This is a genomic window from Planobispora longispora, from assembly GCF_016863135.1.
In the GTDB taxonomy this organism is placed as follows: Bacteria; Actinomycetota; Actinomycetes; order Streptosporangiales; family Streptosporangiaceae; genus Planobispora; species Planobispora longispora.
Genome location: NZ_BOOH01000046.1, coordinates 1 through 56,603 on the forward strand (window position 1 = coordinate 1; position 56,603 = coordinate 56,603).

Sequence of the window (56,603 nt, forward strand, 5' to 3'; positions counted from 1 at the left end):
TCTTAACTTACCCTGGCATTCGCTTCTTGTCCAATCGCCTGGTTTCCCGGAGGCATAGACAGGGGGCGAACACTCAGGTTCGTCGGTGAGGGGGCCGCCCTGGGGCCCGTCCGCCGCGTAGGCGTCCGGCTCGCTCCCGGGCTCTGAAAACTTTAGGCGGCCTCCCGGATCGCGTCAAATCAATTCCTCCGGGCGAACTTGCAGGTCACCGGCTTTCCAGAGTCTCTGGAGGCCGACCCGCTACCAGAACGTTACCGAGCAGTCAGCACATGAGTGTCTTCACCGCCCGGTCCGTGAGGCGGCCGTACGGCAGCCACCGGCCCCTCGAACGACAGAGCGCCCCGGCCGGAGCCGGGGCGCTCGTCACAGGAGTCCTCGCCGCAACGATCAGACGACCTCGATCGCGCCGAACGTCTTGCCCCGCCGCAGCACCAGGTAGCGGCCGTGCAGCAGGTCCTCTGCGGCCGGCACGTAGGCCTCGTCCGTGACCTTGGCGTTGTTGAGGTAGGCGCCGCCTTCCTTGACCGCGCGCCGTGCCTCGGACTTCGACTTCACCAGCCCCGTCTCGGCCAGCAGGTCCACGAACGGCGCGCCCAGCGCGGCCACCTCCGCCCGCGGCACCTCCGCCAGCGCCGCCCCGAGGGTGCTCGCGGGCAGCTCCTCCAGCGAGCCCCGGCCGAACAGCGCGGCCGAGGCCGCGATCGCCGCGGCGCACTCGTCGGCGCCGTGCAGAAGGGTGGTGAACTCCTCGGCCAGCGCGCGCTGCGCCTCGCGGGCGGCGGGCCGCTCGGCCACGGCCTTCTCCAGTTCCTCGATCTCCTCGCGGGACTTGAAGCTGAAGATCTTCAGGAACTTCACCACGTCCCGGTCGTCGGCCTTCAGCCAGAACTGGTAGAAGGCGTACGGCGAGGTCATCTCCGGGTTGAGCCAGACCGCGCCGCCGGCGGTCTTGCCGAACTTGGTGCCGTCGGCCTTGGTGATCAGCGGCACGGTCAGCGCGTGCACGTGGTCACTGGTCACCCGGCGGATCAGGTCGGTGCCGGCGGTGATGTTGCCCCACTGGTCGCTGCCGCCGATCTGCAGCGCGCACCCGTAGCGCCGGTGCAGCTCCAGGTAGTCGTTGGCCTGCAGGATCTGGTAGCTGAACTCGGTGTAGCTGAGCCCCTCACCGGCCAGCCGGGCCGAGACCGACTCGCGGGCGAGCATGCGGTTGACCGGGAAGTGCTTGCCGACGTCGCGCAGGAACTCGATCGCGGAGATGCCCTCGGTCCAGTCGAGGTTGCTGACCATGAATCCGCGGGACTCGTCGGACAGGTCCAGGAACTTCTCGACCTGCACCCGGATGCGCGCGACCCACTCGGCCACGACCTCCGAGGAGTTGAGCGAGCGTTCGGTGCTGCGGCCGCTGGGGTCTCCGATCAGGCCCGTGGCGCCCCCCACCAGGCCGATGGCCCGGTGGCCGGCCTGCTGGAAGCGGGCCAGGGTCAGCAGCGGCACCAGGTTGCCGACGTGCAGGGAGGGCGCGGTGGGGTCGAAGCCGCAATAGACCGTGATCGGACCCTCGGCCATCTGCGCCCGCAGGGCGTCGACGTCGGTGGACTGCGCGATCAGGCCGCGCCAGGCGAGGTCATCCAGAATGTCGGTCACAATCCTTGCTTTCCTATGCTCGGAGGGTCATGTACGGCTTCGCCCTACAGCGTCTCTGGTTTCCCGAGTCACCTGAGTGATCCAGGTATCCCGGGCCTAGCGTAGCCGGTCCGCACCCGCCCCGGCATCGCGGTGAAAGGCGGGACCGGAAGGGGCGGGAAGGCGCCGCGCCGGCCCGGGAGACCCGATGGTCACGAGGTCCGGCGGCGCGGGACGTGCGGCCGGTACGGCGAGACCGTGGGGTCGCCGTCGATCCAGAAACGCCAGGGCGTCTCCTTCCCCGACGCGACCCCCGTGCGCGGCCCCGATCTGATCAGATCCGCGCCGGGAGGATCTCCTTCGAGTACGGCCAGCCTCCCGGGCTCCACCGCCGCCCCGCCGGTCGAATCGTTCCCGATCGTGTTCGCCCCGCCCGGCGAGCAGGCGTCGAGCCCGTTGTGCTCCCGGGCGAAGCCGAGCGCCACGGCCAGGCGCGCGGGCCCGCGGGCCAGGTCCCGCGGGGGGACGCCGCGGCCGGTGCCCGCGCTCCGCCGCGCCGCGGCGGTCTCGATCCCGGCGATCACCTCTCCGGCCCGCAGCAGCACGCCCGAGCCGACGCCCTCGGGGAGGCAGACCAGGTTCGCGCAGAAGTGCATGCCGTAGGTGAAGTAGACGTACACGTGGCCGGGCGGCCCGAACATCACCGCGTTGCGCGGCGTCAGTCCCCGGTACGTGTGGGCCGCGGGGTCCTCCCCCTGCAGGCCGTACGCCTCGACCTCGGTCAGCCGCAGCGCGACGGGCCCGTGCACGAGCACCCTTCCCAGCAGGTCCGGGGCGACCTCGTGCGCGGGCCGGTCGAAGAAGCCCCGCTCCAGCGGAACGGTCCCGGCGAGGCCCGGCGCGTCCGGCGGCGTCGGCCGTCCGTCGGAGCCGGGCCGGTCCGGCGGCGTCGGCCGTCCGTCGGAGCCGGGCCCCTCCGGCGGCGTCAGCTGCCGCTCGCCCATGCCGCCTGGGCGTCGACGTCCTCGCGCAGGACCGCCAGCTGGTCGCGGACGCGGTCGGGCGCCGTACCGCCGTGGGCCTTGCGGGCGGCCAGCGCGCCCGGGACCGAGAGGACCTCGCGCGTGTCGGGCGTGAAGTGCGGCGAGACCTTGGCGAGCTCCTCGTCGGTGAGCTCGTCGAGGTCCTTGTCGTTGACCTGGCACCAGACCACCAGATGGCCGACCGCCTCGTGCGCGTCGCGGAACGCGACGCCCTTGCGGACCAGCAGCTCGGCCAGGTCGGTGGCGAGGGCGAACCCGTCGGGCGCCGAGGCCTCCAGCTTGGCGGTGTTGACGCGCATCGTGGAGACCAGCCCGGCCATCGCCGGGAGCACCAGCAGCAGGGTGTCGACGGAGTCGAACACCGGCTCCTTGTCCTCCTGCAGGTCGCGGTTGTAGGTCAGCGGCAGGCCCTTGAGCGTGGTCAGCAGCGACATGAGGTTGCCGATGAGGCGGCCGCTCTTGCCGCGGGCGAGCTCGGCGACGTCGGGGTTCTTCTTCTGCGGCATGATCGACGAGCCGGTGGAGTAGGCGTCGTCCATCTCGATCCAGCGGAACTCCTGCGAGGCCCACAGGACGATCTCCTCGCCCAGCCGCGACAGGTGCGTGCCGATCATCGCGGCGCAGAACAGGAACTCGGCGGCGAAGTCGCGGTCGGCGACGGCGTCCATCGAGTTGGGGGCGGCGGAGTCGAAGCCCAGCTCGGCGGCGACGGCCTGCGGGTCGAGCGGGAGCGAGGAGCCCGCCAGCGCGCCGGAGCCGAGCGGGGAGACGGCCGCGCGCCGGTCCCAGTCGCGCAGCCGGTCGATGTCGCGGGCGAAGGCGTGCACGTGCGCCAGGAGCTGGTGGCCGAAGGAGACCGGCTGCGCGTGCTGCAGGTGGGTCATTCCGGGGGCGGCCGTCTCGGCGTGCGCCTCGGCCTGGCTCATCAGCGCGGTCTCCAGCTCGACCACGCGGGACACGATGGTCCTGACGTGGTCGCGCAGGTACAGCCGGAGGTCGGTGGCGATCTGGTCGTTGCGGGAACGGCCGGCGCGGAGCTTGCCGCCGAGGGCGCCCAGGCGCTCGAGCAGGCCGCGCTCCAGCGCGGTGTGCACGTCCTCGTCGGCCACGGTCGGCCGGAAGTCGCCCGATTTGCAGGCCTGCTCCAGGTCGTCCAGGGCGCCGATCATGCGTCCCAGCTCGTCCTCGGTGAGCAGCCCCGCGCGGTGCAGCACCCGGGCGTGCGCGCGCGAGGCCAGCAGGTCGTACGGCACCAGCCGCCAGTCGAAGTGCACGCTCACCGAGAGCCGGGTCAGCGCGTCGGCGGGTCCTCCCTCGAACCGCCCGCCCCACAGCCGCATCGGCTTGCCACCATCAGTCACCGTTCTTCTCCTCCCAGTTCAATCCGCGACACTAAAGGATGCCCGGCGGGCCCGCCCCCAGGTTGGGAGGGAACCGCCCCGGCCATCCGGCACCCTGATCAGTCCAACCGCGCGTCCCGGTGGAGGCGGTCTCGGCCGGCGGGGAGAAGGGTTGCCGCGGAGGCGTCGGGACCTCCGGAGCAGGCGGGTACGACCCGGTCACTCATGGTTCTCTTGCTCCAAGCAGTCTTCTGTCAAAGTCATGTCGGATGCGGCCCCGCGGCGCGGGACCGCACCCCTAGCTGCGCCGGTCGGCGAGGCGGAGCAGCGCGTCGGCGACCGGCGCGCCGCCCGTCGGGTCCCGGGTGATCACCAGGATCGTGTCGTCCCCGGCCACCGTGCCGAGGATCGACTCCCAGTCGGCGTGGTCGATGGCGGAGGCGAGGAACTGGGCGGCGCCCGGCGGGGTGCGGACGATCACGAGGTTCGCCGACGCCTCCGCGGAGACCAGCAGTTCCTCGGCCAGGCGGGAGAGCCGGGCGGCCGGGGACTCCCCGGTGCCCAGCCTGGCCAGCGGGATGCGCCCGCCGCCCTCGCCCGGCAGGGCGTAGACCAGGGAGCCGTCCTCGGCGCGGAGCTTGAGCGCGCCGAGTTCGTCCAGGTCCCGCGAGAGGGTGGCCTGGGTGACCTCGACCCCGCTCTCGGCCAGGAGCTTGGCCAGCTCCGGCTGGGAGCGCACGGCCTGGCGCTGCAGCAGTTCGGCGATCCGCGCCTGGCGGGCGGCCTTGGTCATGGGAATCATGACCCGCCCCCGGTGGCCAGCCAGTGCAGCAGGGCCTTCTGGGCGTGCAGGCGGTTCTCGGCCTGGTCCCACACGAGGCTGCGCGGGCCGTCGATGACCTCGGCGGTGATCTCCAGCTCCCGGTAGGCGGGCAGGCAGTGCAGCACGATCGCGTCGTCCGCGGCGGCGTCCGTCACGGCCGCGTTCACCTGGTACGGCATGAGCGCGGCGATGCGCTCCTCCTTGCCGTCCTGTCCCATGGAGACCCAGGTGTCGGTGGTGATCACGTGGGCGCCCCCGGCGGCGGCGAGGGGGTCGTCGAGCACGGCGACGCTGCCGCCGGTGCCCTCGGCGATCTCGGCGGCGCGGGCCACGATCACCCGGTCGGGCCGGTAGCCCTCGGGGGCGCAGATCCGCACGTGCATCCCGGCGGTGGCCCCGCCGAGCAGGTAGGAGTGGGCCATGTTGTTGGCGCCGTCGCCGTAGTAGGCGAGTGTGAGCCCGGCGCTCCTGCCGAAGCGCTCGCGGACGGTCTGCAGGTCGGCGAGGATCTGGCAGGGGTGGTACTCGTCGGTGAGGGCGTTGACCACGGGGACGGACGAGGCGGAGGCCATGGCCTCGATCCGCTCCTGCCCGGCGGTCCGCCACACGATGGCCGCGACCTGGCGCTCCAGCACCCGGGCGGTGTCCTCGACGGACTCGCCCCGGCCCATCTGGGAGGAGCCGGCGTCCAGCACGAGCGGGAGCCCGCCCAGCTCGCCGATGCCGACGCTGAAGGAGACGCGGGTGCGGGTGGAGTGCTTGTCGAAGAGCACCGCGACGGTCTTGGGCCCCTCGAAGGGGCGGTAGCCGAACCGGTCCTTCTTCATCGCCTCGGCCAGGTCGAGCACCTGGGCCTGCTCGGCGGGGGTCAGGTCGTCGTCCTTGAGGAAGTGTCTAGTCACGGGAGGCCTCGTCGAGGATCGCGGGGAGCGCGGCCACGAACGTCGCGACCTGCTCGGAGGTGATGATCAGCGGCGGCGCGAGCCGTACCGCGTCGGGCTGCAGGGCGTTGACCAGGAAGCCCGCCTTCTGCGCGGCGGCCTGGACCCGGGCGGAGCGGCCGGCGGTGAGCACGAGCGCGAGCCACAGGCCCCGGCCGCGCACCCCCTTGAGCAGCGGGTGCCCGATCGCGGCGATGCCGTCGGCGAGCTCGGCGCCGACCGTGCGGACGTGCTCCAGCAGGCCGTCGTTCTCGATGGTGTCGAGTACGGCCAGCGCGGCGGCGGCCGAGACGGGGTTGCCGCCGAAGGTCGAGCCGTGGTCGCCCTTGGCGAAGATCGTACCGGCCGCCCCGAAACCGACGCAGGCGCCGATCGGCATGCCGCCGCCCAGGCCCTTGGCCAGGGTCAGGATGTCGGGCAGCACGCCCTCGTGCTGGTGGGCGAACCAGTGGCCGGTCCGGCCGATCGCGGACTGGATCTCGTCGGCGACCAGCAGCGCCCCGGAGGCGGTGCAGATCTCGCGGGCGGCCCGGAAGTAGCCGTCCGGCGGGGGCACGACTCCGGCCTCGCCCTGGGTGGGCTCCAGGAAGACGGCGGCGCACCCGTCGGTGACGGCGTTCTTGAGCGCGTCGGCGTCGCCGTACGGGACGAAGCGGACGTCGGTCGGGAAGGGGCCGAACTGGTCGCGGATCGAGGGCTTGCCGGTCAGCGAGAGCGCACCCAGGGTGCGGCCGTGGAAGGCGTTCTCGGCGGCGACGACGTAGGTGCGGCCGGTGGCCTTGCCGTACTTCAGCGCCAGCTTGAGGGCGCACTCGTTGGCCTCGGTGCCGGAGTTGGCGAGGAAGACCCGGGCCTGGCCGCCGAGCAGGCCGATCAGCCGCTCGGCGAGCAGCACCTCGGGCTCGTTCAGGAACAGGTTGCTGGTGTGCGCGATGGTGGCGACCTGGCGGGAGACGGCCTCGACGAGCGCGGGGTGGGCGTGGCCGAGGGAGCTGACCGCGATGCCGCCGATCATGTCGAGGTAGCGGTTGCCGTCGGCGTCCCGGACCTCGCAGCCCTCGCCGCGGGCCAGCGCCACCGGGGGCACGCCGTAGTTGGGCATGAAGGCGGCTTCGAACCGGTCGTACAGGCTGCTCACGTGTCGCTCCCGTTCAGTCTGATGGTGGCGGTCAGCCTGCGCTTGACCAGGTCCGGCACGGCGACCGCGGGGGCGGCCTCGGAGGCGGCGCCGGGCAGCACCATCGTCCCGATGCCCTCGTCGGTGAAGATCTCCAGCAGTACGGCGTGCGGCACCCGGCCGTCGAGCACGTGCGCCTGGGGCACGCCGCCCTGGACGGCGGAGAGGCACGCCTCCATTTTGGGCACCATGCCGCTGGACAGGTTCGGCAGGAGCTCCTCCAGCTCGCCCGCGGTGAGGCGGCTGATCACTTCGTCGCTCTCCGGCCAGTTGCGGTAGAGGCCCTCGACGTCGGTCAGGACGATCAGCTTGGACGCCCGCAGCGCCACGGCGAGCGCCGCGGCGGCCGTGTCGGCGTTGACGTTGTAGACGGTGCCGTCCTCGCCGCGGGCGACGGAGGAGATCACCGGGATGCGCCCGTCGTCCAGCAGCGCCTGCACGGCCCCGGCCTCGACCCGGACGATCTCGCCGACCTGGCCGATGTCCACCTTGGCGCCGTCGACGACGGCGTGCTTGCGCTCGGCGGTGAACAGGTGGGCGTCCTCGCCGGACATGCCGATGGCGAGCGGGCCGTGCCGGTTGATCAGCCCGACCACGTCGCGGTTGACCTGGCCGACCAGGACCATCCTGACCACCTGCATCGCCTCGGGGGTGGTGACCCGCAGGCCGGCGGTGAAGGTGGACTCGATGCCGAGCCGGTCGAGCTGGGCGTTGATCTGCGGGCCGCCGCCGTGCACGATGACCGGCTTGAGCCCGGCGTAGCGCAGGAAGACGACGTCGTCGGCGAACTTCTCCCGCAGGTGCTCCTCGGTCATCGCGTTGCCGCCGTACTTGATGACGACGGTCGCGCCCTGGAAGCGGGCCAGCCAGGGCAGCGCCTCGATCAGCGTGGTGGCCTTGGAGAGGGCTCCGTCGACCCGCATCCCGTTGGCGCCGCCGGTCCCCGTTCCTTCGGCGCTCATGACGAGTACGCCGAGTTCTCGTGGACGTAGGCCGCGGTGAGGTCGGTGGTGTGCACCGTCGCCGAGTGCGGCCCGGCCGACAGGTCGACGGTGATCGTCACGTCGCGGGGGCGCAGGTCGACCTTGGAGCGGTCGTCCCCGGCGGCGCCGCCCCGGCAGATCCAGACGCCGTTGATGGCGACGTTGAGCCGGTCGGTCTCGAAGACGGCGTCGGTGGTGCCGACCGCCGAGAGCACCCGGCCCCAGTTGGGGTCCTCGCCGTGGATGGCGCACTTGAGGAGGTTCGAGCGGGAGACGGCGCGGCCGACGGTGACCGCGTCCTCCTCCGAGGCGGCGCCGACGACCTCGATGGCGATGGCCTTGGAGGCGCCCTCGGCGTCCACCAGGAGCTGGCGGGCGAGATCGGCGCAGACCTCGGTGATCTTCTTCTCGAACTCGGCGAGGTCGGGGACGACGCCGGAGGCGCCGCTGGCCAGCAGCAGCACGGTGTCGTTGGTGGACATGCAGCCGTCGGAGTCGAGCCGGTCGAAGGTGACGCGCGTCGCCTTGCGGAGCACCGCGTCGAGCTGCTCGGAGGTCAGCTCGGCGTCGGTGGTGATCACGCAGAGCATGGTGGCCAGCGCGGGGGCGAGCATGCCCGCGCCCTTGGCCATGCCGCCGACCATGTAGCCGCCCTCGCCCCGCTTGAAGGAGATCTTCGAGACGGTGTCGGTGGTGCGGATGGCGTCGGCGGCGGCCAGGCCGCCGTCCCTGCTGAGCTGGGAGGCCGCGATGTCCACCCCGTCGAGCAGGGTGTCGATCGGCAGCCGCTCGCCGATCAGGCCGGTGGAGCAGACCGCGATCTCGCCGGCCGAGTCGTCCAGCACGGCGGCGGCCTTCTCGGCGGTGGCGTGGGTGTCCTGGAAGCCGAGCGGTCCGGTGCAGGCGTTGGCGCCGCCGGAGTTGAGGACGACCGCTCGGACCCGGCCCCCGGCCAAGACCTGCGCCGACCAGAGCACGGGGGCGGCCTTCACGCGGTTGGCGGTGAAGACGCCGGCCGCCGCGCGGGACGGGCCGTCGTTGACGACGAGAGCCAGGTCGCGGGCGCCGCCGGTCTTGATGCCGGCGGCGATGCCCGCGGCCCGGAAGCCGAGGGGGGCGGTCACGCTCATGGGGCGACTCCATTGAGAGGAAGGCCGAGCTCTTCGGGCAGGCCCAGCGCGAGGTTGGCGCTCTGGACCGCGCCTCCCGCCGTGCCCTTGGTGAGGTTGTCGATGGCGATGACGACCACGACGCGCCCGGCGCGCTCGTCCAGGGCGACCTGGAGGGCGGCGGTGTTGGCGCCGAGGGTCATCGAGGTGGCGGGCCACTGCCCGGCGGGCAGCAGCCGCAGGAACGGCTCGTCCTTGGCCGCGAGCTCGTAGGCCTCGCGCAGGGCCTCGGCGGTCACGCCGGGCCGGGCGGGGGCGGTGCAGGTGGCGAGGATGCCGCGGCTCATCGGGGCCAGCATCGGGGTGAAGGAGACCGTCACCGGCTCGCCCGCGACGGCCGCCAGGTTCTGCTCCATCTCCGGGGTGTGCCGGTGCGTGCCGCCGACGCCGTAGGCGCTGACCGAGCCCATGACCTCGCTGCCCAGCAGGTGCGGCTTGAGGGACTTGCCGGCCCCGCTGGTGCCGGTGGCGGCGACCACGACCACGTCGGGCGCGGCGAGGCCGGCGGCCAGGGCGGGGAACACGGCCAGGGTGACGGCGGTGGGATAGCAGCCGGGGACGGCGATCCTGCGGGTGTCGCGGAGCCGCTCGCGCTGGCCGGGCAGCTCGGGCAGGCCGTACGGCCAGGTGCCCGCGTGCGCGCCGCCGTAGAAGTGCTCCCACGCGGCGGGGTCGGTCAGGCGGAAGTCGGCGCCGCAGTCGACGATCAGCGTGTCGGGCCCGAGCTGCTCGGCGATGGCGGCGGACTGGCCGTGCGGGAGGGCGAGGAAGACGACGTCGTGGCCGCCGAGGGTCTCGGCGGTGGTCTCCAGCAGCGGCCGGCCGGCCAGCGGGGCGAGGTGGGGCTGGTGCGCGCCCAGGAGGGTGCCCGCGTTGGAGCCCGCGGTCAGCGCGCCGATCTCGATGCCCGGGTGGGACAGGAGCAGGCGCAGGAGCTCGCCTCCGGCATAGCCGCTGGCACCGGCGATCGCCGCTCTCATCCGTCCCCCGATCTTTGCATGCTTATGCATGGCCGTTCATAGATTTGCTAGAGAGATTATGCAATGTTCAGGATTTTTATGCAAGGCGATGCTCGGGCGACGAGACGGCTCCACCCCCGCGAGCAGGGACGGAAAGCCGCCGGATGGGTATCACCGATGAATGGGCGTGCCGACTGAATGTTTCGTGACATTTCAGCCCTGTTGCGCGTACCTACCGGTCGGTATCGTGACGTTTCCGGTCCCTCCACACCCGGGGAGTACAACGCATGACTGTCACCCACGACCAGGTCCAGGCCCAGCTCACCGGTCCCGGACAGCTTTTCGAGATGGAGGAGGTCCCCGGCCAGGGCGGCACGGTCAGGACCTGGAAGCACGCCCCCGCGCACTTCCGCGCTCTCCTGGAGATGAGCCGGTTCCACGGTGACAAGGTATTCCTGACCTACGAGGACGAGCACATCACCTACGAGGAGCACTTCCGGCGGGCGGCCACGCTGGCGCGGCGCCTCGTGGAGGAGTACGGCGTCGCCAAGGGCGACCGGGTCGCCATCGCCATGCGCAACTACCCCGAGTGGGTGGTCTCCTTCTCCGCCGCGCTGGCCGCCGGGGCGATCGCCGTACCGCTCAACGCCTGGTGGACCAGGCCGGAACTGGAGTTCGGCCTGTCGAACTCCGGCTCCAAGGTGCTCATCGCCGACGGCGAGCGCGCCGCCCTGCTCGCCGGCGCGGGCCCGGCGCTGATCGTGACGCGCGGCGAGGTCCCCGAGGGCGCCCGCTCCTTCCAGGACGTGCTCGGCGAGGTCGCGGCGGACGTGACGCTGCCGGAGGTCGAGCTCTCCCCCGACGATCCGGCCACCATCTTCTACACCTCCGGCACCACCGGCGTGCCCAAGGGCGCGCTCGGCAGCCACCGCAACGTCGGCCAGTCCCCCCTGACCGTGGCCTACAGCCTGCTGCGCGCCGTGGTCCGGGCCGGCAAGGACCCGGGCGAGTCGGCCGGGCAGCGCCGCGTCACCCTGCTCACCGTGCCGCTGTTCCACGTGACCGGCTGCTTCGCGGTGATGACCACCACGATGTTCAGCGGCGGCGGCCTGGTGCTGATGTACAAGTGGGACCCGGGCAAGGCCCTGGAGCTGATCGAGCGCGAGAAGATCACCGGCATCAGCGGCGTGCCCACCAATGTCTGGCAGCTGCTCTCCCACCCCGACCTGGAGAAGTACGACATCTCCAGCCTCAACTCCCTCGGGTACGGCGGCGCCCCCGCCCCGCCCAAGCTCCTGGAGCGCATCGGGGAGAAGCTGCCGAGCCGGGCCCCGACCAACGGCTACGGCATGACCGAGACCACCGCGCTGGCGATCAACAACGCCGGCGCCGACTACGCGGCCAAGCCCGACAGCATCGGCCTGCCGGTCGCCGTGGTCGACGTCAAGATCGCCGACCCGCTCGGCGAGGAGCTGCCGGTCGGCGAGGTCGGCGAGCTGTGCATGCGCGGCCCGAACGTGATCATGGGCTACTGGAACCGCCCCGAGGCCACCGCCGAGACCTTCGTCGGCGGCTGGCTGCACACCGGCGACCTGGCCCGGATCGACGAGGACGGCTTCGTCTACATCGTGGACCGGGCCAAGGACATGGTCATCCGCGGCGGCGAGAACGTCTACTGCGCCGAGGTCGAGGCCGCCCTCTTCGAGCACCCGGCGATCGACGACGCCGCGGTGATCGGCATCCCCCACGACGAGCTGGGCGAGGAGGTCGGCGCGGTGGTGCGGCTGAAGGCCCCGGCCACCCCCGAGGAGCTCCAGGAGTTCCTGCGCGGGCGGATCGCGCCGTTCAAGGTCCCGGTCACGTTCTGGATCCGCGAGGCCGAGCTGCCCCGCAACCCCGGCGGCAAGATCCTCAAGACCCACCTCCGCAAGGAGGTCCTCGGCGCGTGAGGTCCCCGGCCCGCCCGATAACCGTTTGCCCTCGGGCGGGCCGGGACCCGAAACTAGCTGTTCGTGCCCGAAAATCCTGATTACTCGCTCAGAGGTCTGCTCCGCCGCATGCGGATGGACCTGAGCCCGCTGCGTGACTCCCGGGACTTCCGGCTGCTGTTCGGCTCGGGGGTGATCGGGATGTTCGGCACGTTCCTCACCGTGGTCGCCGTCCCGCTGCAGATGAAGCAGCTCACCGGCTCGCCGCTGGCGGTCGGGCTGGTCAGCGCGGCCGAGTTCGTGCCGATGGTGGTCTGCGGCCTGTGGGGCGGGGCCATCGCGGACGCGCTCGACCGCCGGAAGATCATCTTGTACACCGAGGTGGGTCTCTGCGTCACCGTCACGATCCTGCTGGTCAACGCGCTGCTCCCGGATCCCCAGGTCTGGGTTCTCTACGTGGTCGGCGCGCTGTCGGCCGGGCTCGGCAGCCTGCAGCGGCCCAGCCTCGAATCGCTGATGCCCCGGGTCGTCCGGCATGACCAGCTCGCCGCGGCCGCCGCGCTCGGCGCCTTCCGCTGGAACCTCGGCGCCATCGTCGCCCCCGGTCTCAGCGGCCTGATCGCCGCCGCGTACGGCGTCGCCGCCGCCTACGCGGTCAACGTGGCCACCTTCCTGGCCTCGCTGATCCTGCTCTGGCTGGTGAAGGCCCCGCCGCAGGCCGAGGACGCGACCCCCGCCTCGATCAGGTCGATGGTCGACGGCGTGCGCTACGCCGTGGGCCGCCCCGACCTGATGGGCACCTACCTGGTGGACGTCGCGGCGATGGTCTTCGCCTTCTCCACCGCGCTCTACCCGTTCCTCGCCGACCAGGTCGGCAGCCCCGAGTCGCTGGGCCTGTTCTACTCCGCCGCCGCCGTGGGCTCGCTGATCGCCTCGGTCACCTCCGGCTGGACCGGCCACGTCCACCGGCACGGCCTGGGTGTGATCGTCGCCGCCCTCGTGTGGGGAATCGCGGTGGCGCTGGCCGCCGTCATGCCGAACATGTGGGGCATCCTCGCCTTCTTCGCCCTGGCCGGGGCCGCCGACATGATCAGCGGCGTCTTCCGGGCGACCATCTGGAACCAGACCATCCCCGACTCCTACCGCGGCCGCCTGGCCGGAATCGAGCTGCTCTCCTACACCAGCGGCCCGATGCTGGGCAACGCCCGGGCCGGCCTGATGGACCACCTGGGCGGCACCCGCTTCTCCCTGGGCGCGGGCGGGCTGCTCTGCGTGGGCGCCGTCGTCGCCCTGGCCGGGCTCCTGCCGAAGTTCCGGAACTACGACGCCCGCACCGACGAGCACGCCGTCCGCGAACGCGCCCGCCGCGAAGAGCTCGCCCAGGCCACGACCTCATGAATGAGGCTCACTGACGAAGCGCGTGCTCACGGTCGCCGAGCAGCAGCAGGAGCACCACGAGGAGCAGCAGGCCGGCGAGCGCGCCGGCGTGGTTCTCCAGCGCCAGCGTCCATCGGTGTTCAGGAGACGGATACGCGGACGCGACCGCGAACATGAAGACCGCCTTCCACGAGCCCCAGGCGAACAAGGCCCCGGAAGCCACCCAGGTCAGCAGCATGGGGATCCAGAACCGCATGCGGCTGCGCCGGCGGGTCAGGGTCCACACCCCCCAGGCGGCGATCAGGGCCCACACGCCGTCGTTCGCGGTGAGAAGGTGCCACCCCGCAGGTCCCCGGAGCCGGGCCGCTCAAGACCCGCGGCGCCTCCCAGGGCCCAGTAGATCTGGGGCAGGCCGATTCCGACGCAGACGGCTGTCGCGATCCGGGCCGCGGTCGCCTGCAGCGGTCCGCTCGCGCTCGCCGCGCTCCCGGCCTCGTCCACCCGTCCGGTGAACGCGGCCGGCCATCGCTGCCTGGCGTAAAGGGGGGCGGCGACCGCCAGTCCGAGCGCGAATCCGGTGAAGGACAGGCCGATCAGCGGAAGTTCCCACGCCGGCAGCGCCGCGCTCCCCGTCGCCTCCCAGTCGTCTTGCGCCAGCAGGAGGGAGACCGGGAGGAGCGGAATCATCGAGACCAGGAATCCCATGCCGATCCACGCGGGCGACAGCAGCAGCCACGCGGGGACCCGCGCGCCCCACCGCTGGCCCAGCGCCAGGCCGAGCACGATCGCCAGACCTGCCATGCCGACGGTCAGGCCGTTGATCGCCGCCCAGTTCAACGTGCTCCAGGCGCCCTCGTGCAGACCTCCGCCCCGCAGGCCGTCCACCGTCCAGAAGATCTTGATGATGAAGTACGGCAGCATCGCGAGAGCCGCTCCGTACGCCGCGATTCTCCGCACCGTCGTCCAGCGCCGTCCCGGCTCGCCGATCGTCACCGCTCCACCCGATGCCTCCGGAATCCGCACCGAAGCCCCTCCTTCCCGTGCGACGGCTCTCCCGGAAGCGGGAGGACAGCCGTCCCGACAACGCCCGCGGACAACGACACCCGTGACACGCGTCGCTCTGCGGGGCGCTCCTGATCATCGCCGGGATTCGCTGTGAAGGGCCTGAGTGATGCTGTGAAGATCCTGAGCGAGGTCCCGTATCGACCTGACGGGGATCGACCTGCTCTGAGGCCGGGGAGGCCGGCTCCTCAGTCCGTCTCGCGCCAGCCTTCGTACTGCTCGGCCAGCTCGTCCAACCAGGCCTGATCGTCCGGCTCCAGGGTGTCTTCGGGGTCCTCGACCGCGACGACCCACTGGGCGTCCTCGGCGTCGTCCTCCCCCGCCAGGGTCTCCCGCACCACCGCGGGGGTCTCCAGCGCGGGGAACTCCTCGGCCACCGCCTCCGCGACCTCCTCGGCCGCGTCACGGTCGGCGAACACCAGCAGGTGCCTCATCTCTTCCTTCCTCGCTGATCCCTCGAAGCCGCGACGCCTCCGGCCGGGCCGCGACGACCTGAGAGCCTATCTCGACGTCATCGGGAAACTTCTCCCCCACTCAATTGACAATATGTTGTCGTCATGACAGCATGTTGCCATGAATACGATCTACCACGCGGTATACGAGACCATGGCGGACTGGGAGACCGGGCACGCCACCGCCCACATCAGGAACGGCCAGTACCACCGGGAGCCCGGCCGCTACGAGCTCGTCACCGTCGGCCTCACGACCGGACCGGTCACCACCATGGGCGGCCTGCGCGTCACCCCCGACGTCTCCATCGGCTCGATCGAGGACGCGGCGATGCTCATCCTGCCCGGCGCCGCGCTCTGGGACGAGGGCGACGAGCTCGCCCCCTTCGCCCGCAAGGCCGGCGAGCTCCTGGAGGCGGGCGTGCCGGTCGCGGCCATCTGCGGCGCGACGGCCGGATTGGCCCGGGAAGGGATCCTCGACGCCCGCGCCCACACCAGCGCCGCGCTGCCGTACCTGCAGATGCAGCCGGGGTACGGCGGCGCGGAGCACTACGTCGAAGCGCTCGCCGTGACCGACGGGGATCTCATCACGGGCACGCCCACCGCACCGGTCGACTTCGCCCGCGAGATCTTCGCCAAGCTGGAGCTGTACACCCCCGAGGTGCTGGACGCCTGGTATCGGCTGTTCGCGCACAACGACGCCTCGGCCTTCGAAGCGCTGATGGCACCATCGGGCGTATGAGCAAGACAGGAGATCTGCTGTCGGAGGCCGCGCTCACCGTCTACCGCCTCAACGGGCAGTTCCTCGGCGTCGGCGACGCGCTCGCCAGGCCGGTGGGGATGACCGTCGCCTGGTGGCAGGTGCTGAGCGCGGTCCTCGACGAACCCATGTCCGTGGCCGGGATCGCCCGGCTACGGGGGCTGACCAGGCAGGGCGTGCAGCGGGTCGCCGATCTGCTGGTGGCGGAGGGCCTGGCCGAGTACGAACCCAATCCCGCCCACCGCAGGGCCAAGCTGCTGCGGCCCACCGCCAGGGGCACGGCCGCGATCGAGCGGATCGGCCCCGACCTGGAGGCGCTGGCGAACCGGGTGATCGACGAGCTCGGCCCGGACGGCCTGGAGCAGGTGATCGAGGCGCTCAAGCGGCTCTCCGCCGCCCTCGACCGGGTCACTCGTGAGTGAGAAGTCCCGGCCGGTCGTCTCGACCCACTCGCGTCTCCGGGCGGCCGGGAGAGCTCCCGCACAGGCGCCGGGGCGGCTCTGACGGGGACGCCCGCGACGGTGGTCGCGGGCGTCCCCGCCGTCACGCCGGGGACCGCGCGGAGAATCCGCGGTCAGGCGCCGCGGAGCTGGGCGCCGGTGCGCCCGGCGGCCAGGGCCACGGCCGCGTCGCGGGCCGCGGTGGTCTCCTCGACCGTCAGCGTGCGGTCCGCCGCCCGGAAGCGCAGCGTGTAGGCCAGGGACTTGTTGCCCTCGCCGACCTGCGCGCCGGTGTAGACGTCGAACAACCGGATGGACTCCAGCAGCCCGCCCGCGCCCTCGCGCAGCGCCGCCTCGACCTCGGCGACCGGGACGCCCGCGCCGACGATCAGCGCGACGTCCTGGGTGGCGACCGGGTAGGCGGAGACCGGCGGGGTCTGGGCCGGGCCGGGCAGCACGTCCTCCAGCCGGGTCAGCTCCAGCTCCATCGCGCAGGTGCGCGGCGGCAGGCCGTACGCCTCGATGACGCGGGGGTGCAGCTCGCCGGCGTGGCCGACGAGCGTGTCACCGACGTGCAGCGCGGCGCAGCGGCCCGGGTGCCAGGGCTCGTGCCGGTCGGCGCGGACCTGGAGCTCGACGCCCGCCTCGCGGGCCACCGCGCGGGCCGCCTCGACGGCGTCCGCCCAGCTCGCCGGGCGGCCCTTGCCCCACCAGCCGGAGCGCTCGAACTCCCCGGCCAGCACGACCGCCACCCGCCGCGGCTGGGCGGGCAGCGCGTTCTCGATCGAGGCCAGCTCGTCCTCGGTGGGACGGCGGTCCACGCCGAGCACCGGGGCCCGCTCCGGGGCGTCCGCGGACGGCCGGTAGACCAGGCCCGTCTCGAACAGCGCCACGTCGCCGAAGCCGCGGCCCACGTTGCGGACCAGGGTCTTCAGCAGGCCCGGCAGCAGGGTGGTCCGCATCAGCGGCTCGTCCTCGCTGAGCGGGTTGGCCAGCCGTACGGCGCGGCGGCGGGCGTCGTCCGCGGGCAGCTGCAGGTTGTCGAAGTCGCGCTCCCCGACGAAGGGGTAGGCCAGGACCTCGACGTAGCCCGCGGCGGCCAGCGCCCGGCCGGCCCGGCGGCGCAGCCGCTGACCCTCGGTGAGGCCGGCGCCCGCCGGGGCGGCGGGCAGGACCGAGGGCAGGTTCTCGTAGCCCTCGAGCCGGATGACCTCCTCGGCGAGGTCGTTCGGGTCGGTCAGGTCGGGCCGCCAGGAGGGCGGGGTGACCGTCAGCATGTCGTCGCCGGTGACCGCGAGCATGGCCGCCATCTCGTCGGCCGGCGTGACGGCGCCGCTCTCGACCGTGCAGCCGACCTGCTCCAGGCGGCGGACCACGGTCTCGCGGTCGTAGGGCACTCCGGCGACCTTGCCGGGGTGGTCGCTCGGGATGGAGATCCGGACCGGCTCGACCGCGACCTCGGCGTGGGTGACGCCCGGCTGGATCGTGCCGCCGCCCAGCTCGGCCAGGAGCCGGACCGCGCGCCAGGAGGCGTACAGCGGCAGCTCCCGGTCCACGCCCCGCTCGAAGCGCTTGGACGCCTCGCTGACCAGGTTGTGCCGGCGGGACATGCGCGCGGTGCCGCTGGCGGAGAAGTGCGCGGCCTCGATGACGATGTCGGTGGACTCGTCGGAGATCTCGGTGTGCAGGCCGCCCATGGTCCCGGCCATCGAGATGGCCCCGGAGGAGTCGGTGATCAGGATGTCCTCGGGGTGGAGCGTGCGCACGACGTGGTCGAGCGTCTCCAGGGTCTCCCCGGGAACGGTGCGGCGCACCACGATCTCACCCGTGAGCCTGGTGGCGTCGAAGGCGTGCAGCGGCTGGCCGAGCTCCAGCATCACGTAGTTGGTGACGTCGACGGCCAGCGAGACCGGGCGCATGCCCGCCCGGGTCAGCCGGGCCCGCAGCCAGAAGGGGCTGGGCGCGTGCGGGTCGAAGCCGTCGATCCGGCGCAGCACGAACCGGTCGCACGCGGTCGGGTCGGCGATGGAGGCCGGGTAGGACGGGCCGGACTCCGCCGGCGGGGAGATGTCGGCCGGGTCGCGGAACGGCACGCCGAAGGCGGTGGCGACCTCGCGGGCCACGCCCCGGATGGACAGCGCGTAGCCGATGTCCGGGGTGATCTCCAGCTCGATGACGTCCTCGCGCAGGCCGAGCAGCTCGACCACGTCGGCGCCGATCGGGGTGCCCTCGGGCAGCACCATGATGCCCGAGTGGTCGTCGCCCAGGCCCAGCTCGCGCTCCGAGCAGATCATGCCCTCGGACAGGCGGCCGTAGGTCTTGCGGGCGCCGACCTCGAAGCCGCCGGGCAGCACGCCGCCGGGCAGCACGACCGGGACCCGGTCGCCGGCGACGAAGTTGGTCGCGCCGCACACGATCTGGCGCGGGGCGGCCTCGCCGACCTCGACCTGGCAGTGCCGGATGGGCTTCTTGAAGCCCTCCAGCTCCTCGACGGACAGCACCTCGCCGACGACGACGTTCTTCACGTCGTGGCCGTAGGAGGTGACGGCCTCCAGCTTGAGGCCGGCCGCGGTCAGCTTGTCGGCGATCTCGTGGGCGGTGGCGGCGGGGAGATCGACGTACTCCCGCAGCCATGAAAGCGGGACCTTCATCAGACCTCCATTCCGAACGGGAGCGTGAAGCGGACGTCTCCCTCGACCATGTCGCGCATGTCCTCGGCGTTGTGGCGGAACATCAGCGTGCGCTCGACGCCCATGCCGAAGGCGAACCCGGAGTAGCGGGCCGGGTCGACGCCGCAGGCGACCAGCACCCGCGGGTTGACCATGCCGCAGCCGCCCCACTCGATCCAGCCCTCGGACTTGCAGGTACGGCACGGCGGGTTGCCGGGCGCCGCCGAGGCGCCGCGGCAGACGAAGCACTTCAGGTCCATCTCGGCCGAGGGCTCGGTGAACGGGAAGTAGTTCGGCCGGAACCTGGTGGTGATGCCCTCGCCGAACATGACCTCGGCGAAGCGATCCAGGGTGCCCTTGAGGTGGGCCATCGTCAGGCCCTCGTCGATCGCGAGCCCCTCGACCTGGTGGAAGACCGGGGTGTGGGTGGCGTCGAGCTCGTCGGTGCGGAACACCTTGCCGGGCGAGATCACGTAGACCGGGAGCTCCCGGCTCAGCAGTGCCCGGATCTGCACCGGCGAGGTCTGGGTGCGCAGCACCTTGCCGGAGTCCACGGACTCCACGAAGAAGGTGTCGTGCTCGGAGCGGGCGGGGTGGTCGGTCGAGATGTTCAGCGCGTCGAAGTTGAACCACTCGCCTTCCAGCTCGGGCCCCTCGGCGACCTCGTAGCCCATCGCGACGAACGCGTCGGCGATGCGCTCCTGCAGCGTGGTCAGCGGGTGCCGGGCGCCGCGGGGGACGCGGTCCCACGGGAGGGTGACGTCGACCGTCTCCTCGACGAGGACCCGCTCGTCCCGCTCGGCCTCCAGCTGCGCCTGGCGCTCGGCGAGGGCGTCGGCGATGGCCTTGCGGGTGACGCCGACGCGCTTGCCCGCCTCGGCGCGGGCCGCCGGGGGCAGCGCGCCGATCTCCCGGTTGGCCAGGGCGATCGGCGAGCGGTCGCCGGCGTGCGCGAGCCGTACTTGCTTGAGTTCGTCGAGGTCGCGCGCCGCCGTGATGGCGTCGAGCGCGTCGGCCCGCATGCGCGCCATCTCGTCGGCGTGCAGCGGTGTCACCTCGACCGGGTCGTAGTTAGACAAGAGAGAGCTCCGAATCCAGGGCCTAAGCGGCCACGAGTCTATCGTTGGGAGGACCGGGCCCGGGCTATCCGGGCGGTCCGGCACGCACGGCGCGAAGCGCCGTCGAAGCGCTGGTGAAACCGGGGGGAGCCCACCGGGGTCGAGGTCCGCCTCAGGCGAAGTCGGGGGTGCCGGTGGGCAGCATAAATCGGAACTCGGCCCCGCCCTCGGGGCCCCGCTGCACGGTGATGGCGCCGCCGTGGGCCTCGATCAGGCCCTTGACGATGAACAGGCCGAGGCCGGTGCCGCCGCGACGGCGGGCGTTGCCCCGCCAGAACTGCCGGAACACGCGCGTGGCCAGCTCGGGCGGGATGCCCTCTCCCTGGTCACGGACGGACACGGTCACTCCCCACTCGCTCGGTTCGACGACTATTGTCACCGTACCGCGCCCGTGACGCAGCGCGTTTTCCACCAGGTTGGCCAGGACCTGATCGATCTTGTCCTGGTCGAGCCAGGTCTCGGGCAGCTCGCCCCGCACCTCGAGGGCGAAGCGGTCCTCGGACTCGCCCGCCGCGACCCGCCCGGCGATGATCTTCCGGACCCGGGCCGGGACGTCGACGACCTGCCGGTGGATCTCCAGCCGGCCGGACTCGATCCGGGACACGTCGAGCAGCTCGGTGATCAGGCGGGTCACCCGGTCGGCGTCGGCGTTGACCGTCTCCAGCATGACCAGCTTCTGGTCGTCGGTGAAGCGGGTCCACTTGGACAACAGCGTGGCGGTGAACCCCTTGACGCTGGTCAGCGGTGAGCGGAGCTCGTGGGCGACGGTGGAGACCAGGTCGGCGCGGCTGCGCTCCAGGCGGGCCCGGGCGCCGGCGTCCCGCAGGGTGACGACCACCCGCACGACCTCGCCGCCCCGCTCGGGCTCGCGCACCAGGCGGGCGGCGACGAGCAGTTCGTGCCCCCCCGGGGTGCGCAGCGGGAGCTCGGGCTGGCGGGTGCGGGTGGGCAGGCCGCCGTAGGTGTCGAGCCACTTCCACCAGTCGCGGCCGTCCTGGTCGCGGAAGGAGAACACGTCGCGCACGTGGTGGCCGACGGCCCGCTCGGGGGTGACCCCGGTGAGGCGGGCGGCGGCCCGGTTGACGGCCAGCACGTGCCCGTCGCGGTCGATCACCACGAGGCCGTCGGGCAGGTCGTCCACGCCGATGACACACGCGGAGTCAGCGCTCCGCTCGTCGGTGTGTCCGTCGTGCACGACCCCGCCTCCTCGACGCTACATCGCCGACAATAGCGGGTTTCCCGCGTTCTACGGCAGCCTCGGCGCCGGTCCGCGGGGCACGGCGGGACCGGGCCGGGCGGTTTACGGCGCCGGGTCGCGGGCGGCAACCGGGGAGGCCGCCCGCTGGGACCGGGCGGAGGCGTACAGGCAGACCGCGGCGGCGGTGGCGAGGTTGAGGCTCTCGGCCCTGCCGTAGATCGGCACCCGGACGACGTCGTCGGCCAGCCGCAGGATCTCCTCCGGCAGCCCCCACGCCTCGTTGCCGAAGATCCACGCGGTGGGCCCGGACAGGTCCACGTCGTCCAGCGTGCGGGTGCCGGCGCCGTCGGCGGCGAGCACCCGCAGCCCGGCCTCCTTCAGCTCCCGTACGGCCTGCGCCACCGGGACCCCCGTGACGACCGGGAGGTGGAACAGGCTGCCCGCGCTGGCCCGCACGCACTTGCCGTTGTAGGGGTCCACCGAGGCGTCGGTGAAGACGACCGCGTCGGCGCCGGCGGCGTCGGCCGAGCGCAACACGGTCCCGGCGTTGCCGGGGTCGCGGACGTGCGCCAGGACGGTCACCAGGCGGGCGCCGGCGGTGACGGCGCGCTCCAGCGGCACGTGCACGAACCCGCACACGGCCAGCAGGCCCTGCGGGGTGACCGTCTGGGCGAGTTCGGCCATGACCTCGCCGCTGGCCCGGTGGACGGGGACGCCCGCGTCCCGCGCGGCGGCGACGATGTCGGCGTGCCGGATCTCGGCCTCCGCCGTGGTGAACAGCTCCGTGACGACGCCGTCCAGCGCCAGGGCCTCCCGGACCGCCTGCGGCCCCTCGGCCAGGAAGGACCGGTCACGGTCCCGGAAGGCCCGTTTGGTCAGCCTGCGCGCGGCCTTGACCCGCGGCGACTTGATGTTGGTGAGTTCGGACCCCGCCATACCCGTCCTTCGAGAAACCCGAGAATGCGAACGCGGCCCACAGCGTGATCGCTGTGGGCCGCGTGCCGTACGAGAACCGGATCAGCCCGGCGCGAACCGCGGTTACTGGGCGACCGGCGCGTTCACGTTCGCCGGGAGGGCCTTCTTGGCGGCCTCGACCAGCGTCGCGAACGTCGCGGCGTCGTTGACCGCGAGGTCGGCGAGGATCTTGCGGTCCACGTGGATCTCCGCGAGGCGCAGACCCTGGATGAGCCGGTTGTAGGTGATGCCGTTCTGGCGGGCAGCGGCGTTGATGCGCTGGATCCAGAGACGGCGGAAGGCGCCCTTGCGGTCCTTGCGGTCGCGGTAGGCGTAGGTCATCGAGTGGAGCATCTGCTCCTTGGCCTTGCGGTACAGACGCGACCGCTGCCCCCGGTAACCGCTCGCCCGCTCGAGAACGACCCTGCGCTTCTTCTTGGCGTTGATCGCCCGCTTCACGCGTGCCATGTGTATCTATCTCCCCGGGTCGTTACTTAGCGAGCAGCTTCTTGATCTTCTTGGTGTCGGCGTCGGAGAGCACGACTTCGGGCTTGAGACGACGCGTCAAGGTGGAGGACTTCCACTCGTTGTAGTGCGCGCGGTTGGCGCGGCGGCGCTTGATCTTGCCGGTGCCGGTGAGCCGGAACCGCTTCTTCGCACCACTGTGCGTCTTCATCTTCGGCATCTGAGCCGTCTCTCCCTCGATCGTGCCGATGTCCCGGGCCGGTAACCCGAGTCAAGGGCATGCCTGACTGCGAGACCGGACCCGGTCTCGGATTCATCTCGCGACTGCCTGAGCGTTCAGGCTATGCGAGTCACTCCTGCGGGGCGGACGCCTGCTCGGCGGGCACCTGCTCGGCGGGCGCCGGGGCCTCTCCCGCGGACTCCTCGTCTCGTCGCGCCTTGGCCGCGGCCTTTTCGGCCTTGGCCTCAGCCTTCTTCTTGTGCGGGCCGATCACCATGATCATGTTTCGGCCGTCCTGCTTGGGCTGGGACTCCACGAAGCCGAGCTCCGTGACGTCCTCCGCCAGCCGCTGCAGGAGCCGGAAACCCAGCTCGGGCCGGGACTGCTCCCGTCCGCGGAACATGATCGTGACCTTGACCTTGTCTCCCGCCTTGAGGAACCGCACCACGTGACCCTTCTTGGTCTCGTAGTCGTGCGGGTCGATCTTCGGCCGGAGCTTGATCTCCTTGATGATCGTGTAAGCCTGGTTGCGGCGCGCCTCGCGTGCCTTCATGGCCGACTCGTACTTGAACTTGCCGTAGTCCATGAGCTTGCACACGGGCGGGCGGGCCGTGGCCGCGACCTCCACGAGGTCGAGGTCGGCCTCCTGAGCCAGCTTCAGAGCATCGCCGATGGAGACGATGCCCACCTGTTCGCCGTTCGGGCCGACGAGGCGCACCTCGGGCACACGAATACGGTCGTTGATGCGGGGCTCGGCGCTGATGGGGCCTCCTAGGTTGCGATCCGCTGCCCCCCTGTGGGGCGGCTACCACGTGCTCGATCGTGCCGGGAGGTTGCGCCTGGCGCATCCGCTGGCGGACGCGGAACGCAAATTGCCCCGCACGTCGCGCATGCGGGGCCACACGAGCTCACGAACCTCGAAGCCGTAAGCTCCCCGGTTTTACCCGGTGTGATCCTTGACCTGCCGACCTCACGGTCGGCCAGGTGGGAGGGAGACCTCCGCTTGCGCGTCCAGCAGGCATGCCGGACCGATCGAGTAGCTACGTTACCACAACACCGCGCGACCTCGGAATCATCCTTCCCATATAAAGATGATCGATATATAAAGAAGGCATGAGTGACCGACCGATGCAGGAGCCGACGTTCCTCATCCTCACCGCCCTCGCCGCGGGCCCCCAGCACGGCTACGGAATGATCACCGACGTCCAGGAGATCTCCGCCGGCCGGGTACGGCTGCGCGCGGGCACCCTCTACGCCGCCCTGGACCGACTCCAGGCCGAGAACCTCATCGCCGTCGACCGGGAGGAGATCGTGGACGGCCGCGTCCGCCGCTACTACCGGCTGACCGAGGAGGGCGGCGCCCGGCTGGCCGCCGAGGCCGAACGCCTGCGCCGGCACGCCGAGGCCGCCACCGCCCGCCTGCGCGCCCGCCTCGCCGGAGGCGCGCTGTCCTCTCACGCCCTCCGCAACCGGCCGCTCGACGGGAAGACCCCGTTCCGGCGCGGCCTCGCGGGAGGTGCGGCGTGAGCGAGCCGATGGACGGCAGCGGCGCGAACGCGATCGGCGGAGGAGGTCACGTGAGCGAGCGGAGCGCACGGGCCGATGAACACGGCAGCGACGTGAACACGGCCGGCGGAGGAGGTCACGTGAGTGCTCTGGAGACCCGCTACCGCAGGCTGCTGGCCTGGTACCCCGCGGACCACCGGGCGCACCACGAGGAGGAGATGCTCGGGGTGCTCCTGGCCGGGGCCGAGCCGGGCCGCAGGCTCCCCGACCCGCGTGACGTCTTCGACCTCCTCCGCGGCGCGGTCGTCATCCGCGCCCAGCGGCTTCTCGGGCCCGAGTCGTCCGCTCACTGGCGCGACGCGCTGAACGTGGCCGCGCTCGTCGCCCCGATCTTCTTCCTCGTCACCCTGACCGCCCCCATCACCATCACGTTGTTCGTCAGCGGGACGGCGTCCCTGCGCGACCATCTGCTCGCCCTCGGCCTGGTGTTCCTGCCGAACGCGCTCATTCTCCTGCTGGCGCTGCGCGGGCCGCGCTGGGCGGCGATGGCCTGGGCGTGGACCTGGGGCCTGGGCGGCTCCGTGCTGACCTACTACGGGTCCATGGTCCTGTTCGGGGAGGGGGCCGTCGCGGCGGAGGGGCCCGATCCCTCCTTCATCCTGTCCCAGTCCCCGCCGGGTGTCGTCACCGCCCTGCTGATGACCTTCGCCTCCCGCCCGGCCGAGGGCGTGGACCTGATGGGACGCGGCACCCTGCTCCGCTGGACGGCCGTCTCCACACTGACGCTGGCGGTGACGACCCTCATCTGGAACGCGTTCATGGTCGACCTCTTCATCGACCAGATGGCCGTCCCGGCCCTGGTCGCCATGGCCTGCGGGGCCGGTTGCCGCACCCCGGTGGGCCGGCGCGCCGTCCTGCTCCTGCTCCCGATCATCCTGACGGTCGCGGGCCAGCAGGTCTTCGCGCAGATCCAGCTGCGGGGCTGGCCGCCCTTCCTGGTGGAGATGCTCTTCGTCGCGGTCCTGTTCACCGTGGCCAGGCGCGGCTTCAGGCCGTACGGCTCCGGGACGGTCAGCTCACCCGACCGGATCGCCTGAGGATCTCGGCCTCCCCGGCCGCACGCATCGCCTCGACGGGGACGTCGGTCCGGCCGGTCATCAGCTCGACCTGCCGGACCGCCTGGTGCAGCAACATCGGGAACCCGCCGATCACGGTGCCGCCCGCCCGCTCGACGGCCGCGGCCAGGCGGGTGGGCCAGGGGGCGTAGACCACGTCGAAGACCGCGGGCACCCGGCCCGCCACCGCCCCGGCGAGATCGTCGGCCGCGCCGGAGGGCAGGGTCGAGACGAGGAGCTCGGCCTCCAGGGCGATGTCGAGCTTGTCGAAGGTGCGCGTCTCCAGCGCGATCCCGAGCCGCTCGGCCACCTCGGCGGTCTCTCCGGCCCGGGCCGGGTCGCGGACCACCAGGGTCGCCCCGCCCAGCCCCAGCTCGCGCAGGGCGGCCAGGGTGGAGGCCGCCGTGGCCCCGCCGCCGAGGACCGTCGCCGAGCGGGGCGCGGTCACCCCGGCCTCGGCCAGCGCCTGGACGATGCCGTACACGTCGGTGTTGTCGCCGTGGCGGGCGCCGTCGCGGAAGACCACCGTGTTGGCCCCGCCCACCTCGACGGCGAGGTCCGAGACCTCGTCGAGCAGCGGCAGCACGGCCCGCTTGAGCGGCATGGTCAGCGAGAGCCCGGCCCACCCGGGACCGAGCCCGTCCAGCAGGGCCGGCAGCCCCGCCTCGGCGCACTCGATCACCTCGTAGCTCCAGCCGTCCAGACCGAGCCCCGCGTAGGCGGCCCGGTGCAGGTACGGCGAGAGCGAGTGGGCGATGGGGGACCCGAGGACCGCGGCCCGCGTCATCCGTTTCCTTGCTTCTGCTGGCCCTGGTTCTGCTCGAACTCAGCCTTGATCTTGAGGAACTCGGCCTCGGTGGAGGCGAACTTGGTGATGCCGCGCTCCGGGTCGGTGGTCACGAACCAGCGCCAGTCGCCCTCGGTGGGGTTGAGCGCGGCCTGGATGGCGTGGTCGCCCGGGTTGGAGATCGGCCCCGGCGGCAGCCCCTTGCGCCGGTAGGTGTTGTAGGGCGACGTGCTCTCGACGTCGGCGTTGGTGGCGGCGATGCCGTACTTGTTCAGCCCGTAGAAGGTCGTGCTGTCCATCTCCAGCATCTGTCCCACCTTGAGGCGGTTGTAGATGACGCGGGAGATCTTGCCCATGTCATCCAGCTTGCCGGACTCGGCCTGGATAATGCTGGCGATGACCATGATCTCGTGCGGGGTGCGGCCCATCTCCTTGGCCCCGGCCACCAGCCGTTCCTTCTCCGCGGTCTGGTTGAAACGGTCGACCATCGCGGTGAGGATGTCGGCGGCCGACATCTTGGGGGTGATGTCGTAGGTGGCGGGGAAGGCGTAGCCCTCCAGCCTGCCCCTGGCGTAGGCGGGCAGGCCCAGCGCCTCGCCGTCCTTGGCGGCCTGCTGGAACTCCTTCACCGGCTTGCCCGTCGCCTTGGCCAGGGTGGTCAGGGTGTCGGACAGGCGCAGCCCCTCCTTGAGGGTGACCCGGTCCATCAGCTGCTTGCCCGGATCGAGCAGCTCCACCGCCGCCGCGGCGGACATCTGCTTGCGCAGTTCGTAGACGCCCGGCTGGAGCGAGGAGCTCTTGCCCGCCGAGGCGACCGCGTCGGTGAACGCGCGGGCGCTCTTGACCACGCCCTGCTCCTCCAGGGCGCGTCCGACGTCGGAGGCCGTCTGCCCCTGCTTGATCTCCACGACGACCTTGCCGGTGCCCTGCCCGGTGTAGTCGTCGGGGGTCGTCACGTCGCGCAACCAGAGGTAGCCGTAGTAGCCGCCGCCGCCGAGACCGCCCACCAGGATGATGATCGCCAGCATGGGGGCCAGGAAGCCCCCCTTGTTCCGGCGTCGCTTCCGGCGGCGGCCGCGGCCCGCGCGGGAGCGGCGCGACGAGCGACCATCGTCACTGTCCGCGCCGACCAGGAAGTCCATGTCGAGATCGTTCATAGCTGCGCTGGCCAATCTCCCTGTACGGGCGGCCCGGCGTCAAGCGAGTGTGCCAAACCATGAGGGTTCACCGAGCCAAATGTGCCCATGGGGCGGGCACCTTCCCTCGGCGTCCCGGCAGCTGCCGCCACGCACGCTGGGACGGGGGATGTTCCGCTGGACATCAACACGCCCCAGCGGATCTGTTCAGCTCTTCCCGGTATCTCACGAACTCGCTCTCTTTGTCAGTGAATTTCGTGATTCTATGCTCTGGACCCATCACGACAAACCTGACATGTCATCTTCCGTATGGTTTACGCCCCATGCGTACTTCGGGCGCCGTGACGCCGTACTCCGGGCGCCCCGACGTCAGGCGGGGAGGGTGACGGGGCTGCCCGGCGGCCTGCCGGTGGCCCGCTCGGCGTCGAGGGCCGCCTGGAGGAGCACGACGGCCGCCGCCTGGTCGACCACGCCGCGCTGGTTCTTCGCCTTCACTCCGCTGGCCCGCAGGCCCTGCTGGGCGGTGACCGTGGTGAGCCGCTCGTCGAACAGCCGCACCGGGACCGGATCCAGCCGCGCGGCGACCTTGAGCGCGAAGTCACGGGCCAGCGTCGCCGCCTGCCCCTCGCGGCCGGACAGGGAGGTCGGCAGGCCCACGACGACCTCGATCGCCTCGTGCTCGGCCGCGATCTCGGCGATCCGGTCCAGGTCACCCTTGCCGCGCCGTACGGTCTCCACCGGCGTGGCCAGCAGCCCCGAGGGGTCGCTGCGGGCCACGCCGACGCGGACCGAGCCGACGTCGACGCCGAGGCGTATGCCGTTTCTCATCGTGTGCGTCCCCCGCCCGTGAGCCGGATCCGGCTCACGGGCGTCTTCCTTGGTCGGTCCGGGCTTCCGGCGGCCGTTCCCAGCCCGGCGGTCAGGCCAGCGCCTGGGCGATCGCCTGCTCGACGGCGCCGAGGGCGTCACCGATCGCCTCGGGACGGGCGCCGCCGCCCTGGGCGATGTCGTCCTTGCCTCCACCGCCGCCGCCGAGGGCCTTGGCGGCGACGCCGACCAGGCGGCCCGCCTTCAGGCCGCGCTCGCGTCCGGCGTCGTTGACCACGGCCACGACGACCGGCCGGTCGGCGGGGACGCCGGCGACCACGACGGCGGCCGCGCGGTCGCCGGGGAAGCGCCCGCGCACGTCGAGGGCGAGCTTGCGCAGGTCGTCGGCGGAGGTGCCGTCGGGCGCGCGGTGCGTCACCACGGAGACGCCGTGCTGGTCGCGGGCGCCCGCGGCCAGCTCACCGGCGACCGCGAGCACCTGGGCCGAGCGGAGCCGCTCCAGCTCCTTCTCGGCGGTGCGCAGCCGGGTGACGATGCCCTCGACGCGTTCGGGCAGCTCCTCCCTGCGGGCCTTGAGCTGCTCGGACAGCTGGGCGACGAGCACGCTCTCGCGGGCCAGGAAGCGGAAGGCGTCCAGGCCGACGAGGGCCTCCACGCGGCGCACGCCGGCGCCGATCGAGGACTCGCCCAGCACCTTGACCAGGCCGAGCTGCCCGGAGTTGCTGACGTGGGTGCCGCCGCACAGCTCGCGGGAGTAGTCGCCCACCTCGACGATGCGGACCACGTCGCCGTACTTCTCGCCGAACAGGGCCAGCGCGCCCATCGCCCGGGCCTCGGCCTGGGAGGTGTGGAAGGCGTTGACCTGGAGGTCGTTGATCAAAACGGCGTTGACCTCGTCCTCGACGTCGCGCAGCACGCTGGGCGGCACGGCGCCGGCGGAGGTGAAGTCGAAGCGGAAGCGGCCCGGCGAGTTCTCCGAACCGGCCTGCGCCGCCGTCTCGCCCAGCGCGTTGCGGAAGCCGCGGTGCACCAGGTGGGTGGCGGTGTGGCTGCGGGAGATGGCGCGGCGGCGCTCGATGTCGATCTCGGCCTCGGCCTGGTCGCCCACGCGGACCTCGCCGGTGCGGACCTTGCCGCGGTGCACGATGACGCCGGCCACCGGGGACTGCACGTCCACGATCTCGACCTCGGCCCCGGAGGTGCGGATGACGCCCTGGTCGGCGAGCTGGCCGCCGCCCTCGGCGTAGAAGGGGGTACGGCCCAGCACGACCTCGACCATGCTCCCGGCGCCCGCGGCGGGGACCGGCGCGCCGTCCAGGAGCAGGCCGATGATCTCCGTCTCGGCGGTCACCTGGTCGTAGCCGAGGAACTCGACCTTGCCGGCCTTCTCCAGGATCTGCCCGAAGACCGAGATGTCGGCGTTGCCGGTCTTCTTGGCGGCGGCGTCGGCCTTGGCCCGGTCGCGCTGCTCCTTCATCAGCCGGCGGAAGCCGTCCTCGTCGACCTTCAGGCCCTGCTCGGAGGCCATCTCCAGGGTCAGGTCGATCGGGAAGCCGTAGGTGTCGTGGAGCTGGAAGGCCTGTTCGCCCGCCAGCACGCTCCGGCCCTTGCGCTTGGTCTCCTCCACGGCCACGTCGAAGATCGCGGTGCCGGTGCGGAGGGTGCCCAGGAAGGACGCCTCCTCGGCGTCGATGACACCGTGGACCTGCGGCGCGTCGGCCTTGAGCTCGGGGTACAGCTCGCCCATCACGTCGATCGCGACGGCGGTCAGCTCGTGCATGTAGCGCTCCTCGCCGGAGCCGAGCAGGCGCAGGTTCCGGATCGAGCGGCGCAGGATGCGGCGGAGCACGTAGCCCCGGCCCTCGTTGCCGGGCAGCACGCCGTCGGCGACCAGCATGGTGCTGGTGCGGACGTGGTCGGCGACCACGCGGAGGCTGACGTCGGAACGCTCGTCACGGCCGTAGCGGGTCTTGGTGAGCTCGGCCGCGCGGTCGAGGATCTTGTAGGTGGTGTCGACCTCGTAGATGTTGTCGACGCCCTGCAGGATCGCCGCCATGCGCTCCAGGCCCATGCCGGTGTCGACGCTCTTGGCGGGCAGCTCGCCGACGACGTCGAAGTCGGTCTTGCTGCGGACCGTGCCGAGCTGGAACTGCATGAAGACGTTGTTCCAGACCTCGAGGTAGCGGTTCTCGTCGGCGATGGGACCGCCCTCGCGGCCGTACTCCGGGCCGCGGTCGTAGTAGATCTCGGTGCACGGCCCGCCCGGGCCCGGAACGCCCATGTGCCAGTAGTTGTCGGCCAGGCCGCGGCGCTGGATGCGCTCCAGCGGCACCCCGGCCTGCTTGTGCCAGATCTCGGCGGCCTCGTCGTCGTCGTGGAAGACGGTGACCCAGAGGCGTTCCTCGGAGAACCCGAAGCCGCCGTCGGCCTCGGACCGGGTCAGCAGCTCCCAGGCGAACGGGATCGCCTGGTCCTTGAAGTAGTCGCCGAAGGAGAAGTTGCCGAGCATCTGGAAGAACGTGGCGTGCCGGGTCGTCTTGCCGACCTCGTCGATGTCGGGGGTGCGCACGCACTTCTGCACGCTGGCGGCCCGCTTGTAGGGCGGCTTCCGCTGGCCCAGGAAGTAGGGCTTGAAGGGGACCATGCCCGCGGGGACCAGAAGCAGCGTCGGGTCCTCTGCGATCAGGCTGGCCGAGGGCACCACGGTGTGCCCACGCTCCTCGAAGAAGCGCAGGAAGCGGCGGGCGATCTCTGCCGACTCCATGTCAGCGGCCATCCTTTACGTCGTAGTTATAGGTGTTTTCCACAGTGTCGAGCCCGAAGCGGGCCCGCAACTCGGTTTCCCGCCTGGCGGCGACGTCCCGCGCGTCCCCCGCGATGTCCCTGGCCTGCTCCAGCAGACCGGAGGCGTTGCGGACGGCGCGGCGCGCCACGTGGTTGGGGTGCAGGGCCTGAAGTTTACGCATGGTCCACACCGCCCCGAAGGCTCCCAGGGCCATGTAGAACAATCTCCGGATCATCGCCGCCGCCTCTCCAGCGCGCGGGGCTTCGACCCGCCGCGGCCGCGGGCGCCGATGGCCTGTCGGAGTCCGTGGCCGAGCGCCGCGACCTTGATGAGCGGGCGGGTGACCAGCGTCTGGGTGACGTCGCTGACCTTGGCCGCGTGCCCGCTGACCCGCTTGACGTCGCGGATGACGGCCTCGACCTCGACGAGCTGGCGGTTGGCCTCGCCGACGGTGAGCGCGACCTCCTCCAGCAGGGGGACCACCCGGCCGTTCAGCTCGGCGACCGCCTTGGTGGTCTCGGTGACCAGCCGGGACAGCTTGACCAGGACCATGATCAGAAAGCAGACGAGGACCACACAGGCCACGGCCGCGATCAGTCCGGCGACCTCTCCCGCGGTAAGCATGCGCCGACTCTCCCTACCTCACCCGCCCGGAACGGCACGACCCTATCGCGTCTTGCCCTGTTCCCCCGGCACGCCGCGGAGGAATGCCCGGATCCGGGACCACCGGTCGGCGAAACCCGCCTCGGCGCCGTGCCGGGTGGGCTGGTAGTAGCGGCGGTCGCGGAGCGTCTCGGGGAGATAGTCCTGGCGGACCAGGCCGTGCTCGAAGTCGTGGGGGTACTTGTAGCCCTTGCCGTGACCGAGTTTCTTCGCCCCGGCGTAGTGGGCGTCGCGCAGGTGGCCGGGGACCTGGCCGATGTCGCCGCGCCGGACGTCCGCCGCGGCCGCGTCGACGGCGCTGATCACCGCGTTGGACTTGGGGGCCAGCGCGCAGTGGATGACCGCCTGGGCGAGGTTGAGCCGCCCCTCGGGCAGGCCGATGAGCTCCACCGCCTGGGACGCGGCCACCGCGACCTGCAGGCAGGTCGGGTCGGCCATGCCGACGTCCTCGGAGGCGAAGATCATTATACGGCGGGCGATGAACCGGGGGTCCTCGCCGGCCTCGATCATCCGGGCCAGGTAGTGCAGGGCCGCGTCGGCGTCGGAGCCCCGCATGCTCTTGATGAAACCGCTGATCACGTCGTAGTGCTGGTCGCCCTGGCGGTCGTAGCGCACGGCCGCCTTGTCCACCGCGCGCTCCACCACCTCCACGGTGACCTCGCCGTCGGCGATCAGCGCGGCCGCCTCCAGGTAGGTCAGCGAGCGGCGGGCGTCCCCGCCCGCCAGCCGGACGAGGTGGCCGGCCGCCTCCGGCGCCAGCCGGACCTTCCCGTCCAGGCCGCGGGGGTCGGCGACGGCGCGCTCCAGCACCGTGCGGACGTCGTCGTCGGAGAGCGGCTCCAGGGTGAGCAGCAGCGAGCGCGACAGCAGCGGCGAGATGACGGAGAAGAAGGGGTTCTCGGTGGTGGCCCCGATGAAGGTGACCCAGCGGTTCTCCACGGCGGGCAGCAGGGCGTCCTGCTGCGCCTTGTTGAAGCGGTGCACCTCGTCGACGAACAGCACCGTCTGGCGGCCGGACATGCCCAGGTCGCGGCGGGCCTGCTCGATGGCCGCGCGGACCTCCTTGACGCCCGCGGAGACCGCGGACACCTCGACGAAGCGGCGCTTGGTCACCCCGGCCACGACGTAGGCGAGGGTGGTCTTGCCGGTGCCGGGCGGGCCCCACAGGAACAGCGACATCGGCGCCTCGGCCTCGACGAGCCGGCGCAGCGGCGTCCCCGGGCCCAGGAGGTGGCGCTGGCCGATCACCTCGTCCAGGGCCCGCGGGCGCATCCGGACCGCGAGGGGCTCCTGGCCGCGGTGGGCCTCCTCCGCCACCGAGTCGAACAGGCTGTCCACCCCCCGACAGTACCGCCACCGGCGGGCGTCCCCGCTCCCGCGGACGCCCGCCGTACCGTGCCGGCGCCGTCCCGTGTGACGCGACGGGGCGCGGGCCGGCCGGAGGGGCGCCTAGCTTCCCCAGACGGCCACGGCCCCGCTGTGCCCGGCGCGCGCCGCGTAGTAGCCCGCGACCAGGGCCAGGACCACGGTCAGCGCCGAGACGGCCAGGACCACCGGGCGGCCGAACCGGTCGCCGCGGGTGACGTAGACCAGCCCCAGGGCGGCCAGTCCCAGGGCGGCCGCGACCAGCGCCATCGGCGTGCCGAAGCTCTCGTGCTCGGCGATGCGCCGGCCGAGCTGTCCCCCGGCGGAGGAGAACCGGGCCTCCTTGAGCGCGATGCCGCTCTGCCTGGCCAGCAGGGTGGCGATGGGCGTGACCACGGCGAGTCCCAGCACCGCCCAGGTCAGCGCGGGACGGGTGCGCGGCGCCAGTGCGTAGACCGCGGCCAGCACGGCCAGGAGCGGCGTCAGGACGACGGCCGCGTGAACGATCAGCGGGTGCGAGGGCAGGCCGAGGAATTGCTCGAACATGGCGTTGCTCCGGTCGTGCGTAGTTCGTGGTCACCGAGTACGCATCTCACCACGCAGAGGTTCCGGAACGCGTAAAGAGATCCAGTGTTTTCCCACTGATCCCATCCATCGCCATCCGTCAGATTCCGTCACTTACATCCAGCACACTCCAGTGCCGGTACGCTTTCGCCGGGTTAACAGTCATGCAAAGGCGATCCTGGAGGACATAGCGGTGAGCGGCGAAGACCGCCAGAGCCAGCTGGCACGAGAGCACAAGGAACGACAGGTTCAGCGTGCGCAGCAGGCCGGCAAGGCGAAGCGGAACACCTTCATCGGCGCCGGCGTCGCAGTGGCCGTCGTGGCCGGTGGCCTGATCGCTGCGACGACCCTGCTCGGAGGCAGCAGCGACGCCGAGAACAAGGCGGCCGCCACGCCGACCCCGACCGCTTCGGAGTCGGCGGACCCGACCGCCTCGCCGAGCGCGACCGTGTCGCCGAGCCCCGGCAACCCGCTCAAGGCGGGCGCCGTCACCTGCGAGTACCGCAAGGACACCAGCGGCTCCCCCGCCAAGGAGGTGGGCTTCCCGCCGAACAAGCCGAACCTGAAGCTGAAGACCATGACGATCACCACCAACCACGGTGACATCGTGATCGATCTGGCGACCCAGGCGGCCCCCTGCTCCGTCAACTCCATGGCCTTCCTGGCCAAGAAGAACTTCTTCGACAACACCAGGTGTCACCGCCTGGCCACCCCCGAGAACTCGGGTCTGGGGCTCCTGCAGTGCGGCGACCCGCAGGCCAAGGCCGACGGCAAGAACCCCACCGACGGGCAGGGCAGCTCGGGCTACGTGTTCAACGACGAGAACCTGGGCGGCCTGTCGTACGGCCGGGGCACGGTCGCGCTGGCCCAGCCGGGGGACGCGAGCAACCAGAACGGCAGCCAGTTCTGGATCTCCTACAGCGACGAGACCGCCCAGCTCGACGCGGCGGCGGCCTACACACCGATCGGCACCATCTCCAAGGGCCTGGAGATCGTCGACGAGATCGTCAAGGGCGGGTGGATCACCAACCCCGACGACATCACCGGCGACGGCGGCTCCAACGCCCCCAAGATCCCGGTCATCATCAAGGACGTCAAGGTCTCCTGAGACGTCCCGGGCCGGCTCGCGGCACGGGACCCGCGCGGGCGAGGCGACTCCATTCTGTGATCTCGGTCACATCGAGTCGATCATCGCCCGCAGGAGATCAAGCTATAGGGGCAAGGCACGCGATCCGACTCACCGAGGAGGCGCCCATGCCCGACCCGACCCCCGTGCCCGGCCCAGCCACCGGCGACGGACATTCCACCGCGCACGACCCGATCTCCGGAAACGGATCGGCCCCCGGGAAACTGCCGATCGAGTTCCTGCTCGCCCCGGCGTTCGTCCGGGACCCGTACGCCCAGTACGCCGGGCTGCGCGACGCGAGCCCGGTCCATCCGGTGGACTTTCCCCCGGGAATGCCGTCGTTCCTGGTCATCGACCACGAGCACGGCCGGGCAGCGCTGGGCGACCCCCGGCTGGCCAAGAACCTGCAGCACGGATCCGCCCTCCTGCAGGAGCTGGCCGGCGCCAATCCCGCGTTCGCCGACAACATGCTCTCCAGCGATCCGCCGAATCACACCCGGCTGCGCCGCCTGGTCTCCAAGGCGTTCACCCCGCGCCGGGTCGAGAGCCTGCGCCCCCGGGTCCAGGAGATCACCGACCGGCTGATCGACCGGATGGAGGGCGGAGGGCGGGCCGACCTCCTCGACGACTTCGCCTTCCCGCTGCCGGTCACCGTGATCTGCGAGCTGCTTGGAGTGCCCGCCGAGGACCGCGACGACTTCCGCGTCTGGTCGGCCACCCTCGTCGTCCCGTCGCTCGACGAGGAGGCCGTCAAGCGCCGTGACGAGGTGAGCGGCGCCATCCAGACCTACTTCTCCCGGCTCATCGCCGAACGCCGGGCCGTCCCCAGGGACGACATGGTCAGCGCGCTGGTCGCCCCGCGCGACGAGGACGAGACGCTGACCGAGCCCGAGCTGATCGCCATGTTCACGCTGCTGCTCATCGCCGGGCACGAGACCACGGCCAACCTCATCGGCAACGGCATGCTGGCCCTGCTGACCCACCCCGACCAGCTCCGGCTTCTGCGGGAGCGGCCCGATCTGATCCCGGGCGCCGTCGAGGAGTTCCTCCGCTACGACGGGCCGCTGGAGCGCGCCACCCTCCGCTTCGCCACCGAGGACCTCCAGCTGGGAGGCGTTCCCATCCCCGCGGACAGCCTGGTCCACGTCTCGCTCGGCGCGGCCGGGCGCGACCCTGCGGCGTTCGACGATCCGGACACGTTGGACGTCACCCGGTCCCCCGGCCAGCACATGGCCTTCGGCCACGGCGTCCACTTCTGCCTGGGCGCCCCGCTGGCCCGCATGGAGGCTCAGATCGCCTTCGAGACGCTGCTGCGCCGCCTTCCGGGCATCGCCCTCGACTGCGCCCCCGGGGAGCTCTCCTGGCGCGGGCAGGCCTCGTTCATCCGCGGCCTGAACGCGCTCCCGGTCCGCTTCTGACATCCGCCGGGAGCATGCGAGGGGCTACGGCCGTACGGTCGCGCCGGAACGCCCGCATCTCATGCCGGTGCCCCGGCGGGCGGCGTGCCCGCCGGGGCACCGGCATGCGGGTGGATCGGGCTCAGGCGGGCTTGGCCGCCTCGGCCTCCTTCGGCCCCGTCTCCTTCGGCTTGGCGTCGACGCCCGCCTCCTTGCGCTGCTCGCCCGTGATCGGGGTGGGCGCGCCGGTCAGCGGGTCGAAGCCGGAGGCCGTCTTCGGGAAGGCGATGACGTCGCGGATCGAGTCGCCGCCCGCCAGCAGCATGCAGATGCGGTCCCAGCCGTAGGCGATGCCGCCGTGCGGCGGCGGGCCGTACTTGAACGCCTCCAGCAGGAAGCCGAACTTGCTCTCGGCCTCCTCCTTGGAGATGCCGAGCACGTCGAAGACGCGCTGCTGCATCTCGGCGCGGTGGATACGGATCGAGCCGCCGCCGATCTCCATGCCGTTGCAGACCATGTCGTAGGCGTAGGCCAGGGCCTCACCCGGGTTGTCCTGGAAGGTGTCGGCCCACTCGGGCTTGGGACCGGTGAACGGGTGGTGCACCGCGGTCCAGCCGATCTGGGTGCCGGCGTCGTCGAGCACGGGCTCGAACATCGGCGCGTCGACGACCCACAGGAAGCTCCACTGCGACTCGTCGATCAGGCCGCAGCGCCGGCCGATCTCCAGGCGGGCCGCGCCGAGCAGGTCGCGGGAGGCGGCGGCGGCGCCGGCCGCGAAGAAGATCGCGTCACCGGGGTTCGCGCCGGCCTTGGCGGCCAGACCCGCGGTCTCGGTCTCCGACAGGTTCTTGGCGACCGGGCCGCCGAGCGTGCCGTCCTCGCCGACCAGAACGTAGGCCAGGCCCCGGGCGCCGCGCGACTTGGCCCACTCCTGCCAGCCGTCCAGCTCCTTGCGGGTCTGGGAGGCGCCGCCCGGCATGACCACGGCGCCGACGTACGGCGCCTGGAAGACCCGGAAGGTGGTGTCGGCGAAGAACCCGGTCATGTCGACGAGCTCCTGGCCGAAGCGCAGGTCCGGCTTGTCGGAGCCGTAACGGGCCATGGCGTCGGCGTAGGTCATCCGGGGCAGCGGCACGGGGATCTCGTAGCCGAGGATCTCCTTCCAAACCCGCCCGATCAGCGCCTCGCCGACGGCGATGACGTCCTCCTGGTCCACGAAGGACATCTCGAGGTCGATCTGGGTGAACTCCGGCTGCCGGTCGGCGCGCAGGTCCTCGTCGCGGTAGCACTTGGCCAGCTGGTAGTAGCGCTCCAGGCCCGCCACCTGCAGCAGCTGCTTGAACAGCTGCGGCGACTGGGGCAGGGCGTACCAGTTGCCGGGCTGCAGGCGGACCGGGACCAGGAAGTCGCGGGCGCCCTCGGGGGTGGAGCGGGTCAGCGTCGGCGTCTCGACGTAGACGAACCCGTGCTCGTTGAGCACCTCGTTGGCGAGGTAGGTGGCCTTGGAGCGCACGCGCATCGCCTGCGCGACCTGCTGGCGGCGGATGTCGAGGTAGCGGTACTTCAGCCGGGCCTCCTCCGAGACCCCGGCGTTGCCCTCGATCGGGAACGGCAGCGGGGCGGACTCGCTGAGCACCTCGACCTCGGAGGCGACGACCTCGATCTCGCCGGTGGGCAGGTCGGGGTTCTCGTTGCCCGCGGGGCGGACCCGCACCTCCCCGACGACCTTGACGCAGTACTCGGCGCGCAGGCCGTGCGCGTCGTCCTCCTCGCGGAAGACCACCTGGGCCGTGCCGGAGGCGTCACGCAGGTCGATGAAGACCACGCCGCCGTGGTCGCGGCGGCGCGCCACCCATCCGGCCAGCGTTACCTGCTCACCCGCGTGCTCCTTGCGGAGCGAACCGGCGGTGTGCGTGCGGATCACGAAAACTTCCCCTTCAGAATGTCGACGACCTCGGTCAACGGCACCTCGGTCTGCTCTGCGGTGGTCAGGTCTTTCAGCTGTACGGCCCGGGCCGCCAGGTCGCGCTCGCCCAGGACCAGCGCGTAGCGGGCGCCGGAGCGGTCGGCGCCCTTCATGGCCCCCTTGAGGCCCTTGCCGCCGAACGACATGTCGGCGACGAGGCCCGCCCGGCGCAGTTCCGTGACCAGAAGGAACATCCGGCGGCGTGCTTCCTCACCCAGCGGGACACCGTACACCTGCACACGTTCCCCGGCGGCCTCGTCCGCAAGCAGGCCCTCGGCCTCCATCGCCAGGAGCGTGCGGTCCACGCCGAGCGCCCAGCCGACGCTCGGCAGCGACGGACCGCCGATCATCTCGCTCAGCCCGTCGTAGCGCCCGCCGCCGCCGACCGCGGACTGCGAGCCCAGCCCGTCGTGGACGAACTCGAAGGTGGTGCGGGTGTAGTAGTCGAGACCGCGCACCAGGCGCGGGTCGTCGGCGAAGGCGACGCCCGAGGCGGTCAGCAGCGAGCGGACCTCCTCGTGGTAGGTCTTGCATGCCCCGCACAGGTGGTCGACGACCATCGGCGCGCCGGCCAGCTGGGCCTGCACCTCCGGGCGCTTGTCGTCCAGCACGCGCAACGGATTGATCTCGATCCGGGCCCGGGTGGGCTCGTCGAGGTCGAGGGCGCGCAGGAACTCCTGGAGCGCGGCCCGGTAGCCGGGGCGGCACTCCTTGCAGCCCAGCGTGTTGATCAGCAGCCGGACCCCGGTCAGGCCCAGCCCGGCGTAGCCGTCGGCGGCCAGCATGATCAGCTCGGCGTCCAGCGCCGGGTCCTCGGAGCCGAGGGCCTCGGCGCCGACCTGCCAGAAGTGGCGGTAGCGGCCCTTCTGCGCGCGCTCGTAGCGGAACTGGCTTCCGGAGTACCACAGCTTGACGGGGAGCTGCCCGTTGTGCAGGCCGTGCTGCAGGACCGCCCGCACGACCGACGCGGTGCCCTCGGGGCGCAGCGTGAGGGAGCGCCCGCCCTTGTCGGTGAAGGTGTACATCTCCTTGGAGACGATGTCGGTCGACTCCCCCACGCCGCGTGCGAACAGCGCGGTGTCCTCGAAGACCGGTGTCTCGATGTAGCCGTAGCCCGCGCGGCGGGCGGGGGCGGCGAGCGCCTCCCGGATGGCGAGGACCCGCTCGGAGCGCGGCGGGGTCCAGTCGAAGGTGCCCTTGGGCGCCTGGAAGCTCATGTCTCTAAAGTCCCCTGCTGGGACCGGCGTGGGGAGCCGCCTCCGCGAGATACGGATTGGTGGCGCGCTCCCGGCCGATCGTGGTCTGTGGTCCGTGGCCGGGCAGGACCACCGTGTCGTCCGGCAGCGGCAGGCACTTGGCGGCCAGGCTGCGCAGGATCGTCGGGTAGTCGCCGCCCGGGAGGTCTGTGCGGCCGATGGAGCCGGCGAACAGCAGGTCGCCCGAGAACATCACGTCCGGGATCTCGTCCGTGGAGGGCAGCCTGAACGTCACCGACCCCCTGGTATGGCCGGGCGTGTGGTCGACCGTGAGCTCCATGCCCGCCAGCCTCAGCACCTCGCCGTCGGCCAGCTCGCGCACGTCGTCGGGTTCGGTGAAGGTGAGCCCGCCGAACAGCTGCTGCCGGGTCGTCAGCGACAATCCCTTGCCCGGGTCGGACAGCAGATCGCGGTCTTCGGGGTGGATCCAGGCCGGCACGTCGCGCGCGCCGCAGACCGGGGCGACCGACCACATGTGATCGATGTGACCGTGGGTGACCAGCACCGCGACCGGCTTGAGCCGATGCTCGCGCAGCACGTCGTCCAGGTCGCCGACGGCGTTCTGCCCCGGATCGACGATGACGCACTCCTCGCCCGCGGCGGGAGCGACGACATAGCAGTTGGCCTGGAAGGACCCTGCGGGAAAGCCGGCGATGAGCATCTGCCTCAGCTGATCTCGTCAAGAATGCGGATGGGAATGTAACCGAAGGGTACCGGTGCGGGTCGGCGGGCTGCGAATCATCGCGCTGTGGCCGATACGATTCGCCCACCTCAATATGTAATACTCCGGCACTCGGGAGGGCGAAGCGGTGAGCGGCAAGGACCGCCAGAAGCAACTGGCGCGCGAGCACTACGAGCGGCAGATGCACCGGCGCGTGGAGCGCGAGACCAAGGCCAGGAAGACCGCGATCATCGGCAGCACCGTGGGAACCGTGGTGGTCATCGGCGGCATCGTCGCCGCGACGGTCCTGCTGGGAGGTTCCGGCGACTCCTCCCCGACGGACGCGGCGGCCACCCCCTCGGCGAACGGGAGCGCGGACCCGGAGGCGAGCGCGAGCGCGGCCGGGCCCCAGCCCACGGCCTTCGACAAGGCCGCGGGAACCTGCGGCTACGTCCCCGCAGCCGAGGGCGGCCAGGCCAAGGACGTCGGCATGCCCCCGGCCAAGGTAGATCTCTCCCCCAAGACCATGACGCTGAAGACCAGCCAGGGCGACATCGTCATCAAGCTGGACGCCGAGAAGACCCCCTGCACGGTCGGCTCCTTCGCGTTCCTCGCCTCGAAGGACTACTTCGACGGCTCCAAGTGCCACCGCCTGGGCTCCGCGGAGTTCCCCGTGCTGCAGTGCGGCGACCCGCTGGCCACGGCCGACGGCAAGGGCATGACCGACGGCCAGGGCGGTCCCGGCTACCGTTTCGTGGACGAGAACCTCGAGGGCGCCAAGTACACCCGCGGCGTGGTCGCCATGGCCAACAGCGGTCCCAACACCAACGGCAGCCAGTTCTTCATCGTGTTCGGCGACACCGGCCTGGGCCCGAACTACACCCCGTTCGGTACGGTTACCAAGGGCCTGGAGATCATCGACAAGGTGAACAAGGGCGGCGTCATCACCCCGGGACAGGACGGCACCGGGGCCCCGAAGAAAACCGTCGAGATCAAAGACGTGACAATATCCGCCAAGAGCTGACGTAATACAACCAGGCATACGAACCCGGGGCCGTACGGTTCCCGGAAAGGCTGAGGAAAGTGCGGGAGGACACGGTGAGCACCGACCCGTGGGGCCGGGTAGACGACGACGGCACCGTCTACGTGCGTACGGCTGAGGGAGAGCGGGCCGTCGGGTCCTGGCAGGCCGGCGAGCCGGAGGAGGCCCTCGCCTACTTCCATCGCAAGTTCGACGAGCTGGCCGGGCAGGTCACGCTGCTGGAGCAGCGGGTGCGCGGTACGGACCTGCCTCCCGCCCAGGCCGAGGCCACCATCGTCAAGCTCCGCGAGGCGATCACCGACGCGCACGCGGTCGGCGATCTCGACGCGCTGCTGAAGCGGCTGGACACCCTCACGGAGCTGGTCACGCAGCGCCGCGAGGAGGTCAAGGCCGCCCGCGACGTGGCGCGCGCCGAGGCCAGGGGCATCAAGGAGCGCATCGTCGCCGAGGCCGAGTCGGTGGCCGAGTCGACCACCCACTGGAAGACCGGCGGGGAGCGCCTGCGCCAGCTGGTGGAGGAGTGGAAGGCCGCCGAGCGGATCGACCGGACCACCGAGGCCGCGCTGTGGAAGCGGCTGTCGGCGGCCCGCACGGCCTTCGCCAAGCGGCGCAAGGCCTACTTCGCGGGCCTGGACGAGCAGCGCGAGGGCGTGCGCAGCACCAAGGAGCGCATCGTGGCGGAGGCGGAGAGCCTGGCCTCCTCCACCGACTGGGGCGCCACCGCCTCGGCCTACCGGGAGCTGATGCGGCAGTGGAAGGCCGCCGGCCGGGCCGCCCGCGACGTCGAGGACGAGCTCTGGGCCCGGTTCAAGGGCGCCCAGGACCAGTTCTTCCAGGCCCGATCGGCGGTCTTCGCCGAGCGTGACGCCTCGCTGGCGGCCAACGCCGAGGTCAAGGAGCAGCTCCTGGCCGAGGCGGAGAAGATCCTCCCCGTCACCGACGCCCGCTCCGCCCGGGCCGCCCTGCGCGGTCTCCTGGAGCGCTGGGAGGACGCCGGCCCCGTCCCCCGCGAGCAGCGCGACCGCCTGGAGGGCGGGCTGCGCAAGGTGGACGACGCGGTCCGCAAGGCCGAGGAGGCGGAGTGGAAGCGCTCCAACCCCGAGGCCCGTGCCCGCGCCCAGAACACGGTGGACCAGCTCCGCAGGTCCATCGAGCAGCTGGAGTCCCGCCTGGCCAAGGCCCGCGCCGCCGGCCGGGACAAGGACGCCAAGGACGCCGAGGAGGCCCTGACCGCCCGCCGCTCCTGGCTGGAGGAGGCCGAGCGCACGCTCGCCGAGTTCTCCTGAGCCCGGCCCTTCTCCTGAGCCCGGCCCGCCGGGGTCGCCCACCGTACGGCGGCGCCGAACAGGTCCGTGCGCCCCTCGCCGTACCGGCGCCGTCGCATGTACGGCACCACGTAAGGCGAGGGGGTCACCGGCACGGCAGAGGCCCGCTCCGCCGCCCCGATCGCGAGGATTCCCCCCTCACGGCGCCGGTGCGGCGAGAGGCCGTGACCGCGTGATGGGCGCCGCCGCGGCGAGGGGTTTCGTTTCCTGCTCGCTCAGCCCCCGGCGCCGCTGACCCGGTAGACGTCGTAGACGCCCTGGATGTTGCGGACGGCCTTCAGGACGTGGCCCAGGTGCTTGGGGTCGCCCATCTCGAAGGTGAACTTGCTGATCGCCACACGGTCGCGGGACGTGGTCACCGACGCCGACAGGATGTTCACGTGCTGGTCGGACAGGGTCCGGGTGACGTCGGACAGCAGGCGGGGCCGGTCCAGCGCCTCGACCTGGATGGCGACGAGGAAGACCGAGTCGCCGCCGGGCGCCCAGGAGACCTCGACCAGGCGGTCCGGCTCGGACCGCAGCTGCTCCACGTTGGGGCAGTTGGTCCGGTGCACCGACACGCCGTGCCCGCGGGTGACGAAGCCGACGATGTCGTCGCCGGGGACCGGGGTGCAGCAGCGCGAGAGCCGTACCCAGACGTCGGAGTCGCCCGCGACCACCACGCCCGCTCCGCCGCCGCCGCGCGGCCGGCCCCGGAGCTTCGTCGGGACCGCGGTCTCGGCGATGTCCTCCTCGGCGCTCTCCACGCCGCCGAGGGACTGCACCAGCTTCTGCACGACCGTCTGCGCGGCCACGTGGCCCTCTCCGACCGCCGCGTAGAGCGAGGAGACATCCGGGTAGCGCAGGTCCCTCGCGAGCGCCAGGAGGGATTCTCCGGACATCAGGCGCTGCAGCGGGAGGCCCTGCTTGCGCATGGCCCGCCCGATGGCCTCCTTGCCCGCCTCGATCGCGGTCTCGCGGCGCTCCTTGGAGAACCACTGGCGGATCTTGTTGCGGGCCCGGCCGGACTTGACGAACTTCAGCCAGTCGCGGGACGGACCGGCGTCCGGCGACTTGGAGGTGAAGATCTCGACGGTGTCGCCGTTGTTGAGCCGGGACTCCAGCGGCACCAGGCGGCCGTTGACCCGGGCGCCGATGCAGCGGTGGCCCACCTCGGTGTGGACGGCGTAGGCGAAGTCGACCGGGGTCGCGCCCTCGGGGAGGGCGAGCACCTGGCCGCGCGGGGTGAAGACGTAGACCTCGGAGACCGACAGGTCGAACCGGAGCGACTCCAGGAACTCCCCCGGGTCGGCGGTCTCCTTCTGCCAGTCCAGAAGCTGGCGCAGCCACGCCATGTCGCTGGCGGGCTTCAGCTTCGTCCCGCCCGGGCCGGAGGTGGTCATGTCCTCCTTGTACTTCCAGTGCGCGGCGACGCCGTACTCCGCCCTGCGGTGCATGCTGTGGGTGCGGATCTGCAGCTCCACCGGCTTGCCCTCGGGACCGATCACCGTGGTGTGCAGCGACTGGTACATGTTGAACTTGGGCATCGCGATGTAGTCCTTGAACCGGCCGGCCACCGGCTTCCACCGCGCGTGGATCGTTCCGAGGGCGGCGTAGCAGTCGCGGACCGTGTCGACCAGCACCCGGATGCCCACCAGATCGTAGATGTCGTCGAACGCGACGTCCCGGGCGATCATCTTCTGGTAGACCGAGTAGTAGTGCTTGGGGCGGCCCTTGACCTCGGCGCGGATCTTGGCCTCGCGCAGGTCCGCGGAGACGGTCTCGATGACCTCCTGCAGGAACAGGTCCCGGCGCGGGGCCCGCTTCGACACCATCCGGGCGATCTCGTCGTAGCGCTTGGGGTAGAGCATGGCGAACGCGAGGTCCTCCAGCTCCCACTTGATGGTGTTCATGCCCAGCCGGTGGGCGAGCGGGGCGAAGATCTCCAGCGTCTCGCGGGACTTCTGCTGCCGCTTGTGCTCGGGCAGGTAGCGCATAGTGCGCATGTTGTGCAGCCGGTCGGCGAGCTTGATGACCAGCACCCTGATGTCGCGGGACATGGCCACGACCATCTTGCGCACGGTCTCGGCCTGGGCGGCGTCGCCGAACTTCACCTTGTCGAGCTTGGTGACGCCGTCGACCAGCTGCGCGATGCTGTCGCCGAAGTCCGTCCGCAGCTCGTCCAGGCCGTAGGCGGTGTCCTCGACGGTGTCGTGCAGCAGCGCCGCGCACAGCGTCTCGTCGTCGGTGCCCAGCTCGGCCAGGATCGTCGCGACGGCCAGCGGGTGGGTGATGTACGGATCACCGCTCTTGCGCTTCTGATCGCGGTGGTGATAGGCCGCCACCTCGTAGGCCCGCTCGATCAGCCGAAGGTCGGCCTTCGGATGGGTCGCGCGGACCGTACGGAAAAGCGGCTCAAGCACCGGGTTCATGGCGCCACCCCATTGCCCCCCAAAGCGGGCGAGCCTCCGCCGCACCGCCGGTTTCTCTTCGGTGGCTCCGGACATGGCGGAACCGGCATCGCCTGCCGGGACGGCCATGTCGGGACCGCCACCGCCGGCGGTCACGTCGGGCACGACCACATCACGGGGCACTCAGACTCCTTACGTTCGAGTCCAGATCCCTCAGTGTATCCAGACGCGGTTGGGTGCCGCCCGCCCCGGGGGTGGATCAGACGATCACGAGGGAGTGGAGCCCGACCCCGTCGAGCCTCTCCCGCCCCTTCAGGAAGGCCAGTTCCATGAGCACGGCGACGGCGACGACCTCGGCGCCCGCCCTGCGGACCAGCTCCACCGCCGCGCGCGCCGTCCCTCCGGTGGCGAGCACGTCATCGACGATCAGGACCCGCTCTCCGGGGGCGAAGGCGTCCCGGTGGACCTCGATGGTGGCGGAGCCGTACTCCAGATCGTAAGACGCGTCGAGCGTTTCCGCGGGAAGTTTGCCCTTCTTTCGCATCGGGACGAACCCGGCGCGGGCCTTGTAGGCCGCGGGGGCGGCCAGGATGAACCCGCGGGCCTCGATGCCCACGATCTTGTCGACGGTGTGCAGCCCGGCCAGCTCGTCCGTCACCGCGGCGAACGCCTCGGGGTCGGAGAGCAGCGGGGTGATGTCCTTGAACAGGATTCCCGGCTTGGGGTAGTCGGGCACGTCGCGGATCCGGTCCAGGATCAGCCGGCTCAGGTCGCTCATGTTCACATCCCTGGTGGAGTCGGTGGAGTCGGTGGGGCGGTGGGGCGGTGGGGCGTTCTGCGGGTGCTCCCGCCCGGGGCCTCTGGGGGCTCCCGGCGGGGTCTGCGGGGTGGTGCGGCGGGGTCTGCGAGGTGGTGCCGGTGACGAGTCTGCCGGAGGACGTCGCCCGGGGAGAGGAGCCCGCCCACGGAAAACGCCTCCGCCTCCCCGGCGGGGAGGCGGAGGCGTGATCGCTTCCGGCTACTTCTTCTTGCGCTTGTCGTCCGCGGCCGCGGCCTTGGCCGCTCCCGCCGTCACCGTCTGGCGGGCGGCCTTGGCGCCCTCCGTCTTGGCGCCCGCCCCGCCCGTGGCGGCGAGCCGCTCGGCGATCTTCCGGTAGCGCGGCTCGCGCTCCTTCAGCGTCACCAGCAGCGGCGTCGCCACGCACAGCGAGGAGTAGGTACCGACGATCATGCCGACGAACAGCGCCAGCGACAGGTCCTTCAGCGTGCCCGCGCCGAACAGCGTGGTGCCGATGAACAGGATCGCCGCCACCGGCAGGATCGCCACCAGGGTGGTGTTCAGCGACCGGATCAGCGTGTGGTTCAGCGCGTCGTTGGCGGCCTGGGTGTAGGTGACCTTCGAGGTCGTGCCGAGCTTGGCGGTGACCTCCTTGATCATGTCGAACACCACGACCGCGTCGTACAGCGAGTATCCGAGGATCGTCAGGAAGCCCAGCAGGGTCGCCGGGGTGACCTCGAACCCGGACCACGCGTAGACGCCCGCGGTGATCACCAGGTCGTGGATCAGCGCGACGATGGCGGCCAGCGCCATCTTCCACTCGAAGGCCATCGTCAGGTACAGGATGATCGCCAGCATGAAGACGATCAGACCGATGACGGCCTTGTCGGCGACCTGGCCGCCCCACGAACCGCCGATCACCTGGAGGGTGACGTCACCGCCGAACCTCTTGGTGACCGCGTTCTGCACCGCGGTCACCTCCTGCTCCGGGAGGCTCTCGGTGGTGACCCGCCAGCCGTTGTTGGTCGTCTGAACGATGACCTGGTGCGCGCCCGCCTCCTGAATGGTGCCGCGGACCTGCTCGATGGTGGCCGAGGGCGCCTTGAAGGAGAAGACGGATCCGCCCTTGAACTCCACGCCCAGGTTCAGGCCGTTGACGATCAGACCCGCGACGGAGATCACGAGCAGGAAGGCGGACAGGCTGTACCAGAGCTTCTGGCGTCCGACGAAGTCGACGTTGACCTCGCCCCGGTACAGGCGACTTACGAGGCCGGCCATCATGCCTCCTGTGAAACGGTCTTGGGGCCGGCGACCGGCTGGACGCTCATGCGCTCGGCGTCGAGACCGGAGAGCGGGTGCCCCTTGGCGAAGAACTTCAGGCGGGCCAGCAGCGCGACGAACGGCTTGGTGAACATGAACACCACGACGATGTCGATCAGGGTGGTCAGGCCCATCGCGAACGCGAATCCGGCCACTCCGCCGACCGCCAGGAAGTAGAGGACCACGGCGGCGATGAACATGACCGCGTCGGCGATCAGGATCGTCCGCCGGGCACGGACCCAGGCGACCTCGACGGCCGCGCGCAGCGTGCGGCGGCCCTCCTTCATCTCGTCACGGATGCGCTCGAAGTAGACGATGAACGAGTCCGCGGTGATACCGATCGAGACGATCAGACCGATGATGTGCGGCAGCGAGAGGCGGAAGCCCGCGAAGTGGCCGAGCAGCACCACCGACTGGTAGGTCAGGATGGTGGCGACCGCGAGGCTCAGCACCGAGACGACGCCCAGGCCGCGGTAGTAGAGCATCGAGTAGACGACCACCAGGGCCAGGCCGATCGCGCCGGCGATGAGACCGCCGCGGAGCTGGTCGGCGCCCAGGGTGGAGGAGACCTCGTCGATCGAGCCCTTCTCGAACTTCAGCGGCAGCGCGCCGTACTTGAGCTGGTTGGCCAGCTCGGTGGCGGTCTCCAGGGTGAAGCCGCCGGAGATCTGCGCCCGGCCGCCGGTGATGGGCTCCTGGATGACCGGGGCGGAGATCACCACGCCGTCCAGGACCATGGCGACCTGGGTGCGCGGCTCCTGGGAGTTGTAGGCCGTCGTGGTGACCTTGGTCCACTGCTCGGGGCCCTGGCCCTTGAAGGAGAGCTGGACGAGCCACTCGCCGGTGCTCGGCTCCTGGCCCGCCTCGGCGCTGTCGATCGCGGTGCCGGTCACGGCGGCCTTGTCGAGGATGTACTTGACGCTGCCGTCGTCGCTGCAGCCGGCGAACTGCTTGTTCGGCTCGTCCTGGGCGCCCTGGCCCCGGTCCTTCTTCGAGCAGTCGAGGGCCTGGAACTCCTTGAGCACGGCCTCGTCGATCCCGCCGAGGTCGATCCCGGCCACCGACTCCTCGGCCGGGGGCGTGGCCTGGGCCGACGGGGTGGCGCTGGTGCTCGGGGCGGGCGAGCTCGGGGCCGCCGAGGGGGTGGCGCCCTTGCCCTGCCGGGCCGCGCCGGTTCCGTTCTGCGTCCCGTTCTGCCTGGCCTGGGCCGACGGGGTCGCGCCCTTCCCCGGCTGGGCCGAGGCGGCGGGGCTCGGGTCGGTCAGCGCGGAGGACAGGCCGCGCCCGGCGGGCGAGCCGGTCGGGCTCGGCGCCGCGGTCTCGGACGGCTTCGGCGCGGTCGCGGACGGCTTCGGCGCGGGCGTGCCCTGCCCGCCGGTGGCCGTGGGCGAGGCGGAGGGCGTCGGCGCCTGGGTGGACATCTCACCCGGGGGCGTGGGCGCACCGGCGCCGATCGCGAGCACCTGGCGGAAACGCAGCTCGGCGGTCGTACCGACCAGCTTGACGACTTCCTCCTGGCCCACTCCGGGGACGGAGATGACGATGTTGTCACCGGCTATGGCGACCTCGGCGTCGGAGATGCCACTGCCGTTCACCCGGTCCCGGATGATGTTCACGGCAAGGTTGAGGCTCTCCTCGGAGGGGTCGCTCCCGTCCGGGGTGATGGGCTGCAGCGTCACTGTCGTGCCGCCGGCGAGGTCGAGGCCATATTCGGGGGTGAGCGCCTTGTTGAGGAGCATCACCCCGCCCATGGCGAGGATGAGCGCCAGGAGCACCAGGAGCATGCGCCCCGGTCTGCTCTGGCCGCTGGTCGGTCGGGCCACTGGTCGTCAGTTCTTTCGGCTATAGGGGATTGGCGGTGAGCCTGGTCAGGACTTCTTGGTGGTCGAGTCCTGGTCGTCGTCCTGCTGCTCTGCGGTCTCCACCACGTCGCTGTCGACGGCCTTGAGGTCGTCCTCGACGTCGTCGACCGGGGTCAGCACACGCCCGATGGCGGCCTTGACCCAGCGGGTCTCGACGCCGGGGGCGATCTCCAGGATCACGTCCTCGGCGTCGATCGCCACTACGGTGGCGAAAAGCCCGGTCGTGGTCATGACGCGCGTCCCCGGGGTGAGGGAGTTCTGCATCTGGATCTGCTCCTGCTGCCGCTTGCGCTGCGGGCGGATGAGCAGGAAGTAGAACACCACGACCATGAGAGCGATCATGATAAGGCTTGAGTAGTCACCCATGGGGCCGCTCCTTCATTTGGGAATGACCGGCCTGCCGCCGGACGTCTGAATACGGCCACGCCGCTCAGCACGTCAGCCTACACAGCCAGCCAAGCCACGGAGTTTAGGCGAGCTGTTCGAAGCGCGGCAACGAAGTCACGATCTCACATACAGGGAAGTTCCCGTTTCGAGAGGGTTGTCACCAATCCGTGATCGATTCTGTACGGCTCCCGCACGGAATCCTATACGGCCTTCGCCGAGCCCTCCCGGGAAGAAAAAGCGACGTCAGGGGCATTTGTCGCGGTCCACGCCGTTCCCCGGAACCCGCGAGGACGGCGGAGCCCCGGCGCATCCGGGAGGTCCGGCCGTCCCACGGCGGGACGGCGCGCGGAACGACGTCAGAGACGCCCGTCCCCTTCCCCGGGATCGGCGGCGGCGACCCGTCCGTCCCCTTCCCCGGAGCCGGGGGCTTCTCCGGGACCGGCGACGACGCCCCGTCCGCTCCCTCCCGCGGGATCGGCGGCGGTGACCCCGGCGCCGAACGCGTCCGGCGGCGGGGTCAGCCCCAGGTGGACCCAGGCGGCCGCGGTCGCGACCCGGCCGCGGGGGGTGCGGGCCAGCAGACCCTGCCGGACCAGGAACGGCTCGGCGACCACCTCGACCGTCTCCGGCTCCTCCCCCACCGCGACCGCCAGCGTGGACAGGCCGACCGGACCGCCGCCGAACCTGCGCAGCAGCGCTCCCAGCACCGCCCGGTCGAGCCGGTCCAGCCCCTGGGCGTCGACCTCGTAGAGGTTCAGCGCGGCCGAGGCGATCTCCCGGGTGATCACACCGTCGGCGCGGACCTCGGCGAAGTCGCGGACCCGGCGCAGCAGCCGGTTGGCGATCCGGGGCGTGCCCCGGGACCGCCCGGCGACCTCGCGCGCCGCGTCCGCCGGGAGCTCCAGGCCCAGCAGCCCCGCGGAGCGGTGCAGCACCCGCTCCAGCTCGGCGGCCTCGTAGAAGTCCATGTGCGCGACGAAGCCGAACCGGTCGCGCAGCGGCGCCGGCAGCAGGCCCGCCCGGGTGGTCGCCCCGACCAGGGTGAACGGGGCGATCTCCAGCGGGATCGCGGTCGCGCCCGGCCCCTTGCCCACCACGATGTCGACCCGGAAGTCCTCCATCGCCAGGTAGAGCATCTCCTCGGCGGGACGGGCCATCCGGTGGATCTCGTCGATGAACAGGACCTCCCCCTCCGACAACGTCGAGAGGATCGCGGCGAGGTCGCCGGCCCGCTCCAGGGCGGGTCCGGAGGTGATGCGGAGCGGGACGCCCAGCTCGGTCGCGATGATCATTGAGAGCGTCGTCTTGCCGAGCCCAGGCGAGCCGCTCATCAGCACGTGGTCGGGCGGCCGGTTCCGGCGCAGCGCGCTGTGCAGCACCAGCGACAGCTGCTCGCGCACGCGCGCCTGCCCGATGAACTCGTCCAGCCGCTTGGGCCGCAGCGCCGCCTCGATCAGCCGCTCGTCGCCCGCGGCCTCCGCCGACACCAGATCCCGCTCCACGTTCACGCCGCCTCCTCCGCCGGCCGCGTTCGCGACGCCACCGTGCCCATGGCCCGCTCGCCCCGCTCGCTCACGAAGCCTCCCGCCGTCCTCATCGCAGGCTCAACGTCCGCAGCGCCGCCTTCAGCAGCGCCGCCACCTGCGGCGTACGGCCCTGCGCCAGGTCGGCGTCGGCCTGCGGGCCCACCGCGGCGACGGCCTCGTCGGCGTCCTTGGCCGAGTAGCCCAGTCCGACCAGCCCGGAGTGGACCTGCTCCCGCCAGGCGGGCGCGACCGCACGGCCGTTGAGCGCGGCGTTGACCGCCTCCTCGGGCGCGCCCAGCTTGTCCTTGAGGTCCACGATGATCCGCTGCGCGCCCTTGGGGCCCACGCCGGGGACCCGGGTGAGCGCCTTGACGTCGGCGCCGGCCACGGCCACCCGGAGCGCGTTCGGCGTGTGCACGGCGAGCATGGCCAGCGCCACCTTGGGCCCGACCCCGCTGGCGCCCTGCACCAGCTCGAAGACCCGGCGCTCGTCGTCGTCGGCGAAGCCGTACAGGGTGAGGGAGTCCTCGCGGACGACCAGCGACGTGGCCAGCCGGGCCTCCTCCCCCACGCGCAACGTCGCGAGCGTGGCCGGCGTGCAGTGCACCAGCACGCCGATCCCCCCGACTTCCACGACCGCCCCGTCGGGCGCGATCGCGGTCACCTGTCCCCGTACGGAGGCGATCACTGGGTCTTTCCTCTCGAGTATCCGGCGCGGCCCCGGCCGCGGAAGTAGGCCGCCGCCGTCGTGCCCGCGCCGGGGGCGGCCGCCCTGGCGGCGGCCTCGGCCAGGCGGTTCTGCACGCCGCCCCGCCAGATGTGGCAGATGGCGAGCGCGAGGGCGTCGGCGGCGTCGGCGGGCTTGGGCATGGCGTCGAGCCGGAGCAGCTTCGTGACCATGGTGCCGACCTGCTTCTTGTCGGCCGTGCCGCTGCCGGTGATCGCGGCCTTGACCTCCGACGGGGTGTGCAGCGCGACGGGGAGCCCCCTCCGCGAGGCGCACAGGATGGCCACGGCCGAGGCCTGCGCGGTGCCCATGACGGTCCGGAGGTTGTGCTGGGCGAAGACGCGCTCCACGGCCACGGCGTCGGGCCTGACCTCGTCGAGCCACTGCTCGATCCCGGCCTCGACGGCCACCAGCCTGGCCCCGATCTCGTCGTCGGCGGAGGTGCGCACGACCCCGACCTTGACCAGGCTCAGCGGCGCGCCGGGACGTCCCTCCACCGCGCCGAGCCCGCATCGGGTCAGGCCCGGGTCGACTCCCATCACCCGCAGCTCGGGCACCCCCACCGGCACGCCTCCCACCCCGCCGAACACCTGTTCGGTGCCCGACTCTACCGCCTGCGGGCGGCGCACGCATGGAGCCGCGGCAACGGGCCCCGCGGAAGGATCGCAGAAAGAGCCGGCGTGGAGAGAGCACGGGTGGAACCGGCGCTCGGGGAGCCCGGGCCGGGTTCCGGCGCGGGGAATCCGGACCGGGTCTCACAGGTGCTGGGCGGCGGGCTCACCGCTGGTCTTCTCGGCCGCGCGGGCGCGCATCCGGTCCAGCCGGGCCATCACCGGCGTCGCCGTGACGCCGTGCAGGGCCACCGAGGCCAGGATGGTGAACGCCACCACCGCCCACAGCTCCTGTGCCGGCACTCCGAAATCGGCCTGGCCGAGGGCGTAGGCGAGATAGAACAGCGAGCCGATGCCGCGGATGCCGAAGAAGGCGGTCACCCCGCGCTCGCGGGGCCCGGCCCGGCCGCCGAGCCCGGCGAGCCACCCGGTCAGGGGCCGGACCACCAGCAGCAGGAGCAGGGCCACAGCCGCTCCCCGCCAGGTCAGGGCGGCCAGGCCGCCGCCCGCCACGAACCCGCCGAGCAGCAGGATGAGCCAGGCGGTGAGCAACCGCTCGATCTGCTCGATGAAGCCGTGCAGCACGCCGTTGTAGCCGTGGGTGCGCTCGGCGGCCCGGATCGTGCAGGCGGTCACGAAAACCGCGATGAAGCCGTACCCCTGCGCCAGCTCGGTCAGCCCGTACGCCAGGAACGTCGCGGCCAGCGCGACGAAGCCGTCCCGGTGCTCGGCCAGCCGCAGGTCCGCCGTACGGGCGCGGAAGAACATGCGGCCCAGCACCTTGCCCATCAGCAGACCGCACAGCACGCCGATGCCGCACTTGTAGAGCAGGTCGACCAGCGCCCACTCCGCGATCCATCCGGAACCCCCGGCCAGGGCCAGCGCGATCGCGGCGTAGACGAGGGGGAAGGCCAGGCCGTCGTTGAGCCCGGCCTCGGAGGTGAGGGTGAAGCGCACCTCGTCGTCGGCCTTCTCCGAGTCGACGGGCTCGCCGACCTGCACGTCGGAGGCGAGCACCGGGTCGGTCGGGGACAGCACCGCGCCGAGCAGCAGCACCGCGGCGAACGGCCAGCCCAGCAGGAGCCAGGCCGCGCCGGCGACCGCCGCCACGGTCAGCGGCATCGTCCAGATCAGCAGCCGCCAGGTGGAGGCCCAGTTGCGCCACCCGAAGGGCCGGTTGATCGCCAGCCCCGCGCCCATCAGCGAGATGAGCACGCAGATCTCGGTGACGTGCTCGACCGCCGCCCGGTGCGCCACGAGGTCGAGCCTGGGCAGGTCCAGCGGCAGGAGGTACAGCAGGACGCCGACGACCAGGCAGGCCAGCGGCAGCGAGAAGGGGCGCTTCCTGAGCACCTGCGGGAGCACGGCCGCCAGCAGCGCGCCGACGCCCGCCACCGCGAAGATCAGGTCAGAGTTCCCCATGGTCACGCGGAGATACCCGCGTCATCGGAAACGAATCACGTTCGGCACCCGGACACCCGAGCCCCCTGACATCCGAGCACCCTGACACGCGGCGGGGAACGCCGCCCGCCGGGTCCAGCGAACGCCGCCCGCCCGGCTCACGGAAGGGCTCTCCTTCCCGGGCCGGGCAGCGGACGTCAGCGCGGATCAGGCGTCGAGCTTCTCCAGGACCTCGTCCGAGACGTCGGCGTTCGACCAGACGTTCTGCACGTCGTCGCTGTCCTCCAGCGCGTCGATCAGGCGGAAGACCTTGCGGGCCCCGTCCTCGTCGAGCTGGATGTTCATGGTCGGCAGGAAGCTGGACTCGGCCGAGTCGTAGTCGATCCCGGCCTCCTGCAGCGCCTTGCGGACCGGGACGAGGTCACCGGCCTCGGAGACGACCTCGTAGGCCTCGCCGAGGTCGTTGACCTCCTCGGCGCCCGCGTCGAGGACGGCCGTCAGCACGTCGTCCTCGGTCAGGTCGCCCTTGGGCACGATCACGACGCCCTTGCGGTTGAACATGTAGGAGACCGAGCCGGGGTCGGCCAGGGAACCGCCGTTGCGGGTCAGCGCGACGCGGACCTCCGAGGCCGCCCGGTTGCGGTTGTCGGTGAGGCACTCGATCAGCACCGCGACGCCGCCGGGGGCGTAGCCCTCGTACATGATGGTCTGCCAGTCGGCGCCGCCGGCCTCCAGGCCGCCGCCGCGCTTACGGGCGCGCTCGATGTTGTCGATCGGAACCGAGCTCTTGCGCGCCTTGGTGATGGCGTCGTACAGCGTCGGGTTGCCGTCCGGGTCGGGACCGCCGGTCCGGGCCGCGACCTCGATGTTCTTGATGAGCTTGGCGAACAGCTTGCCGCGCTTGGAGTCGAGCGCGGCCTTCTTGTGCTTGGTCGTCGCCCATTTGGAGTGGCCCGACATCGGCTAAAGCTCCCTAACCATCTCAACGAAGTATGAATGCACGCCGACATCCCCGGTGAGCTCCGGATGGAACGAGGTGGCGAGCAGCGGTCCCTGACGGACCGCGACGATCCTATCCCCAGGTTCGGCCCGCGCCAGCACCTCGACCCGGGAACCGATCGACTCCACCCAGGGCGCGCGGATGAACACCGCGCGCATCGCGCCGCGCCCGGCGAAGTCGAGATCGGCCTCGAAGGAGTCGACCTGCCGTCCGAAGGCGTTGCGGCGGACCGTCATGTCGATGCCGCCGATGGTCTCCTGGCCCTCGATGCCGCCCTCGATCCGGTCGGCCAGCATGATCATGCCGGCGCAGGATCCGTAGGCGGGCATGCCCTCCTTGATCCGCATCCGGAGCGGTTCGAGCATCTCGAAGATGTCGGCGAGCTTCCACATCGTGGTGGACTCCCCGCCCGGGATGACCAGCCCGTCGACGGCCTCGAGCTCCGCGGGCCGCCGTACGGCCACCGCCTTCGCACCGGCCGTCTCCAGCGCGCGTGCATGCTCGCGCACGTCCCCCTGAAGGGCGAGCACACCGATCGTGAGCACGGTCATCCTTTCGTCTGGCTTGTCGGGTTCGCCTATGAGCGTAGCCCCTGCCGCCCGATGTGCCGGACACCTTGGACGGCGGGGCCCCGATCGCATCGGACGTCCCCGCCGGCAGACCGCGAACGGGGCGGCGGCCGTACGGCCGCCGCCCCGCTGTCGGGCCCGCGTCTCAGGGGCGCCTGGTCTCCAGGTCCACCGTCTCCTGGACCTGGTCCGCCGGCGGCATCGTCCTGGCCTGGGGGTCGAGCGGGCGCAGGTATGTCTGCTGCACGCCCGGCACCCGGTCCTCGATCACGAACGTCGCCTTGGTGTGCGCCGCCGCGCCCGGCTGGGTGACCTGGGGCAGCACCTTGAAGTCCGCGGTGAGCAGCTCGCGCTCGACCTTCGTGATCACGTAACCGCGCTGGTTGTTGTAGAACTTCAGGTGCGGGTTGATGGTCAGGAACGGGTGGGTCTTCGGATCGGAGTCCCGGCCGTCGCCGCCCGTGCTGATCGAGGAGGTGACCAGCTCCGAGCCGACCGTGCGGGTCGTCGGGTCGTCGTAGTCGAGCTTGAGGTCGCCGGCCCAGTGGGCGTGCACGTCCCCGGTGAGCACCACCGGATTGCGCACCTCCGCGTCCACCCAGCCCCGGGTGATGCGCTGCCGTGAGGCGACGTAGCCGTCCCAGGCGTCCTGACTGGTGATCTTGGCCGGTCCGGCGTTGTTGTCGCGCTGGGCGAAGAAGACCTGCTGGCCGATGATGTCCCACTGCGCCCGCGAGCGGTGGAAGCCCTCGATCAGCCAGCGCTCCTGCTCCGCCCCGGTGATCGAGCGGGCCGGGTCCACCGCCTCCGGGCAGTCGCGGTAGCCGTCGCCGCAGCCCTGGTCGCTGCGGTACTGCCGGGTGTCGAGCATGTGGAAGGCGGCCAGCCGCCCCCACCGGATCCGCCGGTAGAGCTGCATGTCGATCCCCTTCGGGACCGACCTCCGGCGCAGCGGCATGTTCTCGTAGTAGGCGCGGAAGGCGGCCTCGCGGCGGGAGAGGAAGCCCGGCTGCGGGATCTCGGGCTTCTCCGGCACCTCGTCGGCCCAGTTGTTGTCCAGCTCGTGGTCGTCCCAGACGACCAGCCAGGGCGCGGCGGCGTGGGCGGCCTGCAGGTCCGGGTCGGTCTTGTACTGGGCGTGCCGCTGGCGGTAGTTCGCGAGGGTCTCCGTCTCCGGGCCCTCGTGGTGACGGATGTTGCCGCCGGGGATCGTGTAGGTGTCGCGCTGGTACTCGTACTGGTAGTCGCCCAGATGGATCACCAGATCCGGGTTCTCCTCGGCCATGCGCCGGTAGGCGGTGAAGTGGCCGTGCTCGTACTGCGCGCAGGAGGCGAAGGCCATCGTCAGGCCGGAGCCGTACGACAGCGGGTGCGGGGCGGTCCTGGCCCGGCCCATGGGCGAGACGTGCGCGCCGACCCGGAAGCGGTACCAGTAGTCGCGGTCGGAGAAGAGCCCGTCCACCTCCACGTGGACGCTGTGGCCCCACTCGGGCGCCGCCGTGGCCACCCCGTGCCGCAGGACCGCCCGGCCCCTGTCGTCGGCGTAGACCTGCCAGTGGACGCGGAAGGGTCGCGCGGGCATGCCGCCCAGGCCGTCCTCGGCCAGCGGCTGGGGCGCCAGCCGGGTCCAGATCACGAAGCCGTCGGAGTCCGGGTCGCCCGAGGCCACCCCGAGAGTGAAGGGGTCGGACGTCAGCTCCCGGGAGGGCCGGGAGCCCGCCTGCCGGGAGGCGGCGTGTGCGGAGGGGACACCGGCCACGGCGCCTGCCGCGATACCGGTGACGAGGAACGTTCGGCGGCTGAACTGCG

At 71.6% G+C, this 56,603-nt stretch carries 52 protein-coding genes (1 of these 52 running past the window's edge); 10 read left to right on the plus strand and 42 right to left on the minus strand.

Annotated features, from left to right (window positions below; all coding sequences use genetic code 11):
• Positions 1–387 precede the first annotated feature (387 nt).
• The 9 genes from tyrS to argC form a co-directional block, all read right to left on the minus strand.
• On the minus strand, positions 388–1,647 hold the full coding sequence (tyrS, locus tag Plo01_RS27580) for a tyrosine--tRNA ligase (RefSeq protein WP_203893619.1): 1,260 nt from the start codon (positions 1,645–1,647) through the stop codon (positions 388–390).
• Positions 1,648–1,838: 191 nt separating this feature from the next.
• Positions 1,839–2,630 (minus strand): DNA-3-methyladenine glycosylase, encoded by a 792-nt coding sequence (locus Plo01_RS27585; protein ID WP_203893620.1) that lies wholly within the window; start codon positions 2,628–2,630, stop codon positions 1,839–1,841.
• Positions 2,612–4,009 carry an argininosuccinate lyase gene (gene argH, locus Plo01_RS27590; RefSeq protein ID WP_239317194.1) on the minus strand — a complete coding sequence of 466 codons (1,398 nt, stop codon included), beginning with the start codon at positions 4,007–4,009 and terminating at the stop codon, positions 2,612–2,614. Before argH ends, Plo01_RS27585 begins: the two co-directional genes overlap by 19 nt.
• Before the next feature lie 298 nt (positions 4,010–4,307).
• Entirely contained in the window at positions 4,308–4,811 is a 504-nt protein-coding gene (locus tag Plo01_RS27595) for an arginine repressor (RefSeq protein ID WP_203893622.1), read from the minus strand.
• A complete protein-coding gene (gene argF, locus Plo01_RS27600; protein WP_203893623.1) occupies positions 4,808–5,734 on the minus strand; it encodes an ornithine carbamoyltransferase in 927 nt (308 codons plus the stop codon). The genes Plo01_RS27595 and argF overlap by 4 nt, the downstream gene beginning before the upstream one ends.
• The gene (locus tag Plo01_RS27605) at positions 5,727–6,875 is read right to left on the minus strand and encodes an acetylornithine transaminase (protein WP_239317196.1); all 1,149 of its coding nucleotides are present in this window, start codon (positions 6,873–6,875) and stop codon (positions 5,727–5,729) included. Before Plo01_RS27605 ends, argF begins: the two co-directional genes overlap by 8 nt.
• A 32-nt stretch (positions 6,876–6,907) precedes the next feature.
• A complete protein-coding gene (gene argB / locus Plo01_RS27610; protein ID WP_203893677.1) occupies positions 6,908–7,873 on the minus strand; it encodes an acetylglutamate kinase in 966 nt (321 codons plus the stop codon).
• Between the two features lie 35 nt (positions 7,874–7,908).
• The gene (gene argJ, locus Plo01_RS27615; protein WP_203893625.1) at positions 7,909–9,063 is read right to left on the minus strand and encodes a bifunctional glutamate N-acetyltransferase/amino-acid acetyltransferase ArgJ; all 1,155 of its coding nucleotides are present in this window, start codon (positions 9,061–9,063) and stop codon (positions 7,909–7,911) included.
• A complete protein-coding gene (gene argC, locus Plo01_RS27620) occupies positions 9,060–10,082 on the minus strand; it encodes an N-acetyl-gamma-glutamyl-phosphate reductase (protein ID WP_203893678.1) in 1,023 nt (340 codons plus the stop codon). The genes argJ and argC overlap by 4 nt, the downstream gene beginning before the upstream one ends.
• Positions 10,083–10,348: 266 nt before the next feature.
• Here argC and Plo01_RS27625 point away from each other — a divergent pair, with 266 nt between their 5' ends.
• Together Plo01_RS27625 and Plo01_RS27630 are read left to right on the plus strand one after the other, a co-directional pair.
• Positions 10,349–12,010 (plus strand): class I adenylate-forming enzyme family protein, encoded by a 1,662-nt coding sequence (locus Plo01_RS27625; RefSeq protein ID WP_203893626.1) that lies wholly within the window; start codon positions 10,349–10,351, stop codon positions 12,008–12,010.
• A gap of 108 nt (positions 12,011–12,118) precedes the next feature.
• On the plus strand, positions 12,119–13,387 hold the full coding sequence (locus tag Plo01_RS27630) for an MFS transporter (RefSeq protein WP_239317177.1): 1,269 nt from the start codon (positions 12,119–12,121) through the stop codon (positions 13,385–13,387).
• A 7-nt stretch (positions 13,388–13,394) separates the two neighbouring features.
• Here the strand turns inward: Plo01_RS27630 and Plo01_RS27635 are convergent, their stop codons facing one another.
• From Plo01_RS27635 to Plo01_RS27645, 3 genes are all read right to left on the minus strand, one after another.
• Positions 13,395–13,679 carry a hypothetical protein gene (locus tag Plo01_RS27635; protein ID WP_203893627.1) on the minus strand — a complete coding sequence of 95 codons (285 nt, stop codon included), beginning with the start codon at positions 13,677–13,679 and terminating at the stop codon, positions 13,395–13,397.
• Positions 13,667–14,389: a hypothetical protein gene (locus Plo01_RS27640; protein WP_203893628.1), complete on the minus strand. Its 723-nt coding sequence runs from the start codon at positions 14,387–14,389 to the stop codon at positions 13,667–13,669. Before Plo01_RS27640 ends, Plo01_RS27635 begins: the two co-directional genes overlap by 13 nt.
• 227 nt (positions 14,390–14,616) lie before the next feature.
• Entirely contained in the window at positions 14,617–14,862 is a 246-nt protein-coding gene (locus Plo01_RS27645) for a hypothetical protein (RefSeq protein WP_203893629.1), read from the minus strand.
• 139 nt (positions 14,863–15,001) lie between these two features.
• On the opposite strand from Plo01_RS27645, the gene Plo01_RS27650 reads away from it, so the two are divergent.
• Positions 15,002–15,619, plus strand: a complete 618-nt coding sequence (locus tag Plo01_RS27650; protein ID WP_203893630.1) for a type 1 glutamine amidotransferase family protein — start codon at positions 15,002–15,004, stop codon at positions 15,617–15,619.
• Positions 15,616–16,059, plus strand: a complete 444-nt coding sequence (locus tag Plo01_RS27655; RefSeq protein ID WP_203893631.1) for a MarR family winged helix-turn-helix transcriptional regulator — start codon at positions 15,616–15,618, stop codon at positions 16,057–16,059. The genes Plo01_RS27650 and Plo01_RS27655 overlap by 4 nt, the downstream gene beginning before the upstream one ends.
• A 152-nt stretch (positions 16,060–16,211) precedes the next feature.
• On the opposite strand, the gene pheT is transcribed toward Plo01_RS27655, so the two are convergent.
• From pheT to infC, 7 genes are all read right to left on the minus strand, one after another.
• Positions 16,212–18,728: a phenylalanine--tRNA ligase subunit beta gene (pheT, locus tag Plo01_RS27660; RefSeq protein ID WP_203893632.1), complete on the minus strand. Its 2,517-nt coding sequence runs from the start codon at positions 18,726–18,728 to the stop codon at positions 16,212–16,214.
• Positions 18,728–19,777, minus strand: coding sequence for a phenylalanine--tRNA ligase subunit alpha (pheS, locus tag Plo01_RS27665; protein WP_203893680.1), 1,050 nt, complete (start codon positions 19,775–19,777; stop codon positions 18,728–18,730). Before pheS ends, pheT begins: the two co-directional genes overlap by 1 nt.
• Before the next feature lie 199 nt (positions 19,778–19,976).
• On the minus strand, positions 19,977–21,059 hold the full coding sequence (locus Plo01_RS27670) for a sensor histidine kinase (RefSeq protein ID WP_203893633.1): 1,083 nt from the start codon (positions 21,057–21,059) through the stop codon (positions 19,977–19,979).
• Positions 21,060–21,164: 105 nt separating this feature from the next.
• Positions 21,165–21,998, minus strand: coding sequence for a TrmH family RNA methyltransferase (locus Plo01_RS27675; protein ID WP_203893634.1), 834 nt, complete (start codon positions 21,996–21,998; stop codon positions 21,165–21,167).
• Between the two features lie 102 nt (positions 21,999–22,100).
• On the minus strand, positions 22,101–22,484 hold the full coding sequence (gene rplT / locus Plo01_RS27680) for a 50S ribosomal protein L20 (protein ID WP_203893635.1): 384 nt from the start codon (positions 22,482–22,484) through the stop codon (positions 22,101–22,103).
• 22 nt (positions 22,485–22,506) lie between these two features.
• Complete coding sequence (gene rpmI, locus Plo01_RS27685; RefSeq protein ID WP_068924211.1) at positions 22,507–22,701, minus strand: 50S ribosomal protein L35; 195 nt, start codon at positions 22,699–22,701, stop codon at positions 22,507–22,509.
• A 130-nt stretch (positions 22,702–22,831) separates the two neighbouring features.
• Positions 22,832–23,464, minus strand: coding sequence for a translation initiation factor IF-3 (gene infC / locus Plo01_RS27690; protein ID WP_203893681.1), 633 nt, complete (start codon positions 23,462–23,464; stop codon positions 22,832–22,834).
• Between the two features lie 350 nt (positions 23,465–23,814).
• Here infC and Plo01_RS27695 point away from each other — a divergent pair, with 350 nt between their 5' ends.
• Positions 23,815–24,228 carry a PadR family transcriptional regulator gene (locus Plo01_RS27695; RefSeq protein WP_239317182.1) on the plus strand — a complete coding sequence of 138 codons (414 nt, stop codon included), beginning with the start codon at positions 23,815–23,817 and terminating at the stop codon, positions 24,226–24,228.
• Positions 24,229–24,347: 119 nt separating this feature from the next.
• A complete protein-coding gene (locus tag Plo01_RS27700; protein ID WP_203893636.1) occupies positions 24,348–25,304 on the plus strand; it encodes a hypothetical protein in 957 nt (318 codons plus the stop codon).
• Here Plo01_RS27700 and Plo01_RS27705 read toward each other — a convergent pair.
• The 8 genes from Plo01_RS27705 to Plo01_RS27740 all read right to left on the minus strand — a co-directional run bounded on the left by Plo01_RS27705 (position 25,279) and on the right by Plo01_RS27740 (position 33,432).
• The gene (locus Plo01_RS27705) at positions 25,279–26,109 is read right to left on the minus strand and encodes a shikimate dehydrogenase (RefSeq protein WP_203893637.1); all 831 of its coding nucleotides are present in this window, start codon (positions 26,107–26,109) and stop codon (positions 25,279–25,281) included. The two genes, Plo01_RS27700 and Plo01_RS27705, sit on opposite strands and share 26 nt — an antisense overlap.
• Positions 26,106–27,266 (minus strand): endolytic transglycosylase MltG, encoded by a 1,161-nt coding sequence (gene mltG, locus Plo01_RS27710; RefSeq protein WP_203893638.1) that lies wholly within the window; start codon positions 27,264–27,266, stop codon positions 26,106–26,108. Before mltG ends, Plo01_RS27705 begins: the two co-directional genes overlap by 4 nt.
• Positions 27,267–27,614: 348 nt before the next feature.
• Positions 27,615–28,073, minus strand: a complete 459-nt coding sequence (gene ruvX, locus Plo01_RS27715) for a Holliday junction resolvase RuvX (protein ID WP_203893639.1) — start codon at positions 28,071–28,073, stop codon at positions 27,615–27,617.
• Between the two features lie 91 nt (positions 28,074–28,164).
• Complete coding sequence (alaS, locus tag Plo01_RS27720; protein WP_203893640.1) at positions 28,165–30,837, minus strand: alanine--tRNA ligase; 2,673 nt, start codon at positions 30,835–30,837, stop codon at positions 28,165–28,167.
• Position 30,838: 1 nt separating this feature from the next.
• Positions 30,839–31,072, minus strand: coding sequence for a hypothetical protein (locus Plo01_RS27725; RefSeq protein WP_239317198.1), 234 nt, complete (start codon positions 31,070–31,072; stop codon positions 30,839–30,841).
• Between the two features lie 17 nt (positions 31,073–31,089).
• Entirely contained in the window at positions 31,090–31,482 is a 393-nt protein-coding gene (locus tag Plo01_RS27730) for a DUF948 domain-containing protein (RefSeq protein ID WP_203893642.1), read from the minus strand.
• 42 nt (positions 31,483–31,524) lie between these two features.
• The gene (locus Plo01_RS27735; protein ID WP_239317185.1) at positions 31,525–32,859 is read right to left on the minus strand and encodes a replication-associated recombination protein A; all 1,335 of its coding nucleotides are present in this window, start codon (positions 32,857–32,859) and stop codon (positions 31,525–31,527) included.
• A gap of 111 nt (positions 32,860–32,970) precedes the next feature.
• Complete coding sequence (locus tag Plo01_RS27740; protein ID WP_203893643.1) at positions 32,971–33,432, minus strand: DUF2231 domain-containing protein; 462 nt, start codon at positions 33,430–33,432, stop codon at positions 32,971–32,973.
• 211 nt (positions 33,433–33,643) lie between these two features.
• Between Plo01_RS27740 and Plo01_RS27745 the strand changes: the two genes are divergently transcribed.
• A complete protein-coding gene (locus Plo01_RS27745) occupies positions 33,644–34,558 on the plus strand; it encodes a peptidylprolyl isomerase (protein WP_203893644.1) in 915 nt (304 codons plus the stop codon).
• Between the two features lie 146 nt (positions 34,559–34,704).
• Positions 34,705–35,994: a cytochrome P450 family protein gene (locus Plo01_RS27750; protein WP_203893645.1), complete on the plus strand. Its 1,290-nt coding sequence runs from the start codon at positions 34,705–34,707 to the stop codon at positions 35,992–35,994.
• Positions 35,995–36,115: 121 nt separating this feature from the next.
• Here Plo01_RS27750 and aspS read toward each other — a convergent pair whose 3' ends face one another.
• From aspS to Plo01_RS27765, 3 genes are read right to left on the minus strand one after another with little or no spacing between them, the layout of a single operon-like run.
• Entirely contained in the window at positions 36,116–37,897 is a 1,782-nt protein-coding gene (gene aspS / locus Plo01_RS27755; protein ID WP_203893646.1) for an aspartate--tRNA ligase, read from the minus strand.
• On the minus strand, positions 37,894–39,156 hold the full coding sequence (gene hisS / locus Plo01_RS27760) for a histidine--tRNA ligase (RefSeq protein ID WP_203893647.1): 1,263 nt from the start codon (positions 39,154–39,156) through the stop codon (positions 37,894–37,896). The genes aspS and hisS overlap by 4 nt, the downstream gene beginning before the upstream one ends.
• Positions 39,157–39,160: 4 nt before the next feature.
• Entirely contained in the window at positions 39,161–39,856 is a 696-nt protein-coding gene (locus tag Plo01_RS27765; RefSeq protein ID WP_203893648.1) for an MBL fold metallo-hydrolase, read from the minus strand.
• Between the two features lie 148 nt (positions 39,857–40,004).
• On the opposite strand from Plo01_RS27765, the gene Plo01_RS27770 reads away from it, so the two are divergent.
• Positions 40,005–40,880 (plus strand): peptidylprolyl isomerase, encoded by an 876-nt coding sequence (locus tag Plo01_RS27770; RefSeq protein WP_203893649.1) that lies wholly within the window; start codon positions 40,005–40,007, stop codon positions 40,878–40,880.
• Positions 40,881–40,954: 74 nt separating this feature from the next.
• Positions 40,955–42,184: a DUF349 domain-containing protein gene (locus Plo01_RS27775; RefSeq protein WP_203893650.1), complete on the plus strand. Its 1,230-nt coding sequence runs from the start codon at positions 40,955–40,957 to the stop codon at positions 42,182–42,184.
• 254 nt (positions 42,185–42,438) lie between these two features.
• On the opposite strand, the gene Plo01_RS27780 is transcribed toward Plo01_RS27775, so the two are convergent.
• From Plo01_RS27780 to Plo01_RS27835, 12 genes are all read right to left on the minus strand, one after another.
• The gene (locus Plo01_RS27780; RefSeq protein WP_373871725.1) at positions 42,439–44,742 is read right to left on the minus strand and encodes a RelA/SpoT family protein; all 2,304 of its coding nucleotides are present in this window, start codon (positions 44,740–44,742) and stop codon (positions 42,439–42,441) included.
• A gap of 130 nt (positions 44,743–44,872) precedes the next feature.
• Complete coding sequence (locus Plo01_RS27785) at positions 44,873–45,391, minus strand: adenine phosphoribosyltransferase (RefSeq protein WP_203893652.1); 519 nt, start codon at positions 45,389–45,391, stop codon at positions 44,873–44,875.
• Between the two features lie 240 nt (positions 45,392–45,631).
• Complete coding sequence (secF, locus tag Plo01_RS27790) at positions 45,632–46,669, minus strand: protein translocase subunit SecF (RefSeq protein WP_203893653.1); 1,038 nt, start codon at positions 46,667–46,669, stop codon at positions 45,632–45,634.
• Entirely contained in the window at positions 46,669–48,495 is a 1,827-nt protein-coding gene (secD, locus tag Plo01_RS27795) for a protein translocase subunit SecD (protein ID WP_203893654.1), read from the minus strand. Before secD ends, secF begins: the two co-directional genes overlap by 1 nt.
• Before the next feature lie 84 nt (positions 48,496–48,579).
• Positions 48,580–48,939 carry a preprotein translocase subunit YajC gene (yajC, locus tag Plo01_RS27800; protein ID WP_203893655.1) on the minus strand — a complete coding sequence of 120 codons (360 nt, stop codon included), beginning with the start codon at positions 48,937–48,939 and terminating at the stop codon, positions 48,580–48,582.
• Positions 48,940–49,316: 377 nt separating this feature from the next.
• The gene (ruvB, locus tag Plo01_RS27805; protein ID WP_203893656.1) at positions 49,317–50,468 is read right to left on the minus strand and encodes a Holliday junction branch migration DNA helicase RuvB; all 1,152 of its coding nucleotides are present in this window, start codon (positions 50,466–50,468) and stop codon (positions 49,317–49,319) included.
• Between the two features lie 85 nt (positions 50,469–50,553).
• Entirely contained in the window at positions 50,554–51,174 is a 621-nt protein-coding gene (ruvA, locus tag Plo01_RS27810; RefSeq protein ID WP_203893657.1) for a Holliday junction branch migration protein RuvA, read from the minus strand.
• On the minus strand, positions 51,171–51,761 hold the full coding sequence (ruvC, locus tag Plo01_RS27815; protein ID WP_239317202.1) for a crossover junction endodeoxyribonuclease RuvC: 591 nt from the start codon (positions 51,759–51,761) through the stop codon (positions 51,171–51,173). The genes ruvA and ruvC overlap by 4 nt, the downstream gene beginning before the upstream one ends.
• Positions 51,762–51,968: 207 nt before the next feature.
• A complete protein-coding gene (locus Plo01_RS27820; RefSeq protein ID WP_203893658.1) occupies positions 51,969–53,246 on the minus strand; it encodes a cation:proton antiporter in 1,278 nt (425 codons plus the stop codon).
• A gap of 186 nt (positions 53,247–53,432) precedes the next feature.
• Entirely contained in the window at positions 53,433–54,185 is a 753-nt protein-coding gene (locus Plo01_RS27825) for a YebC/PmpR family DNA-binding transcriptional regulator (RefSeq protein WP_203893659.1), read from the minus strand.
• A gap of 3 nt (positions 54,186–54,188) precedes the next feature.
• Positions 54,189–54,776: a pyridoxal 5'-phosphate synthase glutaminase subunit PdxT gene (pdxT, locus tag Plo01_RS27830; RefSeq protein WP_275415428.1), complete on the minus strand. Its 588-nt coding sequence runs from the start codon at positions 54,774–54,776 to the stop codon at positions 54,189–54,191.
• Between the two features lie 163 nt (positions 54,777–54,939).
• Positions 54,940–56,603, minus strand: the 3' portion of a protein-coding gene (locus Plo01_RS27835; protein WP_203893661.1) for an alkaline phosphatase D family protein. 4 nt of this gene lie beyond the right edge of the window; only the last 1,664 of its 1,668 coding nucleotides appear in the window; its start codon lies beyond the right edge, outside the window; it ends in the stop codon at positions 54,940–54,942.

What these genes read in the sequence shown, in the direction of transcription:
- Plo01_RS27585 (WP_203893620.1), bottom strand. Translation starts at nt 2,630, where the DNA reads ATGGGCGAGCGGCAGCTGACGCCGCCGGAGGGGCCCGGCTCCGACGGA.
- argH (WP_239317194.1), bottom strand. Translation starts at nt 4,009, where the DNA reads ATGCGGCTGTGGGGCGGGCGGTTCGAGGGAGGACCCGCCGACGCGCTG.
- Plo01_RS27595 (WP_203893622.1), bottom strand. Translation starts at nt 4,811, where the DNA reads ATGATTCCCATGACCAAGGCCGCCCGCCAGGCGCGGATCGCCGAACTG.
- Plo01_RS27605 (WP_239317196.1), bottom strand. Translation starts at nt 6,875, where the DNA reads ATGCCCAACTACGGCGTGCCCCCGGTGGCGCTGGCCCGCGGCGAGGGC.
- argB (WP_203893677.1), bottom strand. Translation starts at nt 7,873, where the DNA reads ATGCGGGTCGACGGAGCCCTCTCCAAGGCCACCACGCTGATCGAGGCG.
- argJ (WP_203893625.1), bottom strand. Translation starts at nt 9,063, where the DNA reads ATGAGCGTGACCGCCCCCCTCGGCTTCCGGGCCGCGGGCATCGCCGCC.
- argC (WP_203893678.1), bottom strand. Translation starts at nt 10,082, where the DNA reads ATGAGAGCGGCGATCGCCGGTGCCAGCGGCTATGCCGGAGGCGAGCTC.
- Plo01_RS27625 (WP_203893626.1), top strand. Translation starts at nt 10,349, where the DNA reads ATGACTGTCACCCACGACCAGGTCCAGGCCCAGCTCACCGGTCCCGGA.
- Plo01_RS27630 (WP_239317177.1), top strand. Translation starts at nt 12,119, where the DNA reads ATGCGGATGGACCTGAGCCCGCTGCGTGACTCCCGGGACTTCCGGCTG.
- Plo01_RS27645 (WP_203893629.1), bottom strand. Translation starts at nt 14,862, where the DNA reads ATGAGGCACCTGCTGGTGTTCGCCGACCGTGACGCGGCCGAGGAGGTC.
- Plo01_RS27650 (WP_203893630.1), top strand. Translation starts at nt 15,002, where the DNA reads ATGAATACGATCTACCACGCGGTATACGAGACCATGGCGGACTGGGAG.
- Plo01_RS27655 (WP_203893631.1), top strand. Translation starts at nt 15,616, where the DNA reads ATGAGCAAGACAGGAGATCTGCTGTCGGAGGCCGCGCTCACCGTCTAC.
- pheT (WP_203893632.1), bottom strand. Translation starts at nt 18,728, where the DNA reads ATGAAGGTCCCGCTTTCATGGCTGCGGGAGTACGTCGATCTCCCCGCC.
- pheS (WP_203893680.1), bottom strand. Translation starts at nt 19,777, where the DNA reads ATGGCGCGCATGCGGGCCGACGCGCTCGACGCCATCACGGCGGCGCGC.
- Plo01_RS27675 (WP_203893634.1), bottom strand. Translation starts at nt 21,998, where the DNA reads ATGGCGGGGTCCGAACTCACCAACATCAAGTCGCCGCGGGTCAAGGCC.
- rplT (WP_203893635.1), bottom strand. Translation starts at nt 22,484, where the DNA reads ATGGCACGCGTGAAGCGGGCGATCAACGCCAAGAAGAAGCGCAGGGTC.
- rpmI (WP_068924211.1), bottom strand. Translation starts at nt 22,701, where the DNA reads ATGCCGAAGATGAAGACGCACAGTGGTGCGAAGAAGCGGTTCCGGCTC.
- Plo01_RS27695 (WP_239317182.1), top strand. Translation starts at nt 23,815, where the DNA reads ATGAGTGACCGACCGATGCAGGAGCCGACGTTCCTCATCCTCACCGCC.
- Plo01_RS27705 (WP_203893637.1), bottom strand. Translation starts at nt 26,109, where the DNA reads ATGACGCGGGCCGCGGTCCTCGGGTCCCCCATCGCCCACTCGCTCTCG.
- mltG (WP_203893638.1), bottom strand. Translation starts at nt 27,266, where the DNA reads ATGAACGATCTCGACATGGACTTCCTGGTCGGCGCGGACAGTGACGAT.
- ruvX (WP_203893639.1), bottom strand. Translation starts at nt 28,073, where the DNA reads ATGAGAAACGGCATACGCCTCGGCGTCGACGTCGGCTCGGTCCGCGTC.
- alaS (WP_203893640.1), bottom strand. Translation starts at nt 30,837, where the DNA reads ATGGAGTCGGCAGAGATCGCCCGCCGCTTCCTGCGCTTCTTCGAGGAG.
- Plo01_RS27725 (WP_239317198.1), bottom strand. Translation starts at nt 31,072, where the DNA reads ATGGCCCTGGGAGCCTTCGGGGCGGTGTGGACCATGCGTAAACTTCAG.
- Plo01_RS27730 (WP_203893642.1), bottom strand. Translation starts at nt 31,482, where the DNA reads ATGCTTACCGCGGGAGAGGTCGCCGGACTGATCGCGGCCGTGGCCTGT.
- Plo01_RS27740 (WP_203893643.1), bottom strand. Translation starts at nt 33,432, where the DNA reads ATGTTCGAGCAATTCCTCGGCCTGCCCTCGCACCCGCTGATCGTTCAC.
- Plo01_RS27750 (WP_203893645.1), top strand. Translation starts at nt 34,705, where the DNA reads ATGCCCGACCCGACCCCCGTGCCCGGCCCAGCCACCGGCGACGGACAT.
- hisS (WP_203893647.1), bottom strand. Translation starts at nt 39,156, where the DNA reads ATGAGCTTCCAGGCGCCCAAGGGCACCTTCGACTGGACCCCGCCGCGC.
- Plo01_RS27765 (WP_203893648.1), bottom strand. Translation starts at nt 39,856, where the DNA reads ATGCTCATCGCCGGCTTTCCCGCAGGGTCCTTCCAGGCCAACTGCTAT.
- Plo01_RS27780 (WP_373871725.1), bottom strand. Translation starts at nt 44,742, where the DNA reads ATGGCCGTCCCGGCAGGCGATGCCGGTTCCGCCATGTCCGGAGCCACC.
- Plo01_RS27785 (WP_203893652.1), bottom strand. Translation starts at nt 45,391, where the DNA reads ATGAGCGACCTGAGCCGGCTGATCCTGGACCGGATCCGCGACGTGCCC.
- secF (WP_203893653.1), bottom strand. Translation starts at nt 46,669, where the DNA reads ATGGCCGGCCTCGTAAGTCGCCTGTACCGGGGCGAGGTCAACGTCGAC.
- secD (WP_203893654.1), bottom strand. Translation starts at nt 48,495, where the DNA reads ATGCTCCTGGTGCTCCTGGCGCTCATCCTCGCCATGGGCGGGGTGATG.
- yajC (WP_203893655.1), bottom strand. Translation starts at nt 48,939, where the DNA reads ATGGGTGACTACTCAAGCCTTATCATGATCGCTCTCATGGTCGTGGTG.
- Plo01_RS27820 (WP_203893658.1), bottom strand. Translation starts at nt 53,246, where the DNA reads ATGGGGAACTCTGACCTGATCTTCGCGGTGGCGGGCGTCGGCGCGCTG.
- Plo01_RS27825 (WP_203893659.1), bottom strand. Translation starts at nt 54,185, where the DNA reads ATGTCGGGCCACTCCAAATGGGCGACGACCAAGCACAAGAAGGCCGCG.
- pdxT (WP_275415428.1), bottom strand. Translation starts at nt 54,776, where the DNA reads ATGACCGTGCTCACGATCGGTGTGCTCGCCCTTCAGGGGGACGTGCGC.